This window comes from Stenotrophomonas sp. BIGb0135 (assembly GCF_024810105.1).
Classification (GTDB): domain Bacteria; phylum Pseudomonadota; class Gammaproteobacteria; order Xanthomonadales; family Xanthomonadaceae; genus Stenotrophomonas; species Stenotrophomonas maltophilia_AB.
The window spans coordinates 57,672-115,011 of sequence record NZ_JANUDX010000007.1 but is presented as its reverse complement, the minus strand read 5'-3'; the positions used below and the strand labels follow the sequence as shown (position 1 = coordinate 115,011).

Annotated in this window: 47 protein-coding genes (1 of these 47 running past the window's edge); 30 read left to right on the top strand and 17 right to left on the bottom strand. The window is 68.0% G+C overall.

What is annotated here, in order from left to right; genetic code table 11:
- Both M2421_RS14700 and ligD read left to right on the top strand, forming a co-directional pair.
- Positions 1–918, top strand: partial view of a Ku protein gene (locus M2421_RS14700; protein WP_259207997.1) — the 3' portion only. It extends 15 nt beyond the left edge of the window; the window shows 918 of its 933 coding nt (coding positions 16–933); its start codon lies beyond the left edge, outside the window; its stop codon occupies positions 916–918.
- A 6-nt stretch (positions 919–924) separates the two neighbouring features.
- The gene (gene ligD, locus M2421_RS14695; protein ID WP_259207995.1) at positions 925–3,480 is read left to right on the top strand and encodes a DNA ligase D; all 2,556 of its coding nucleotides are present in this window, start codon (positions 925–927) and stop codon (positions 3,478–3,480) included.
- 79 nt (positions 3,481–3,559) lie between these two features.
- Here ligD and M2421_RS14690 read toward each other — a convergent pair whose 3' ends face one another.
- From M2421_RS14690 to adh, 4 genes are all read right to left on the bottom strand, one after another.
- Positions 3,560–3,976 (bottom strand): hypothetical protein, encoded by a 417-nt coding sequence (locus M2421_RS14690; RefSeq protein ID WP_259207993.1) that lies wholly within the window; start codon positions 3,974–3,976, stop codon positions 3,560–3,562.
- Between the two features lie 19 nt (positions 3,977–3,995).
- On the bottom strand, positions 3,996–4,373 hold the full coding sequence (locus M2421_RS14685; protein WP_259207992.1) for a DUF779 domain-containing protein: 378 nt from the start codon (positions 4,371–4,373) through the stop codon (positions 3,996–3,998).
- A 111-nt stretch (positions 4,374–4,484) separates the two neighbouring features.
- The gene (gene adhP, locus M2421_RS14680; RefSeq protein ID WP_259207989.1) at positions 4,485–5,513 is read right to left on the bottom strand and encodes an alcohol dehydrogenase AdhP; all 1,029 of its coding nucleotides are present in this window, start codon (positions 5,511–5,513) and stop codon (positions 4,485–4,487) included.
- An 81-nt stretch (positions 5,514–5,594) separates the two neighbouring features.
- Positions 5,595–7,124, bottom strand: coding sequence for an aldehyde dehydrogenase (gene adh / locus M2421_RS14675; protein ID WP_259207987.1), 1,530 nt, complete (start codon positions 7,122–7,124; stop codon positions 5,595–5,597).
- 236 nt (positions 7,125–7,360) lie between these two features.
- On the opposite strand from adh, the gene M2421_RS14670 reads away from it, so the two are divergent.
- Positions 7,361–9,247, top strand: a complete 1,887-nt coding sequence (locus M2421_RS14670; RefSeq protein ID WP_259207985.1) for a sigma-54-dependent Fis family transcriptional regulator — start codon at positions 7,361–7,363, stop codon at positions 9,245–9,247.
- Between the two features lie 14 nt (positions 9,248–9,261).
- Here the strand turns inward: M2421_RS14670 and eda are convergent, their stop codons facing one another.
- Together eda and M2421_RS14660 are read right to left on the bottom strand one after the other, a co-directional pair.
- Entirely contained in the window at positions 9,262–9,900 is a 639-nt protein-coding gene (eda, locus tag M2421_RS14665; protein ID WP_259207983.1) for a bifunctional 4-hydroxy-2-oxoglutarate aldolase/2-dehydro-3-deoxy-phosphogluconate aldolase, read from the bottom strand.
- Positions 9,887–10,903 (bottom strand): sugar kinase, encoded by a 1,017-nt coding sequence (locus M2421_RS14660; RefSeq protein ID WP_259207980.1) that lies wholly within the window; start codon positions 10,901–10,903, stop codon positions 9,887–9,889. Before M2421_RS14660 ends, eda begins: the two co-directional genes overlap by 14 nt.
- Positions 10,904–11,173: 270 nt before the next feature.
- Here M2421_RS14660 and M2421_RS14655 point away from each other — a divergent pair, with 270 nt between their 5' ends.
- Together M2421_RS14655 and M2421_RS14650 are read left to right on the top strand one after the other, a co-directional pair.
- The gene (locus tag M2421_RS14655) at positions 11,174–13,921 is read left to right on the top strand and encodes a TonB-dependent receptor (RefSeq protein WP_259207975.1); all 2,748 of its coding nucleotides are present in this window, start codon (positions 11,174–11,176) and stop codon (positions 13,919–13,921) included.
- A 264-nt stretch (positions 13,922–14,185) separates the two neighbouring features.
- Positions 14,186–17,941, top strand: a complete 3,756-nt coding sequence (locus M2421_RS14650) for a LamG domain-containing protein (RefSeq protein ID WP_259208238.1) — start codon at positions 14,186–14,188, stop codon at positions 17,939–17,941.
- A 131-nt stretch (positions 17,942–18,072) separates the two neighbouring features.
- Here M2421_RS14650 and M2421_RS14645 read toward each other — a convergent pair whose 3' ends face one another.
- From M2421_RS14645 to M2421_RS14625, 5 genes are all read right to left on the bottom strand, one after another.
- Positions 18,073–18,912, bottom strand: a complete 840-nt coding sequence (locus M2421_RS14645) for a PhzF family phenazine biosynthesis protein (protein WP_259207973.1) — start codon at positions 18,910–18,912, stop codon at positions 18,073–18,075.
- A gap of 432 nt (positions 18,913–19,344) precedes the next feature.
- The gene (locus M2421_RS14640) at positions 19,345–19,557 is read right to left on the bottom strand and encodes a hypothetical protein (RefSeq protein WP_259207971.1); all 213 of its coding nucleotides are present in this window, start codon (positions 19,555–19,557) and stop codon (positions 19,345–19,347) included.
- Positions 19,558–19,859: 302 nt separating this feature from the next.
- Positions 19,860–20,450, bottom strand: coding sequence for a cysteine dioxygenase family protein (locus M2421_RS14635; RefSeq protein WP_259207969.1), 591 nt, complete (start codon positions 20,448–20,450; stop codon positions 19,860–19,862).
- A 155-nt stretch (positions 20,451–20,605) separates the two neighbouring features.
- On the bottom strand, positions 20,606–22,234 hold the full coding sequence (locus tag M2421_RS14630; RefSeq protein ID WP_259207968.1) for a carboxylesterase/lipase family protein: 1,629 nt from the start codon (positions 22,232–22,234) through the stop codon (positions 20,606–20,608).
- Complete coding sequence (locus M2421_RS14625; protein ID WP_310440029.1) at positions 22,231–23,232, bottom strand: alpha/beta hydrolase; 1,002 nt, start codon at positions 23,230–23,232, stop codon at positions 22,231–22,233. The genes M2421_RS14630 and M2421_RS14625 overlap by 4 nt, the downstream gene beginning before the upstream one ends.
- A 154-nt stretch (positions 23,233–23,386) precedes the next feature.
- On the opposite strand from M2421_RS14625, the gene M2421_RS14620 reads away from it, so the two are divergent.
- The 9 genes from M2421_RS14620 to M2421_RS14580 all read left to right on the top strand — a co-directional run bounded on the left by M2421_RS14620 (position 23,387) and on the right by M2421_RS14580 (position 32,995).
- Positions 23,387–24,208, top strand: a complete 822-nt coding sequence (locus tag M2421_RS14620) for a 2-keto-4-pentenoate hydratase (protein WP_259207964.1) — start codon at positions 23,387–23,389, stop codon at positions 24,206–24,208.
- Positions 24,209–24,246: 38 nt separating this feature from the next.
- Complete coding sequence (locus M2421_RS14615) at positions 24,247–25,251, top strand: TRAP transporter substrate-binding protein (protein WP_259207963.1); 1,005 nt, start codon at positions 24,247–24,249, stop codon at positions 25,249–25,251.
- An 11-nt stretch (positions 25,252–25,262) separates the two neighbouring features.
- On the top strand, positions 25,263–25,802 hold the full coding sequence (locus M2421_RS14610; RefSeq protein WP_259207961.1) for a TRAP transporter small permease subunit: 540 nt from the start codon (positions 25,263–25,265) through the stop codon (positions 25,800–25,802).
- A 3-nt stretch (positions 25,803–25,805) separates the two neighbouring features.
- Positions 25,806–27,089 carry a TRAP transporter large permease gene (locus tag M2421_RS14605; protein ID WP_259207959.1) on the top strand — a complete coding sequence of 428 codons (1,284 nt, stop codon included), beginning with the start codon at positions 25,806–25,808 and terminating at the stop codon, positions 27,087–27,089.
- A 65-nt stretch (positions 27,090–27,154) separates the two neighbouring features.
- A complete protein-coding gene (locus M2421_RS14600; protein ID WP_259207957.1) occupies positions 27,155–28,732 on the top strand; it encodes a family 43 glycosylhydrolase in 1,578 nt (525 codons plus the stop codon).
- A 70-nt stretch (positions 28,733–28,802) separates the two neighbouring features.
- Positions 28,803–29,837, top strand: a complete 1,035-nt coding sequence (locus M2421_RS14595; protein WP_259208236.1) for a LacI family DNA-binding transcriptional regulator — start codon at positions 28,803–28,805, stop codon at positions 29,835–29,837.
- 213 nt (positions 29,838–30,050) lie between these two features.
- The gene (gene kduI / locus M2421_RS14590) at positions 30,051–30,899 is read left to right on the top strand and encodes a 5-dehydro-4-deoxy-D-glucuronate isomerase (protein WP_259207955.1); all 849 of its coding nucleotides are present in this window, start codon (positions 30,051–30,053) and stop codon (positions 30,897–30,899) included.
- A 66-nt stretch (positions 30,900–30,965) separates the two neighbouring features.
- Positions 30,966–31,721, top strand: coding sequence for a 2-dehydro-3-deoxy-D-gluconate 5-dehydrogenase KduD (kduD, locus tag M2421_RS14585; protein ID WP_259207953.1), 756 nt, complete (start codon positions 30,966–30,968; stop codon positions 31,719–31,721).
- Positions 31,722–31,894: 173 nt separating this feature from the next.
- Complete coding sequence (locus M2421_RS14580; protein WP_259207950.1) at positions 31,895–32,995, top strand: GDSL-type esterase/lipase family protein; 1,101 nt, start codon at positions 31,895–31,897, stop codon at positions 32,993–32,995.
- Between the two features lie 27 nt (positions 32,996–33,022).
- Here M2421_RS14580 and M2421_RS14575 read toward each other — a convergent pair whose 3' ends face one another.
- Positions 33,023–33,676, bottom strand: coding sequence for a DUF4375 domain-containing protein (locus M2421_RS14575; RefSeq protein WP_259207947.1), 654 nt, complete (start codon positions 33,674–33,676; stop codon positions 33,023–33,025).
- A gap of 31 nt (positions 33,677–33,707) precedes the next feature.
- Positions 33,708–34,604 carry a phenylalanine 4-monooxygenase gene (phhA, locus tag M2421_RS14570; protein WP_259208235.1) on the bottom strand — a complete coding sequence of 299 codons (897 nt, stop codon included), beginning with the start codon at positions 34,602–34,604 and terminating at the stop codon, positions 33,708–33,710.
- A gap of 127 nt (positions 34,605–34,731) precedes the next feature.
- Between phhA and M2421_RS14565 the strand changes: the two genes are divergently transcribed.
- The 7 genes from M2421_RS14565 to M2421_RS14535 all read left to right on the top strand — a co-directional run bounded on the left by M2421_RS14565 (position 34,732) and on the right by M2421_RS14535 (position 41,604).
- Positions 34,732–35,214 carry an Lrp/AsnC family transcriptional regulator gene (locus tag M2421_RS14565; protein WP_259207946.1) on the top strand — a complete coding sequence of 161 codons (483 nt, stop codon included), beginning with the start codon at positions 34,732–34,734 and terminating at the stop codon, positions 35,212–35,214.
- Positions 35,215–35,283: 69 nt separating this feature from the next.
- The gene (locus M2421_RS14560) at positions 35,284–36,132 is read left to right on the top strand and encodes a hypothetical protein (protein WP_259207944.1); all 849 of its coding nucleotides are present in this window, start codon (positions 35,284–35,286) and stop codon (positions 36,130–36,132) included.
- Between the two features lie 23 nt (positions 36,133–36,155).
- The gene (locus M2421_RS14555) at positions 36,156–37,367 is read left to right on the top strand and encodes a hypothetical protein (RefSeq protein WP_259207941.1); all 1,212 of its coding nucleotides are present in this window, start codon (positions 36,156–36,158) and stop codon (positions 37,365–37,367) included.
- A gap of 1 nt (position 37,368) precedes the next feature.
- The gene (locus M2421_RS14550; RefSeq protein ID WP_259207940.1) at positions 37,369–38,745 is read left to right on the top strand and encodes an XVIPCD domain-containing protein; all 1,377 of its coding nucleotides are present in this window, start codon (positions 37,369–37,371) and stop codon (positions 38,743–38,745) included.
- A gap of 66 nt (positions 38,746–38,811) precedes the next feature.
- A complete protein-coding gene (locus tag M2421_RS14545; protein WP_259207938.1) occupies positions 38,812–39,675 on the top strand; it encodes a hypothetical protein in 864 nt (287 codons plus the stop codon).
- On the top strand, positions 39,654–40,682 hold the full coding sequence (locus M2421_RS14540; protein WP_259207936.1) for a hypothetical protein: 1,029 nt from the start codon (positions 39,654–39,656) through the stop codon (positions 40,680–40,682). Before M2421_RS14545 ends, M2421_RS14540 begins: the two co-directional genes overlap by 22 nt.
- A gap of 46 nt (positions 40,683–40,728) precedes the next feature.
- Positions 40,729–41,604, top strand: a complete 876-nt coding sequence (locus M2421_RS14535) for a hypothetical protein (protein ID WP_259207932.1) — start codon at positions 40,729–40,731, stop codon at positions 41,602–41,604.
- A gap of 117 nt (positions 41,605–41,721) precedes the next feature.
- On the opposite strand, the gene M2421_RS14530 is transcribed toward M2421_RS14535, so the two are convergent.
- Together M2421_RS14530 and M2421_RS14525 are read right to left on the bottom strand one after the other, a co-directional pair.
- Complete coding sequence (locus M2421_RS14530) at positions 41,722–42,720, bottom strand: patatin-like phospholipase family protein (protein WP_259207930.1); 999 nt, start codon at positions 42,718–42,720, stop codon at positions 41,722–41,724.
- A 117-nt stretch (positions 42,721–42,837) separates the two neighbouring features.
- Positions 42,838–43,863 carry a TIGR00266 family protein gene (locus tag M2421_RS14525; RefSeq protein WP_259207928.1) on the bottom strand — a complete coding sequence of 342 codons (1,026 nt, stop codon included), beginning with the start codon at positions 43,861–43,863 and terminating at the stop codon, positions 42,838–42,840.
- 222 nt (positions 43,864–44,085) lie between these two features.
- Here M2421_RS14525 and M2421_RS14520 point away from each other — a divergent pair, with 222 nt between their 5' ends.
- Together M2421_RS14520 and M2421_RS14515 are read left to right on the top strand one after the other, a co-directional pair.
- The gene (locus M2421_RS14520) at positions 44,086–46,353 is read left to right on the top strand and encodes a TonB-dependent receptor (protein WP_259207926.1); all 2,268 of its coding nucleotides are present in this window, start codon (positions 44,086–44,088) and stop codon (positions 46,351–46,353) included.
- A gap of 272 nt (positions 46,354–46,625) precedes the next feature.
- A complete protein-coding gene (locus M2421_RS14515) occupies positions 46,626–47,033 on the top strand; it encodes a hypothetical protein (RefSeq protein ID WP_259207925.1) in 408 nt (135 codons plus the stop codon).
- Between the two features lie 33 nt (positions 47,034–47,066).
- On the opposite strand, the gene M2421_RS14510 is transcribed toward M2421_RS14515, so the two are convergent.
- Positions 47,067–47,912 (bottom strand): phosphatase PAP2 family protein, encoded by an 846-nt coding sequence (locus tag M2421_RS14510; RefSeq protein WP_259208233.1) that lies wholly within the window; start codon positions 47,910–47,912, stop codon positions 47,067–47,069.
- 305 nt (positions 47,913–48,217) lie between these two features.
- Between M2421_RS14510 and M2421_RS14505 the strand changes: the two genes are divergently transcribed.
- Complete coding sequence (locus M2421_RS14505; protein WP_259208231.1) at positions 48,218–49,051, top strand: hypothetical protein; 834 nt, start codon at positions 48,218–48,220, stop codon at positions 49,049–49,051.
- Between the two features lie 10 nt (positions 49,052–49,061).
- On the top strand, positions 49,062–50,270 hold the full coding sequence (locus M2421_RS14500; protein WP_259207922.1) for a DUF4785 family protein: 1,209 nt from the start codon (positions 49,062–49,064) through the stop codon (positions 50,268–50,270).
- A gap of 121 nt (positions 50,271–50,391) precedes the next feature.
- On the opposite strand, the gene M2421_RS14495 is transcribed toward M2421_RS14500, so the two are convergent.
- Positions 50,392–51,222, bottom strand: coding sequence for an ATP-binding cassette domain-containing protein (locus M2421_RS14495; RefSeq protein WP_259207919.1), 831 nt, complete (start codon positions 51,220–51,222; stop codon positions 50,392–50,394).
- Between the two features lie 149 nt (positions 51,223–51,371).
- On the opposite strand from M2421_RS14495, the gene M2421_RS14490 reads away from it, so the two are divergent.
- From M2421_RS14490 to M2421_RS14470, 5 genes are all read left to right on the top strand, one after another.
- Positions 51,372–52,574, top strand: a complete 1,203-nt coding sequence (locus M2421_RS14490) for a fatty acid desaturase (protein WP_259207917.1) — start codon at positions 51,372–51,374, stop codon at positions 52,572–52,574.
- 18 nt (positions 52,575–52,592) lie between these two features.
- The gene (locus tag M2421_RS14485) at positions 52,593–52,949 is read left to right on the top strand and encodes an EF-hand domain-containing protein (RefSeq protein ID WP_345780467.1); all 357 of its coding nucleotides are present in this window, start codon (positions 52,593–52,595) and stop codon (positions 52,947–52,949) included.
- Between the two features lie 43 nt (positions 52,950–52,992).
- Entirely contained in the window at positions 52,993–53,805 is an 813-nt protein-coding gene (gene mutM / locus M2421_RS14480) for a bifunctional DNA-formamidopyrimidine glycosylase/DNA-(apurinic or apyrimidinic site) lyase (protein ID WP_259207913.1), read from the top strand.
- Between the two features lie 65 nt (positions 53,806–53,870).
- On the top strand, positions 53,871–54,437 hold the full coding sequence (locus M2421_RS14475) for an ECF-type sigma factor (protein WP_259207911.1): 567 nt from the start codon (positions 53,871–53,873) through the stop codon (positions 54,435–54,437).
- Between the two features lie 63 nt (positions 54,438–54,500).
- Positions 54,501–57,332 (top strand): serine/threonine-protein kinase, encoded by a 2,832-nt coding sequence (locus tag M2421_RS14470; RefSeq protein WP_259207909.1) that lies wholly within the window; start codon positions 54,501–54,503, stop codon positions 57,330–57,332.
- The last annotated feature ends 8 nt before the right edge of the window (positions 57,333–57,340 follow it).

Sequence of the window (57,340 nt, the reverse complement as noted above, 5' to 3'; positions counted from 1 at the left end):
TGGACCGGCACCTTGTCGTTCGGGTTGCTCAACGTCCCGGTGTCGCTGATGTCGGGCGAACGCAAGGTCGACCTGCAGTTCCGCATGCTCGACTCGCGCGATCGCAAGCCGATCCGCTTCGAGCGGGTCAACGCTGACACCGGCGAAGAAGTGCCGTGGAAGGACATCGTGAAAGCGTACGAGTACGACAAGGGCAGCTACGTCGTGCTGGAAGAGGACGACATCCGCTCGGCCGCGCCGGAGAGCCACGAGGCGGTGGAAGTGGAAACCTTTGTCGATGCCACCACCATCGATCCGCGGTACTACGAGAAGCCCTACCTGCTGGTGCCGGCCAAAAAGGCCGAGAAGGGCTACGTGCTGTTGCGCGAGACGCTGCGCAAGACCGGAAAAGTCGGTATCGCCCGGGTGGTGGTGCGCACGCGCGAGTACCTGTGCGCGGTGATGCCACACGGCGACGGCCTGGTGCTGATGATCCTGCGCTACCCGCAGGAACTGGTGGACCCGGACGATTACAAGCTGCCCAGTGGCAGCCTGGCCGAGTACCGGATCAGCAGCAAGGAAACCGCGATGGCCGAGCAGCTCATCGATTCGATGTCCGGTGAGTGGAAGCCGGATGACTACCACGACGAGTTCCGCGAGCGCCTGCAGACGCTACTGACCAAGCGGATCAAATCCAAGGGCGGCACCACCCGGGTGGAGGACGAGCCTGTCCCGCGCGAGGACGATGCCACCAACGTGGTCGACTTCATGTCGCTGCTGCAGAAAAGCCTGGATGCGAAAAAGCGCACGCCGGCGAAGAAGACGGCGGTGACCGCCGCGCCCAGGAAGGCGGCGGCGAAGAAGGCCAAGCCTGCCGGGAAAGCCGCCAAGGCGACCAAAAAGACCGCCACGCGCAGCACCACGCGCAAGGCCGGATAAGCGCACATGTCACTGCAGGAATATCGTCGCAAACGCCGCTTCGATGGCACGCCCGAACCCGACGCCGAGCGTCGCGCCGCACAGGCACGCCGCCCGATCTTCGTGGTGCAGCTGCACCACGCCAGTTCACGGCATTACGACTTCCGCCTGGAAGCCGATGGCGTGCTTAAGAGCTGGGCGGTGCCGAAGGGGCCGTCGCTGCGCGTGGGCGAGAAGCGCCTTGCCGTGGAAGTGGAAGACCATCCGCTGTCCTATGCGACGTTTGAAGGCGATATTCCGACCGGCCATTACGGCGCCGGACACGTGGATGTGTACGACCATGGCACCTGGGCGTGCGACGGCGATCCGCTTGAGGCGATGGCCGCCGGCAAGCTCGACTTCGTCCTGCACGGTGAGCGGCTCAAGGGCGGCTGGAAGCTGGTGCGTACCGCGATGAAGGGCAAGCAGCACCAGTGGCTGCTGATCAAACGCGACGATGACGATGCACGCGATGCCGAGGCCGACGACCTGCTCGATACGGCGCCTGCACGGCGTACGGCTGGCAAACGGACTGCCGCCGCGACGCCTCGCGCTGGCACCGGCAAGGCAGTGAAGAAAGCCGCCAAGGCACCGGCGGTGCGCAAGGCCGACGCGCGCTGGCACGCGCGCGCGCTGGCGCTCCCGGACGCGCGGGACACACCCTATTCGCCCGGCTTCAAGCCGCAGTTGACCGATCACCGCGCCACCGCCCCGGACGGCGATGGCTGGCTGCACGAGATCAAATGGGATGGCTACCGCCTGCTGGCCGAGGTCAGCGATGGCGTGGTGTCGTTACGCTCGCGCGGTGGCCTGAACTGGACCGATGACTTCCCCGAAGTGGTGCAGGCGCTGTCGGCGCTGCCGGTGCGCGACCTGCGCCTGGACGGCGAGCTGGTGGTGCTGGATGCGCAGGGTCGCAGCGATTTCACCGCGCTGCAGAAGGTCATCGACGGCACGGCGAAACAACCGCTGCGCTATGTGGCATTCGACATGCCCGGCCTTGCCGGCGTGGACATCAGCCGCTCGCCGTTGCTGGCACGCAAGGCGCTGCTCAAGGACCTGATCGGCCCCACGCCCGGCACGCTGGCCTACAGCGAGCACGTGATCGATCACGGGCCTGAGGTGTTCGCGGCCAGCGGCGATGCCGGCTTTGAAGGCATCATCAGCAAGCGCATCGATGCCGCCTACGTCAACGCGCGATCGCCGGCCTGGATCAAGATCAAGCACGAGAACACCGATGAGTTCCTGATCGTCGGCTACACCGAACCCAAGGGCGCACGCAGCGGGTTTGGTTCGTTGTTGATGGCCACCCCGGACAAGGGCGGCCTGCGCTACGTGGGCCGTGTCGGCACCGGGTTCGACGATGCGCTGCTGCGCGCGCTGACCCGGCAGCTCGCCGCCTTGGCCGTGGACGATGCGGCGGTCACCCTGCCCGCGCATGTGCCGTTCCCCGCGCGCAGCGTGCACTGGGTGGCGCCGGTACTGGTGGCCGAGGTTGCCTTCCGCGGCTGGGCCAAGGAAGGCTTGTTGCGCCAGGCCAGTTTCAAGCGCCTGCGCGAGGACAAGGCCGCGAAGGATCTGGGCGGCGCGCGGAAAGCCTCTACCGCCGAAAAAAAGACCCACGCCAGCAAGACCCGGACCAAGGCCAGCGCCGCGGCGGCAACCCGCGGTGCCGATGACGACGCGGGTGACGTCAACATCAGCCACCCCGAGCGCGTGGTGTTCGCCAAGGCGAAAATCACCAAGGGCGAGGTGGCCGACTACTACCGGCAGATGGCACGGTGGATCCTGCCCGAGGTGGCGCGCCGGCCGCTGTCGCTGCTGCGCTGCCCTGATGGGGCGGACAAACCCTGCTTCTTCCAGAAGCACCACGGCACCGGCCTGGGCGAGGCGGTGCAGGCCATCCCGCTGGAACAGAAGAGCGGGCGCGAGGACTACCTCTACATCGAGGATGTGCAGGGCCTGCTGCAGGTGGTGCAGATGAACACGCTGGAGCTGCACCCATGGGGCGCCACGGTGGCCGACCCCGAGCACCCGGACCGGCTGGTGTTCGACCTGGACCCTGGCGAGGGCGTCAGCTGGACGCAGGTCAAGACCGCCGCACGCGATATCCGCGACCGCTTGCTGGAGACCGGCCTGCAGAGCTTCGTACGCCTGTCCGGCGGCAAGGGCGTGCACGTGGTGGTGCCATTGCAGCCCAAGGCCGACTGGGCGCAGGCCAAGGTGTTCTGCGAGGCCTTCGCCCAGGCCATGGCCGAGCATGCCCCGGACCGCTACGTGGCCACCATGAGCAAGGCCAAGCGCACGGGGGTGATCTTCATCGACTGGTTGCGCAATGCGCGCGGTGCCACCAGCGTGTGTTCCTGGTCGCTGCGCGCCCGGCCCGGTGCCGGCGTGGCGGTGCCGCTGCGCTGGGAAGAGCTGGGCCGGGTAAGCGCACCGGATGCGTTCCCGTTGGCCAAGGCCCTGCAGCGGGCGCAGCGGTTGAAGCAGGACCCGTGGGAGGGCATCGACACGGTGAAGCAGGTCCTGCCCGGGGCCTGATCCACCGCAGCACCGTCGCCCTTCCACCCGCCTTCCCGACACGCGCGCGGAGGCGGCCCTGCCTCGCCGTGCATGACCCTCAACGCGGTCGGCAGCGCGCGCCCAGCCAGATCCCGGCCGCCTGCACCGGTAGCGAGACCAGCAGCACCACCACGAACCAGAACGGGAACTCGCTGCCCAGGTCCCAGGCCGCATAGACCGATGCGGCGGCAATCACCGCCCAGACCACGCCCCCGTGGACGTAGGGCGCCTTCGGTGCATAGCGCGCGGCGAACGCGGTGGCGGCCGCGCCACCGAGGATGGTCCAGGCCAGGTCCCAGCCCAGCCGTGCCTGCCCGCCCTCGCCGAGCCCGATCCACGGCGCGATCCAGCCGGCGGCGCCGCTGACCATGCCGAGCACGAACAGCGCCACCACCACGCACAGCACGGAGAGCACGGCGGTCTTGGCAAGCGACAACGCGGACATGGCGATCCAGGGCACGGGCAGGGCGCCCATTATGGACGCCTGCGCAGGCTCAGGCCTTGCCGGCGTCCCTGAGCCGGGCGAACTCGGCATCGCTGAACAGCCGCGAGCGCACCAGGAAGCGCACGCCCTCGCCGTTCTCCAGCGAGAACATGCCGCCACGCCCGGGCACCACGTCGATGATCAGTTGGGTGTGCTTCCAGTACTCGAACTGCGAGGCACTGATGTAGAACGGCGCGCCGCCGATGTCGCCCAGCCGCACGTCGCGATCGCCGACGATGAAGTCGCCCTGCGCGAAGCACATCGGCGAGGAGCCGTCGCAGCAGCCGCCGGACTGGTGGAACAGCAGGTCGCCATGGCGAGCCTGCAGCGTCTCGATCAGTCGCAACGCCGGCAGCGTGGCCATCACCTGGAGCGGGAGGTCGGTCATGATCGGGTGCCATGGGCGCCGGCCCATGGCCGGCAGGACGGAAGAACCGGCGCTGCCGTCCTGCTGCCGCCGGGAGAGGAGAAGCGACGCAGGACGGCAACGCGCAGCCGGTTACGCGCTCATGTCCAGCACCACGCGGCCCTCGATCTTGCCGGCCTGCATGCGCGCGAAGATGTCGTTGATGTTCTCCAGCGAATCGCTTGTGACCGTGGCGGCCACCTTGCCCTGCTCGGCGAATTCCAGCGATTCCTGCAGGTCCAGCCGGGTGCCGACGATCGAGCCGCGCACGGTGATGCCATTGAGCACCATGCCGAAGATATCCAGCGGGAAGTTGCCCGGTGGCAGGCCGTTCAACGAGACCGTGCCGCCACGGCGGACCATGCCCAGCGCCTGCTCGAAGGCCTTCGGCGAGACAGCCGTGACCAGCGCGCCATGCGCACCGCCGATCTCCTTCTTCAGGAAGGCGGCCGGGTCGGTGTTGCGCGCGTTGACAGTGATCGTCGCGCCGAGTCGCTCGGCCAGCGCAAGCTTGCCATCGTCGATATCCACCGCCGCCACGTTCAACCCCATCGTCTTGGCGTACTGCACGGCCATGTGGCCCAACCCGCCGATCCCGGAGATCACCACCCACTGCCCGGGCCGGGTGTCGGTGACCTTCAGGCCCTTGTACACGGTGACGCCGGCGCACAGGATCGGCGCCACCTCGATGAAGCCCACGTTTTTGGGCAGCAGGCCCACGTAATCGGCGTTGGCCAGGGCGTATTCGGCGAAGCCGCCATTGACCGAGTAACCGGTGTTCTGCTGGGCTTCGCACAGGGTTTCCCACCCGCCCATGCAGTGCTCGCAGTGGCCGCAGGCCGAGTACAGCCACGGGATGCCGACGCGGTCGCCTTCGCGGATATGGCGCACACCCGCACCCACCGCGACCACGTGGCCGACGCCTTCATGGCCGGGGATGAACGGAGGATTGGGTTTGACCGGCCAGTCGCCGTCGACCGCGTGCAGGTCGGTGTGGCACACGCCACACGCTTCGATCTTCACCAGGATGTCGCCCGGGCCGGGACGCGGCACCTCGACCTCCTCGATGCGCAGCGGCGTGCCGAACTCGCGGACGACCGCGGCCTTCATGGTCTTGTTCATGCGTGGATCTCCGTGGATTGCCAATGACGGCACTGTGGCGCCGGCCTCATGCCGGCGCCTTGATCGGAATCAACCGGGGGCTCAGAAGAAGCCCAGCTTCTTCGGCGAGTAGCTGACCAGCAGGTTCTTGGTCTGCTGGTAGTGGTCGAGCATCATCTTGTGGTTCTCGCGACCGATGCCCGACTGCTTGTAGCCACCAAAGGCCGCGTGCGCCGGGTAGGCGTGGTAGCAGTTGGTCCAGACCCGCCCGGCCTGGATGCCGCGGCCCATGCGGTACAGGCGCGAGGCATCGCGGCTCCACACGCCGGCGCCCAGGCCGTACAGGGTGTCGTTGGCGAGCTCCAGCGCTTCCTCCTCGGTCTTGAACGTGGTCACCGAGACCACCGGCCCGAAGATCTCCTCCTGGAACACGCGCATCCTGTTATGGCCCTTGAACACGGTCGGCTTCACGTAGAAGCCGCCGGCCAGGTCGCCGTCGAGCTTGGCCTGCTCGCCGCCGATCAGCACCTGCGCACCTTCCTGCCGGCCGATGTCGAAGTAGGAGAGGATTTTTTCCAACTGCTCGGAGGAGGCCTGTGCGCCGACCATGGTGGCGGGATCGAGTGGATTGCCCTGTTTGATCGCGGCCACGCGCGCGAGCGCACGCTCCATGAATTTCTCGTAGATCGATTCCTGGATCAGCGCGCGCGAGGGGCAGGTGCACACCTCGCCCTGGTTGAAGGCGAACAGCACGAAGCCTTCAACGGCCTTGTCGAGGAAGTCGTCGTCCTCGGCCATCACGTCGGCGAAGAAGATGTTCGGCGACTTGCCGCCCAGTTCGAGCGTCACCGGGATCAGGTTCTGGCTGGCGTACTGCATGATCAGACGGCCGGTGGTGGTCTCGCCGGTGAAGGCGATCTTGGCGATGCGCGGGTTGGAGGCCAGCGGCTTGCCCGCCTCCACGCCAAAGCCGTTGACCACGTTGAGCACGCCCTTGGGCAGCAGGTCGCCGATGACCTCCATCAGCACCAGGATCGAGGCCGGGGTCTGCTCGGCCGGCTTGAGCACCACGCAGTTGCCGGCCGCCAGCGCCGGGGCGAGTTTCCAGGCGGCCATCAGCATCGGGAAGTTCCACGGGATGATCTGCCCCACCACGCCGAGTGGCTCATGGAAGTGGTAGGCGACGGTGTCCTTGTCGATCTCCGACAGGCTGCCTTCCTGCGCGCGCACCGCACCGGCGAAGTAGCGGAAGTGGTCGGCCATCAGCGGCACGTCGGCGTTGAGCGTCTCGCGGATCGGCTTGCCGTTGTCCCACGTCTCGGCATGCGCGAGCAGCTCGAGGTTCTCTTCGATGCGGTCGGCGATCCGGTTGAGGATGTTGGCGCGCTCGGTGGTCGAGGTCTGGCCCCAGGCGGCCTTGGCGGCGTGCGCGGCGTCGAGGGCGGCCTCGATGTCCTCGGCATTGGAGCGCGCCACCTCGGTGAACACCTTGCCGGTCACCGGGGTGGTGTTCTCGAAGTACTGGCCGCTGCGCGGGGCCACCCACTCCCCGCCGATGTAGTTGCCGTAGCGCGGCTTGAAGATGGACTGCGGATCGGTGGCGTGCGGCTTGGCGGACGTGACAGCGTTCATCGGGGTGTCTCCGGCAGAGGTGAAAAGGCCCATCGGGGTCCCTTCCCTGCCGCAAGGACGATGCCAGCTTTGCCCTGCTGCACTGCGGCACCCGCTCATGCCGTGCGGTGCCGCACGCGACCCATCGAATCTGTGGCAGTGCAGCACGGCAGGTCATTGCGCGGTAACGCCGGCTGTGCTGTTTATCGGAACAGGTCCCGCTACAACTGTCGCAGAGTGCGACACTGGAGAATCAGGTGTCCCAGCTTCCGCTCCAGCACCGCGTCGGCAATGCGCGCCGCTCGTTCTTCGAGCGCGGCGCGGCGCCGGTCGGCATCGTCCCCGATACCATCCTGCAGTCGTGGCAACGCTGCCTGCGAGGCGGCTTGTCGGTGGATGCGCAGCCGGAGGTGGAGCCGCTGCCGGATGCGCGCCTGCGCGAACTGCGCGAGCGCCAGCAGAAGCTGTGGCGCCTGGCACGCCCGGAGCTGGACGGCCTGGCGGCCGATATCGCCGCGGCCGGCAGCATCGTGCTGCTCACCGACGAGGATGGCTGGATCCTCGACGCAGAAGGCAACCCTGGCTTCCTGGACAAAGCCGGGCGCGTGGCGCTGATGCCGGGCGTGCGCTGGGATGAGACCACGGTGGGCACCAACGCGATCGGCACCGCGATCGTCGAAGGCCGCTCGGTGGAAGTGCGCGGCGGCGAACACTACTTCGCCCCGCACGGCATCCTGACCTGCTCGGCCACGCCGATCTTCGACCCCTACGGCCAGCGCGTGGGCGTGCTGGACATCTCCGGCGATGCGCGCCTGCAGCACCTGCATGCGCGGGTCCTGGCGCGGCAGGCGGTGGCGCACATCGAGCACCGCTACTTCGACAGCGGGCTGGCCGATTGCCAGCTGCTGCGCCTGCACCATGATGCGGCCCTGCTGGGCACCGCGCGCGAAGGCATCCTCGGCTTCCGCAGCGGGCGGCTGGTGGCGGCCAACCGCGCCGGGCTGGCGCTGTTCGGGCTGGAGCATGCCGATATCGGCCACGCACCGTATGCGGCGCTGTTCGATGGGCCGCTGGCGCGGCTGCACGACGATGGCGCGTTGATCGACCGCCAGGGCCGCGCGCTGTACGGTCACCTGGACGATCGCAGCCACGCGCCGGCGCGGGTCCCTGCCCCCGGGCGTGCGCCCGCCGCCCTGCCGGTGCCGACGCGCCGTGTCGCCCCGGTGGATGCCACGCCCTTGTTCGATGCCGACCAGCAGCGCGTGCTGGAGCGGGCCTGCCGCGTGCTGGATGCGCAGCTGCCGGTACTGCTGCAGGGCGAGACCGGGACCGGCAAGGACGTCGTCGCGCGTGAACTGCACCGGCGCAGCATGCGTGCCGGCAAGCCATTCGTGGCGGTCAACTGCGCGGCGCTGCCCGAGGGCCTGATCGAAGCCGAGTTGTTCGGCTACGAAGAGGGCGCGTTCACCGGCGCGCGCCGGCAAGGCAGCCCGGGCCTGCTGCGCCAGGCGCAGGGCGGGGTGTTGTTCCTGGATGAAATCGGCGACATGCCGCTGGCCCTGCAGCCGCGCCTGTTGCGGGTCCTGCAGGAACGCACGCTGTCGCCGCTGGGCGGTGGAAAGCCGGTCCAACTGGATTTCGCGCTGATCTGCGCCACCCACCGCGACCTGGACCAGGCCATGCAGGCCGGCGGGTTCCGCAGCGACCTGTACTACCGCATCGCCGACCACACCGTCACCTTGCCGCCGTTGCGCGAGCATGCCGACCGCCCCGCCCTGGTGGCCGGGCTGTGGGCACGCCTGGGCCAGGGCCGCGTGCTGGAGCCCGCGGCGCAGGCGGCGCTGGCCGCGCACGCCTGGCCAGGCAACGTACGCCAACTGTGCGCGTGTCTGCGCACGCTGGTGGCATTGAGCGACCCCGGTGAGGCCATCGGCCTGGACGCACTGCCGGCCCAGGTCCGCATGCCCGCGCCAGCGGTGGCGCCGGCGCGTGGCGCTGACGCAGGACTGCAGGCGATGACCCTGGCGGCGATGCGCGACGCGCTGGCCGCCAGTGAGGGCAATGTGGCGCAGGCGGCGCGGGCGCTGGGTATCAGCCGCAGCACCCTGTACCGCCGCCTCGGCGAGGCCGCCCACCGGCACTGAACCGGCGCTCCGCCTCAGCCGACCAGGGCGGCCGAATCGCGCGCCAGCTGTTCGATCCCGGCCCAGTCGCGGGCCTGCAGCAGCGCCCGCGTGGTCAGCCAGGAACCGCCCACGCACAGCACGTTGGGCAGGTGCAGGAAATCGCGCGCGGTCTGCGCGCTGATCCCGCCGGTGGGGCAGAACCGCACGTCGCCGAACGGCCCGCTCCAGGCCGAGAGCATCGCGGCACCACCGGCCTGCACGGCCGGGAAGAACTTGAAGGTATCCAGGCCCTGTTCCAGCCCGAGCATCAGTTCGGAGGACGTGGCGACGCCGGGCAGGAACGGCAGGTCGCTATCGCGCGCGGCGGCATACAGCCGCGGGGTCGCGCCCGGGGCCACCGCGAAGCGGCCACCGGCCTGTTTCACCTGTTCCATCTGCGCGGCACTCAGCACGGTGCCGGCGCCGACCACCGCGTCGGGCACGGCGTCCACCATCGCCTTGATCGCCTCCATCGCCACCGGCGTACGCAGGGTCACCTCGATCACCGGCAGCCCGCCGTTGAACAGCGCGCGCGCTACCTCGACGGCATCGTCGACGTTTTCCGGGGTGAACACCGGAATCACCGGGGCCAGTTTCAGGACTGCGCGTACGCGCGGATCAGCGCCGGACATCGAATCGCTCCTCGCCCGTGAGGGCCATGATGTCAGCCTCGCTGACAGGGTTGAAGTCGCCGGGAATGGAGTGCTTCAGGCAGCCTGCGGCCAGGCCGAAGCGCACGATCGCGTCCGGCGCGAAGCCGCGCATCATGCCATGCAGGATGCCGGCGGCGAAGGCATCGCCACCGCCGATGCGGTCGACGATGCCGATCATCTCGCGCGTGGGTGCCACTGCACGGGTACCGTCGCGCCCGAGCAGCATCGCCCCGAGCGCATGGTTGTCCACGCTGTGCGGCGTACGCTGGGTGCAGGCCATCCACTGCAGCCGCGGGAAGGCGGCGAACGCCTGCGCCGCCGCCGCATCGACACGCTCGGCGAGCTGCGCCTGCGGGAAGTCGCCGCCGAGGACCACGCCGATGTCGCGGTAGTCGGCGAAGGCCACGTCGGCACAGGCGAACAGGTCGCGCAGGATGCCGGCCGCGTCGCCCTGCCAGCGCGCCCACAGCGATGGGCGGAAGTTGCCGTCGAAGGACACCTTCACCCCGCGCGCGCAGGCCGCGCGCGCCGCGGCGAGCGTGGCCTCGGCCATCGCCGGGTTGAGCGCCGGGCTGACCCCGGACAGGTGCAGCCAGTCGGCGCCGACCAGCAGCGCGTCCCAGTCGTAGTCGGCGGCGCTGCCGCTGGCGAACGCCGAGTCGGCACGGTCGTAGACCACTTCGCTGGCGCGCTGCACCGCGCCGGTGGTGAGGAAGTACAGGCCCATGCGCCCCGGCCGCACCCGCACGTGGCCGGTGTCCACGCCGTGCCGGCGCAGTTCGCCGGCGACGAAGCCGCCCAGCGGGTTGTCCGGCAGCGTGCTGACCATCGCCACCGCGTGCCCCAGGTGCGCCAGCGAGACGCCGACATTGGCCTCCGCACCGCCGGCGTGCACCGCCAGCTGCGCGCTCTGCAGCAGCACCTCACGGCCGGGCGCGCTCATGCGCAGCAACAATTCTCCAAAACAGACGACACGACTCATGGTGGTGGATCCTTGTGAAGGCCAGGGCCGGTGGAAAGCCGCCCAAGCGGAATGGCTAGCGGTGTCATTCTAGCCTTGCGGCGCCAGCCGTCCACCGGGCGGAATGTCGAAAGCATTGTCCCGCAAGCCTCCAAGGGACATTCAAAATCTGTTGCGCTGCAAGATGCTCCTTCTGGAGCGGGCTGTTAACGTCCGCCCTGACCAGCGGTGTCATTGCACTGACATGTCGCCGGATAGCTGTTTCATGTAGCACCTTGGGAGAGGGAAAACATGCAATCTCGAAACATCCAGAAAAAGACACCGGTTACCTTGCTTGCCCTGTCGATCGGCCTGGCGCTGAGTGGTACCGCGCTGGCCCAGGAAACGCCCACCGACCTGGACACGGTCACAGTCACCGGCTACCGCGCCAGCGTCGAGAAGGCGCTGGACATCAAGCGCGGCGAAGCCGGCGTGGTCGATGCGATTGTCGCCGAAGACATCGGCAAGTTCCCGGACCTGAACCTGGCCGAATCGCTGCAGCGCATCCCCGGCGTGGTCATCACCCGCGAAGCCGGCGAAGGCCGCAACATCTCCGTGCGTGGCCTGGGCCCGGACTTCACCCGCGTGCGCATCAACGGCATGGAAGCGCTGACCACCGTCGGCGCCGGCGACCAGAGCGGCGGCACCAACCGCGGCCGCGGCTTCGACTTCAACGTGTTCGCCTCGGACCTGTTCTCGCAGCTGCTGGTGCGCAAGACCGCCTCGGCCGATGTCGAGGAAGGCTCGCTGGGCGCCACCGTGGACCTGCGCACCGCGCGCCCGTTCGACTACGACGGCTTCACGTTCGCCGCCAGCGGCCAGGCCAGCTACAACGCCATGGCCGAAAAGGCCGACCCGCGCGTGGCCGCACTGATCTCCAACACCTTCGCCGATGGCACCTTCGGTGCGCTGCTGTCGGTGGCCTACTCCGAGCGCCAGGCGCTGGAGGAAGGCTCCAACACCGGCCGCTGGGCCAACGGCCCGAGCAACAACAACTTCAACGCCGCCTCGCCGTTCGCCGCCGCGCGCAGTGCCAACGTCTACCATCCGCGCTTCCCGCGCTACGTGCAGATGGAACACGAGCAGAAGCGCCTGGGCGTCACCGGCACCCTGCAGTGGAAGCCGACCGAATCGACCGAAATCTCGCTGGACACGCTGTACTCCAAGATCGACGCCAAGCGCGACGAGCACTACATCGAGGCGATTTCCTTCAGCCGCGGCACCAGCACCACCCCGCGCCTGGTCGGCAAGCCGGCGATGATCGTCAAGAACGGCGCGATCGAGAACAACGCCCTGGTCTACGGTGAGTTCGACAACGTCGACATCCGCACCGAAAACCGCCATGACGAGTGGAGCACCGAATTCAAGCAGATCGCGCTGAACGGCCAGCACCGTTTCGGCGATGACTTCACCTTGTCCGGCAAGGTCGGCATCTCGCGCTCCAAGCACGAGAACCCGATCCAGACCACGATCATCATGGACAAGTACGACGTCGACAATTACAGCTACGACTACCGGGGCAACAGCCGGTTCCCGACGCTGAACTACGGCATCGACCCGACCAATCCGGCGGGCTGGGAACTGGCCGAAATCCGCCTGCGCCCGCAGTACGTGGACAATGACTTCGATACCGGCCAGATCGACTTCAACTGGAACATCAGCCCCGGCTTCCGCCTGAAGGGCGGCATCCTGGCCAAGAACTACACCTTCAAGACGGTCGAGCTGCGCCGCGCCAGCGAGCTGGCCGTGCCCAACTTCCCCAACGGCAGCAAGATCGTGCCGGTGGACATGACCCAGCAGGAAGGCCTGAAGGGCATCACCGGCAGCCCCAACAACTGGGTGGTGCCCAACCTTGATGCGATCGCCGACCAGTTCGACATCTACAGCAACAGCGGCATCTTCGCCGTCGCCCCGCGCGCCAACAACGTGCGCAGCGTGGACGAAGAGGATCGTGGCGGCTACCTGATGGGCGAGTTCTCCACCGAGCTGGGCAGCATCCCGTTCTCGGGCAACGTCGGCGTGCGCTATGTGCGCACGAAGCAGACCGCCACCGGCCTGTCCACGCTGACCACCACCACGGTGTCCACCACCGCCGAGCGCACCTACGACGACACCCTGCCCTCGTTCAACCTGGTGGCGGAAATCACCCCGGACTTCCTGATCCGCCTCGGCGCGGCCAAGGTGATGAGCCGTCCGGGCCTGGGCAACCTGACCCCCGGTTCCACCGTGGCCGTGGCCGGCGCGGCGCGCACCATCGCCACCGGCAACCCGGACCTGGACCCGATCCGCGCGACCAACGTGGACCTCGGCTTCGAGTGGTACTTCGCCGAAGGGGCGATGGCCGGTGTCGGTCTGTTCTACAAGGACATCGAGACCTTCATCCAGACCACCCGCGAAACCCACCCGTACAGCTTCAGCGGCCTGCCCGACGCGCTGCTGATCGGCACCGGCGCCAGCCCGGACAGCGACTTCACCTACACCAAGCCGGTCAACACGCCGGGCGGCGAGCTCAAGGGCGTGGAGGTCAACTACACCCAGCCGTTCACCTTCCTGCCGGGCAAGTGGTCCAACCTGGGCGTGCAGTTGAACTACACCTGGGTCGATTCGCAGATCCAGTACATCAACTCCAGCGGCCAGCCGGTGCTGAAGGCCGATCTCACCGGCCTGTCGCGCAACTCGTGGAACGCCACGCTGTTCTACGAGGGCAAGGTGTTCTCCGGCCGCGTCTCGGCGACCAACCGCGACGACTACCTGACCCAGGTGACGGGCACGGAAGCCGGCTTCAACCTCGACGGCTACCACGGCATGACCGGCACCACCTTCATCGACGCCTCGATCCGCTACGCGATCAACGAGAAGCTGGAGCTGAGCCTGGAAGGCATGAACCTGACCAACGAAGCCAGCGACGAGTGGGTCTACTCGCCGTCCACCGGCCAGCTGCCGCTGCAGTACACCGAGACGGGGCGTCAATTCATGCTCGGCGTGCGTTACAAGTTCTGATCCACGCCAGACGGCGGCGGCGTGAGCGATCGCGCCGCCGCTGTTGCGTCGCAAGATGTTGGGGAACGTCGGCTTTGCTAGCGTGCGTTGCGTGCAGGACACGCGGCGGGGAGGCTGCGCGCCCGCACGCAGCGCATTGGCACTGCCGTCGATCCAGCTCCCCGCGCCACCGCCGTAACGTTGAGCTGTCGAAAGGAACCTGCCATGCCGCTGCACGCTGTCCGTTCGCTCCGTCGCACCCGTCTTTCGGCCAGCCTGCTGTGGATGCTGCTGGGAGGCAGCGCCGGGGCCTGGGCACAGCCGGCACCGCAGCTGCTGTTCCACGTCTCGGCCGACAACGGCTTCACCGCCGACACCGTGCAGGGCGATGCGGTCCCCAATTTCCTGGACAAGGTAAAACGCGTGCCCGATGGCGCGCGCGGATCGGCGATCCAGTGGGAAGACGACGGCGTGCTCGCGTGGAACGCGCCCGGCAACATCCAGGCCCAGCGTGGCACGCTCGGCTTCTTCTGGCGCCCGCGCTATGCGGTGGGTGAAGCGCCGTTCGTGATCTTCCGGGTCGGCTACGCCGACCACAGCAGCTGGGACATGGCCTGGCTGCGCATCGACTGGAACGGCCACGGCTTCGACGCGTTCGTCACCGACGCCAACCTGGCGCGCACGCGGGTTTCCTTCGCGCTCGACCATGCCCCCTCGCCGCAGCAGTGGCAGCACATCGCCTTCGGTTGGGACGAGGACCACGGCGTACGCCTGTACGTCGACGGCAAGGAAGTGGCACGCCAGGACACCACCGCCGATTACGACGCCGCGCTCGACCAGTTGGGCCTGGCCGGGCGGGTGATGGCGCCCTACCAGGTGCAGAGCCGCTACAACTTCCTGCGTGGCAGCGACCTGGACGAGATCCGCGTCTACGATCGCCTGCTCGACCCGGCCGGCATGGCCGCGCTGGCACGCAATACGGCACCGACCACGGCCGTGGCCGCGCCCGATCCGATGCGTGCCTGGCGCCATCGCTTCGGCTGGGACAGCGCGGCGCCACCGGCGCTGACCGCACCGACCACGCGCATCCGCAAGGTCGAGTTCGCCGATACCAAGGACCACAAGCAGTGGATGTGGAAGGCCACCGACGGCATCGCCGAGACCACCTGGCCCGGCGTCTACAACCGCTCGCGACTGCCCGGCCGCAACGACTATTTCCAGCTGCCGGACTGGAACACGTACGTCGACGGCGGGAAGCAGCTCGACCTGACCCTGCCGGCGGGCGAGACAGTCAACCGCATCGAAGTGCGCGGCGCTGCGTTCGGCTCGCTCAGCCACAGCGACGACGGCCAACCGCCGACGCCGCTGCTGCAGCGCCGCCCGGGCGTGGTGCGCAGCGTCGATGACATCCCCGCGCAGACCGGCGGCGTACTGCACTTCCGCAATACCGAACAGGAAACCCCGATCCAGGAAATCTGGGCCTACGACGTCGGTGCGGCGGCCGAGCCCGCCGGCACGGTCAAGCAGCGCTACGTCATCGACAGCCAGGCCCTGCCCGATTACCTCAACATCGCCAGCCTGCGGCAGTACATCGACGGGCGCTTCCCGGTGGCCGAACGCAGCACGGTGATGGCCCTGCCCAAGGGTGCCGGTTCGCGCCGCCGCAGCGCAGATACCCTGCCCGCGCAGCCGCTGCCGATCGTGCACGTGCTGATTCCCTCGGGCGTGGGCGACGCGCCGGCTGCCCAGCCGCTGATCCGCAGCTGGGCCTACAGCTGGGAGAACATGCACGACGGGCTGGATGGCGTGGCCATCGACCTGCCCGCCCTGGATCTGCCGGCGACCAACAACGGCCTGATCCCGCTCAACATCCGCATCAAGGACCCGATCTGGCCGGCGCGCGACATGATCGATGTGTCGGTATCGGTCAAGCCGGGCGAAAGGCGCACGCTGTGGCTGGACCTGCGCGACCGCATCCTCACCGCCGACAGCCTGTGGCTGTCCATCGCCTCGGCCGCGCCGGGCTTCAATGCCACCTCGCTGGACGGTGCGGAGATCCGCATGGTCTACAAGGACCGCGAAGCGGCAAAACAGGAACACGTGGCCGACCGCTTCAACCAGGCGCGCGACAACTGGGGCTTCCTGGTCGAAGAGCACACCACGTCCAAGCGCCAGCGCCTGTATGCACGCGTCTACGCCGACCTGACCGATCTGCTGCGGGTCGACCCGGACCACGCACTCGGCCGCCTGTACTGGAACTACATCAGCTACAACAGCCAGGGCAAACCGCCGTTCACCGCGCCGGTAGCACCCAAGGGCGTGCCGCAGTGGGCGTTCGCCCAGACCGAGGACCTGAAGTACGTGCGCCGCTTCGTGGACTGGTGGATCGACAACCGCCAGATCGCCTACGGCGATTTCGGTGGCGGCATCTCCGATGATTCCGACCTCACCCAGCAATGGCCCGGGTTGGCGTTGATGGGCGTGCAGCCGGACCGGCTCAATGCCTCGCTCACCGCGCTGTCCGATGCGGTGTACCGCAATGGCATGTTCAGCAACGGCCTGAGCACCATCGAGACAGACGAACTGCATGCCTACGAGGAAGGCATCAATACCAACAGCGCCATGCTCTACCTCAACTGGGGCGACCCGCTCACCGTCGAGCGGCTGATGGAGACGGTGAAGGCGTTCGACGAACGCATCATCCTGCCCAACCCGCAGGGCCACCTGCTGTTCTCCAGCAACTGGTACGGCGGCAACAAGGTCTACCGCGAACCCAACTGGCAGTGGCAGAAGCCGTACTCGTTCCCCGCGCTGCATCCGGCGTTCCTGGTCGGCCAGTACAACGCCGATGCCACCAGCCGCAAACTCGTCACCGGCCTGGCCGACAGCTACCTGGCCCACGCCTACACCGACGACAAAGGCCGCTGGACCCTGCCCAACGAGATCAGCTGGGCCACCGGCAAGACCCGTGGCGGCGAGCTCAACAACGGTTCCGGCGGTGGCGATGTCATGCATACCTTCTGGGCCGCGTGGCGCTGGAGCGGCGACGCCAGGTACCTCAAGGCGCTGGATTACCGCGTCGAACGCGGCGGCCCCGGCGCGCTGGCCAACCTGGGCGAGAACTACGTGGAAGTACTGGGCCGTGGCGCGGAATGGAACCCACGCCTGATCGCCGATGCCGACGCCGGCAACACCGGCTTCTCCAGCCTGATGGCGTGGCAGGCCACTGGCGACAAGAAATACCTCGAAGCCCTGCACGCCGACGGCATCCAGGCCAAGGCGCAGCGCGAGTACATGAATACCGAAGGCCACTGGTGGTCCGACCGGGTCGAAGCGCCGAGCGAGTTCCTGCAGCGCGCGCGGCTCGGCGGTATCGCGCTCAAGCGCAACCAGAGTTGGCCGGGGCACACCGTGAGCTGGCGCTTCGCCCAGCCCGATGCCGCCGAGCAGGTGGCGCTGCTGGTGCACGCGCCGTCGCCGGCGCGCTTCAAGGTGATCGCCTACAACCTCGGCAAGCGTGCGGTGGATGCGGACATGACCGCCTGGAACGTCACGGCGGGGCAGTGGCGGATGACCAGCGGCGTGGATCGCGATGGCGACGACCGCATCGACGGCAAGGCCAGCGTGCGTGAGCTGGCGCTCGAACGCAGCGCGTCCACCACGTTGCGGTTCGTGCCGGGGCAGGCACAGGTGTTCGAGTTCGAACTGGTGCAGGCCGGGCAGCCGGTCGAGCAGCGCCCGGACCTGGGCATCGGCCGCGGCGATGTACGCGTGGACGCCGGCCAGGTGCAGGTAACCGTGCACAGCCTGGGGCATGTGGGCACTGGCGCAGGCGTGGCGCTGCTGGAGGACGGCAACGGCCGCGAACTCGCGCGTGCCGACGTGCCGGCGATGGCCGCGCCCAGCGACCTGTTGCCGAAGACCCATACGCTGAGCCTGCCGTTGCCGTCGGGAAAGCACCGCGGCCTGCGCGTGCGGGTGATGCTGGCCGACGGGGGTGCCGAAGTGACCCAGCGCAACAATGTGGTCGTGCTGGACTGACGCGCGCAGCGGCGCAGCGGCGCAGCGCAACAACGCAGCAACGCGGCGTGCGGTGGGGCTCAGCCCGTTCCCGTGCCGCCAGAGGATACCGGCGGTCGATCGGGGTGCGACCCTGCCGCGCCCAATCCCCGTTACAGCGTGACCGTGCCCGCAATGCAGGTCACGCAGGCCCCGCCGATCCACAGCGCATCGCCCACCCGTTCCACCTGCAACCGCCCGGCACGCCCCAGCACGGTGCCCTGGCTGATCACATAGCGGTCCGGCACCTGCCCTTCCTCGAGCAACCAGCGCGCGATACCCGCATTGAGGCTGCCGGTGGCCGGATCCTCCGGCGCGCCGTCGCCAGCGATGAAGGCGCGGCTCTCGAACTGTGCCGCGTCGCCGTCGCCTGGCTGCCACGGCCCGAACACCCCGACCTTCAGTCCGTCCAGCTGCGTGTAGTCCGGCTGCAGCGCCAGCACCGTGGCGCGGTCACGCAGGCGCAGTGCCAGCCAACCGGTGCCGTTTTCCACCCAGCGCGCGTCCACCACGTCCTCCACACGCACGCCGAGACCGGCGCGCACGCGCTCGCGCACCGCCGGGTCCAGCGCCCGGCCGCGCAGCAGTGGCGGGGCCAGGAACGCCAGCCCGGTCTCGCCGTGGCGGATACGCACCAGGCCGATCCCGCACTCCTGCACGATCTCCTGCCCCTTCGGCACCCCGCCCTGCGCCAGCCACGCATGGCAGCTGCCCAGGGTCGGGTGGCCGGCAAACGGCAGTTCCTCCAGCGTGGTGAAGATGCGCACCCGGTAGTCCGCGCGCGGATCGGTGGGCGGCAACACGAAGGTGGTCTCGCTCAGGTTGGTCCAGCGCGCGAACGCCGCCATGCGCGCCTCGTCGATACCGGCGGCATCGAGCACGACCGCGAGGGGATTGCCCAGCAGCGGATCGGCGCTGAACACGTTGACCTGTTGGAACGGATGAATGGACATCGGAAACTCCGGAAGCATCACGGGATTATCCACGCCCGCGCCCACGCCACGCCGGGTAACGCCGGGTAGAGCCGAGCCACGCTCGGCTGCTCCTGGCAGAAGACAACCGGCCCGCACGTGGAGAGCGGCGCATGCCCACGCCGCGTTGCGCTGCTGCCGAGCATGGCTCGGCACTACCGGATCACGCCGCGTCGGTGTCCATCACCTGCACGCGGCGCGCGTACCAGTCGCCCCCGTCGGGCTCGAACACCGCGCTGCGAGTCATTTCACCAAGCACCGCGGGATGATCCACACCCACGCCCACGCCCACCCCGGGTAGAGCCGAGCCACGCTCGGCTGCCCTTGGCAGGAGACAACCGGCCCGCACGTGGAGAGCGGCGCATGACCCACGCCGCATTGCGCTGCTGCCGAGCATGGCCCGGCACTACCGGATCACGCCGCGTCGGTGTCCATCACCTGCACGCGGCGTGCGTACCCGTCGCCGCCATCGGGCTCGAACACTGCGCTGCGGGTTATTTCACCAAGCACCGCGGGATGATCCACGCCCACGCCCACGCCCACACCCACGCCACCCCGGGTAGAGCCGAGCCACGCTCGGCTGCCCTTGGCAGAAGACAACCGGCCCGCACGTGGAGAGCGGCGCATGACCCACGCCGCATTGCGCTGCTGCCGAGCATGGCTCGGCACTACCGGATAACGCCGCGTCGGTGTCCATCACCTGCACGCGGCCTGCGTCCCCGTCGCCGCCATCGGGCTCGAACACCGCGCTGCGGGTCATTTCACCAAGCACCGCGGGATGATCCACGCCCACACCCACACCCACGCCACCCCGGGTAGAGCCGAGCCACGCTCGGCTGCCCTTGGCAGAAGACAACCGGCCGAAACGCAGAGAGGGCATGAACCACGCCGCATTGCGCTGCTGCCGAGCATGACGCGGCACTACCGGATCACGCCGCGTCTGTTTCCATCACCTGCACGCGGCGCGCGTACCAGTCGCCCCCGTCGGGCTCGAACACCGCGCTGCGGGTCATTTCGCCCTGGTAGACGTGGACCGAGATCGCCAGGTCGTCGGCGCTGGTATTGCGGATGGTGTGGTACTCGTGCGGCGGGATCAGGCTGCCGGCGCTGCCGCAGTCGCCGAGGATCGCCGGTTGTGCGCGGAAGCGGAAGCGCTCGCCGTCGCGTTCCAGCAGCTGGTACTGGGTGATTTCCAGTTGGCCCAGCCACACCCCTTCCACGCACCACAGGCCGCTGTGGTCGTGCAGTGGCGTGCCCTGCCCCGGCCCCCAGCTCATCGCCACGATGCTGTAGCCGTGCGCCGCGCTGCGGTACAGCTCGCGGCGCGCGTAGTGGTCCTCGATCGGGTGGTGTACGCAGGCCGGCAACTGGATGCGGCTGTCGGCGATCGCCTCGCGCAGCGCATGGCGCAGCGTCGCGGCGATCTGGTGGGCATCATCGTGCTGGACCGCGTGATCGACGGCGGCGATCAATCGATCACGTCCATGAAACGGGGGAAACGGGTCGCGGAAATCTTGCATGCCCCCAGTCTAGGCGATTGCGGTGAACGCGGTGTTTGACGGGAATCACGACAGATCGGGTCAAATCAAGCGCAACGCAGATCAAAGTCGACGAAAAAGTCCCAAACGTCTATCAAACGACGCGCGTGCCATGACGTATTCACCCCCCGTGCGCCTCACCCGAACGTTCCGCGCTGGATGAAAGGCGCCTGCCGGTACAGTTCGCGCTCGCCACCGCGGGGATCGTTGGCCTGGCGTGGAACCCGGTCGAACAGCATCGTCTCGCGGCGCTCCAGCGAATACCTGTCCCAGCGCGGCAGCCCCGCATGGTGGGGATCGCCGTGCCGCGCGAACGCGATCAACGCCTCGCTCATCGACGCGGCCACCTGCCGGGCGTCATCGCCCCCGCCCGTGCGCGATCCCGGTTGGCCGGTGGTGTCGAACACCAGCGGGATATCCAGCGTGTGGAACGCCCCGAATCGGCCGCCGTCCAGCGGTGAGCCCCAATCCAGCTGGTACGCCCAGGTCGGTGCGCCCTGGCGTGCGCGCGCCTCCAGCTCCTCGACCGCGCCGCGCCAGGAGCGCCCGGCGGTCGTAGCGGCGAAGAACACCTCCGACGGCGTGTAGTGCGGGTACAGGCGCCGGTATTCCGCGATCACGGTCGACGACAGCAGGTCGGTGTACTGCTCCTTCTCCAGCTTGGCCGGGAGGGTTTCCCAGGTCAGGGCGAAGTTGGCCGGGTCGTTGCCGAGGAAGGCGCGGGTTTCATCATGGGTGTTGCCGATCACCATCGGGATGCCCGCCGACTGCGCGGCTGCCTCCGGCCAGAACGGATGCACCGGCAGCACTGCGCCGTCCAGCACCGGGCCGAGATACAGGCCGGTGTCTTCCACCCGCGACGGATCGCGCGCGCGGGTGGCCGCCAGCAGCGCCTCGGTCGAGAGCGCACGCAGCGCGGCCACATCATTCGCACCCACTGCCTGCATCGCGATCCGTGCGCGTTGGCTGGCCGCACGCGGCCCGGCCGCGGTCACCTGCTGGCCGCTCATGGTCCAGGCGCGCTGGAACAGCCCGCGCGCGGCCGGCATCGCCATCAGCGTGGCGATCTTGGCACCGCCGCCGGACTGGCCGAACACGGTGACGTTGCCGGCATCGCCGCCGAACTCCTGTGCGTGCTGGCGCACCCACTGCAGCGCCTGCACCAGGTCGAGCTGGCCGACGTTGCCCGAGCCGGCCAGGGCCGGGTCGCCGAAGGCGCCCAGGTACAGATAACCGAACACGTTGAGGCGGTGGTTGACCGTCACCACCACCACGTCGCCGCGGCGGCACAGCGCGCTGCCGTCGTACAGCGGATCGCTGCCCGAGCCGTTGTTGTAGGCACCGCCGTGGATATAGAACAGGATCGGCCGCTTGCCGCCGTCGCGCAGCGCCGGCGTCCACACGTTGAGGTACAGGCAGTCTTCGCTGCCCGGGCCATCGCTGCCACCCTGCGGGGCGGACGACCCGTACGCGCTGGCATCGCGCACGCCGCGCCACGGCAGCTCCTGCAGCGCCGGCAGGAAGCGCCGCGCGCGCGTGTCGGCCCCGTAGGGAACACCGCGGAACACGTTCACCCCGTGCTCGGCCTGGCCGCGCAGGCGTCCGCTGCGCACCGTCGCCAGCGGCGCGGCGGCCTGGCGCGGACCGGGCACGGCAGGGGCGGCGGTCGACAGCAGCGGCACGCTGCCAGCGGCGAGCATCGCTGCGTAACGCGCGCTGTCGCGCAGGAAGCGGCGGCGCTGCAGATCGGCGGGCGAATCGCTCATGGGCGGGCCTCCGCGACCGGTGCGTACCGTGCCTGCATCCACTGCAGGGCCAGCGTGGGCCACTGCGCGGTGGTGAGTCCGGGTTGGATGCGCACGCCAAAGCCATGCCCGCCCTGCGGGAACAGGTGCATCTCGCTGGCAACACCGGCCCGGGTGAGCGCCTGGTAATAGACCAGGCTGTTGTGCACCGACACCACCTTGTCGTCCTGCGCATGTACCAGGAAGGTGGGCGGCATGTCGGCGCGCACGTGGTCCTGCATCGAGAACTGCGCCACCAAGGCCGCATCCGGATGCTCGCCGAGCAGTCGAGCGCGCGAGCCGCTGTGTGCATGCGGCCCCATGTCGATCACCGGGTACAGCAGCAGGGCCACGTCCGGCCGCGCGCTCTGGCGGTCGACCGCATCGCGCGCCGGGTACGCCGGCAGGTCGAAGCCGGTGCTCAAGCGTGCGGCGACATGGCCGCCGGCGGAGAAGCCGATCACCCCGATGCGGCCTGGATCCAGCTGCCAGCGTTTCGCGCGGTCGCGGATCAGCCGCAGTGCGCGCTGCGCATCGGCGAGCGCGGCCTGGCGATCGCTGCGCCCGGCCGGCAGCCGATACCGCAGCACGAACAGGGTTACCCCGCCGCGCTCGACGAAGGCCGGCACCAGCGCAGTGCCTTCCTTGTCCAGCACGATGCGCTGGTAGCCGCCGCCGGGAATCACCAGCAGGGCGCTGCCGTTGGGGTGCTTGGGCCGGTAGGCGACCAGATAGGGCGCATCCACATCGTCGATGTAGCGGTCCGGCAATGTCGGGTCATCGCTGCGCTCGATGACGTGCGGCGTGCGCGGCGCCCCGGATTCGCCCGGCACCTGCCCGGCCGGCCACAGCGCGATGCGGTCGGCGCTGCCGACGGCGGGTTCGGTGGCCGGCACGCTGCGTTCGGCGGCGCGCAGGGGCGACGGAGCGCCTGCCAGCAACAGGCAGGCCAGCAAGGGCAGCAGAACGGCGCGGAACATAGCGGCAGGTGTCCTCGTGATCAGGGGCATCGGGTCCATGGTGCCCCGGCCGCAGCGTTCTGACGCGCTGCACATTGCCAATGACACCGGTTTACCATATACAGCACATCCAGACGCTGTCGATGGGCAGTGCACCATTCACCGGGAGACCCGCTTGAGCAACGATCACGGCACACACGACCTGCCAGACCAGGGGTTGGGCGAGATCGCCCGCGCCTTCGTCGGCGCCCGCCAGCAGGGCCGCGCAGTGCCCGATTTCCCCGGCCAGATCCCGCCGGACCTGGTCACCGCCTACCGCGTGCAGGACCAGGCGATCGACCTGTGGGACGACACGGTGGTCGGCTGGAAGGTCGGCTACATCGCGGCCGAGCGCCGCGACAGCTCGGGCGACGACCGCCTGCTGGGCCCGATCTTCTCCCGCCGGCTCTGGAATGCCACCGGTGGAACAGTGGACATCCCGGTGTTCGTCGGCGGCTTCGGCGCGGTCGAGGCCGAGTTCGTGATCCAGCTGCTGGAAGACGCGCCGGCCGACAAGCTGCACTGGACCGCCGAGGAAGCCGAAGCCCTGCCGGCCAAGCTGTTCTATGGCGTGGAAGTGGCCAGCAGCCCGCTGGCCACCATCAACCAGCTCGGCCCGCGCGTGGTGGTGTCCGACTTCGGCAACAACAACGGCCTGGTGCTGGGCGGGGAAATCCCCGACTGGACCGCCCTGGATGACGCCGACCTGCGCGCGGAAACCCGCATCGAGGGCGAGGTGGTCGGCACCGGCGGTGCCACCCTGCTGCCCGGTGGGCTGCGTACCGCCTACGCCTTCGCGTTGGCGCGTTCGGCGCAGCGTGGGCGGCCGCTCAAGGCCGGCGACCTGATCGCCAGCGGCAACGCCACCGGCATCCACGACATCGCCGTTGGGCAACAGGCATTGATCCGTTTCGCCGGCTACGGCGACATTACCTGCAGGGCCATCGCTGCCGGGTAAACCGCGCAGCCATGGACAGTCCGCTTGGGAGGGCGCAGATGTTCACTCGCAGAAATTTCCTTGCCACCGGTCTGGGCGCGCTGAGCGTGCCCGTGCTGTCGGCGTGTTCGCGCAGCACCGGCAGCGACGTGCCGGGCGCGCACCTGCTGACCGCCACCGACGTGCACGTGGCCGACTACCCCACCGTGACCGCGGTGAAGTGGATCGGCCAGCAGCTCGAACAGAAGACCGGGGGGCGCCTGAAGCTGCGCCAGTACCACTCCGGCCAGCTCGGTCGCGAATCCGAGGCGATCGACATGGCCCGCTTCGGCGCCATCGACATCACCCGGGTGTACTCCGGCGCGCTCAACAATGCGTTCCCGCTGACCCAGGCCCTGTGCCTGCCGTATGTGTTCGAATCGGTGGCGCACATGCGCCGCGCGCTGGACGGCGGCATCGCCGATGCGGTGCTGCGTGGCTTCGAGACGCGCGACCTGGTCGGCCTGGCCATCTACGATTCCGGCGCGCGCTGCTTCTACAACACCAAGCATCCCATCGTTGAACCCAAGGACCTGCACGGCCTGAAGCTGCGCGTGGCGTCCTCGGACATCTTCATCCAGCTGATGCGCCTGCTCGGTGCCAATCCCACGCCGATGTCGCTGGGCGACACCTTCTCCGGCATGGAGACGCACATGATCGACGGTGCGGAAAACAACATGCGCAGCTTCCACTCCAGCCGCCATTTCGAGGCCGCGCACTACTGGTCGCAGAGCGACCATTCCTATGCGCCGGACGTGCTGCTGATGTCGCGCGACAGCTTCGAGCAGCTCAGCCCGGCCGACCGCCAGCTGCTGCTGGAGACCGCGCGTGAATCGGTCAACGTGATGCGCCAGCAGTGGGATGCCTCGGAAAACAGCGCCCGCCAGGCGGTGGCCGACTTCGGCATCCAGTTCAACGCGGTCGACATGCCCGCCTTCCGCAAGGCCGCCGATCCGCTGCTGCAGCAGTACCTGCAGCAGCCGGAGCTGGCCGCGCTCACCCGTCGCATCCGCGACTTCGCCTGAGGCCTGCCGCGATGTCCGATACCGCTTCCGAACCGCTCGTGATCGTCCCCAGCGCGCCCCAACGCCTGCTCAATGGCATCGCCGAGGTGGCCATCCACATCGCCGTGCTGGCCCTGCTCGGGTTGGTGGTGGTGCAGGGCTGGCAGGTCTTTGCCCGCTACGTCATCAACGATTCGCCCAGCTGGACCGAGCCGGTCACGCTGCTGCTGCTGGCCACCGCGATGAGCCTGGGCGCGGCCACCGGCGTACATACCCGCCGCCACTTCGGCTTCTTCCTGCTGGCCGCGCACATGCACGCCGGCCTGCGTCGCGCCGTGGAGGTATTCTCCGCGCTGGTGGTGGCCGTGCTGGGCGTGGTGATCGCCTGGTGGGCCGCCGTGCTGTTGCTGGACGGCCTGGACATCAAGGCCGCCGGCGCCAACCTGCCGCAGAGCATCAACTACCTGCCGCTGTCGGTGGGCGGCGCGCTGATGGCGATCTTCGCCGTGAACCAGATGGTGCAGGCCGTGCGACCCGCCGACGCCGCCACCGTTGCCGAGGGAGACCGCTGAACCATGGGCATCACGATCCTCTTTACTGTTTTCGCGCTACTGCTGCTGCTCGGCGTGCCGGTCGCCTACGCCCTGGCCGCCGCCGCGCTGGCCACCCTGTGGTACCTGGACCTGCCCACGCTGGTGCTGGTCCAGCAGATCTCCGCCGGCACCGGCTCGGCCTCGCTGATTGCCATTCCACTGTTCATCTTCGCCGGTGAAATCATGATGCGCGGCGGTATCTCCGAGCGCCTGATTTCCTTGGCGTCTTCGCTGGTGGGACGCATGCGCGGCGGCCTGGGCCAGGTCTCGATCCTGTCCTCGCTGTTCTTCGGCGGCGTGTCCGGCTCGGCCATCGCCGATGTCTCGGCGGTGGGCGGCACGATGATCCCGCAGATGGTCAAGCGCGGTTACGACCGCGACTTCGCGGTCAACGTGAGCATCACCGCCGCGCTGGTCGCGCTGCTGGTGCCGCCCTCGCACAACCTGATCCTGTTCTCGGCGGCGGCCGGGGGCGGGCTGTCGATCGCCGACCTGTTCGCCGCGGGCATCGTGCCGGCCCTGCTGATGACCCTCGCATTGATGGTCACCGGCTACGTGGTGGCGCGCCGCCGTGGCTACGGCGTGGAAGTGTTTCCGGGCTGGCGCGCGGTGCTGCTGCGGATGGTCTCGGCCCTGCCCGGCCTGGGCCTGGTCGCGCTGATCTTCATCGGCATCCGCGCCGGCATCTTCACCGCCGTGGAGAGCGCGGCGATCGCGGTGGTCTACGCGCTGCTGGTCACCACCGTGCTGTATCGCCAGCTCAACTGGCGCGAGTTCCTCGGCACGGTCACCCATGCCGCACGCAGCACCGGGGTGATCCTGTTCGTGATCGCCACCGCCGCCGTGTTCGGCTGGCTGCTGGCCTACCTGCAGGTGCCGGCGGCCGCGGTGGACTTCCTGCAGTCCTTCGCGCACAGCCAGTTCATGGTGCTGCTGATGATCGTGGTGATGTTGCTGCTGCTGGGCACCTTCATGGACCTGGCGCCGATGATCCTGATCTGCACGCCGATCTTCCTGCCGGTGGCCAAGGCTTACGGGATCGACCCGATCCACTTCGGCCTGGTGCTGGTGCTGACCGGTGGCCTCGGCCTGGTCACCCCGCCGGTGGGCTCGGTGCTGTTCATCGGCACGGCGATCGGCAAGATCAGCGTCGGCGAGAGCATGCGGTCGATCTGGCCGTTCTGGTTCGCCGCGCTGGGGGTGCTGGTGATCGTCACCTTCTTCCCCGAACTGTCGCTGTGGCTGCCCGCGCTGCTGCGCGGCTGAGCCGGGTGGTGCCCGGGACGCGGCCTGCACGCGCGCGTCCCGCCATTGAACTGCGGAGACCTGCGATGACCCTGTGCAAGACCCTGGCCGGCCTCGCCGCCGGCCTGCTGCTGGCCACGGCGGTACACTCCGCCCCACCCACCACGCCATGGAAGCGGGGCATCGAGCACCAGCGCCAGGCCGACCTCGGCAATGGCACCTTCCTCAACCCGGTGCTGGCCGGCGACCATCCCGACCCCTCCGTGCTCAAGGATGGCGAGGACTACTACCTCACCCTGTCCTCGTTCGACGCCTACCCCGGCCTGCCGATCTGGCACTCGCGCGACCTGGTCAACTGGCAGCCGCTGGGTCATGCGATCACCAGGAACGTGGGCGCGATCTGGGCACCGGACATCGTCAAGCACCAGGGCCGCTACTTCATCTACTTTCCCGCGCGCACCGCCGAGGCCCGCAGCAACTTCGTGGTCTGGGCCGACCACATCAAGGGCCCGTGGAGCGAGCCGATCGACATCGGGCTGGGCGGCTATATCGATCCCGGCCACGCGGTGGGCGAAGACGGCAAGCGCTACCTGTTCCTCAGCGGCGGCGCCTACGTGCAGCTGGCCGATGATGGCCTGAGCGTGGTCGGCACGCCCAGGCACGTCTACGACGGCTGGAAATACCCGGAAAGCTGGGACGTGGAGGCCTATGCGCAGGAAGGGCCGAAGATCAATTTCCGCGATGGCTGGTACTACATGACCACCGCCGTGGGTGGCACCGCCGGCCCGCCCACCGGGCACATGGTGATCACGGCCCGCTCGCGCTCCATCCATGGGCCGTGGGTGAACGCGCCCAACAACCCGATCATGCGTACCCAGTCGGCGTCGGAGCCCTGGTGGTCGCGTGGCCACGCCACCGTCATCGAGGGCACCGACGGGCGCTGGTGGATGATGTACCACGGTTACGAGAACGGGTACTGGACGCTCGGCCGCCAGGCCCTGCTGGAGCCGATCGAATGGACCGCCGACGGCTGGTTCGTGGCCAAGGGCGGTGATCTGGGCCAGCCGCTGCGCAAGCCGGCGGGTGCCTCGGTGGGCGCGCATGGCATGGCGCTGTCGGATGACTTCAAGGGCCCTGCCCTCGGCGCGCAGTGGTCGTTCTTCAACCCCGCCCAGGACGAGTACCGGCGCCTGGACTTCAGCGGCGACGGCCTGCTGCTGCAGGGCAAGGGCCTGACCCCGCGGGACGCCTCCCCGCTGACCGCCATCGCTGGCGATCCGGCCTACCAGTTCGAGGTGGAGATGGAGGTCGGTCCCGGCGCGGTGGGCGGTGCCCTGCTCTTCTACAGCGACCGCCTGTACGCCGGCGTGGGCAGCAACGGCGAGGCCTTCGTCATGCACCGCTACGGCGAGGAGCGCCCCACCCGGCTCGCGCCCAGCACCAAGGGCGGCCGGCTCTGGCTGCGGGTGACCAACAACCGCCACATCGTCACCATCCATACCAGCGCCGACGGCCAGACCTGGCAGAAGTACCCGGTTCAGATGGAAGTCTCCGGCTACCATCACAATGTGGCCGGGAAGTTCCTCGCCCTGAAGCCGGCCCTGTACGCCGCCGGTGAGGGCAAGGTGCGGTTCCGCCATTTCCGCTACCGGGCCCTGGATTGAACGGCCCGCTAGAATCCCCTGACTCATCCCCGGTTTGAACGACATGTCATTGCGCAGCAAAACCGATCCGATGCCGCCGCACGGATTGACCAAGGGCAAGGCCGCCACGATCAATGACATCGCGCGCCTGTCCGGGGTATCCAAGAAGACCGTCTCGCGCATCATCAACAACTCGCCGCTGGTGCGCAAAGACACCCGTGAAAAGGTCGAGGCGCTGATGCGCGAGGTCGGCTACGCGCCCGATCCGCTGGCGCGTGGCCTGGCGTTCCGACGCTCGTTCCTGATCGGCATGGTCTACGACAACCCCACCGCGCAGTACATCGTGGACATGCAGTACGGCGCCCTGGATGCGCTGCGCGGCTCCAGCTTCGAGCTGGTGGTGCATCCCTGCGACTCGCGCAGTCCGGGCTACATCGACGGCGTGCGCCGCTTCGTGCAGCAGCAGAAGCTGCATGGCGTGATCCTGGTGCCGCGCGCGTCCGAGGACCAGGCGCTGGTGGACATGCTCGACGAGATCGGCTGCCGCTTCACCCGCATCGCCTCGCTGCCGCTGGACGACACCTCGCAGATGGTGGTCACCCACGACCGCGATGGCGCGGCCGAAGCCGCCGATTACCTGCTCTCGCTGGGCCACCGCGACATCGCGCTGGTCACCGGCCCCAGTGCCTACCGATCGGCACACGAACGTACCGCCGGCTTCATCGACGCCCTGGCCCAACGCGGCATCGAACTGCCGCCAGCGCGCATCGTCGAGGCCGGCTACACCTTCGAATCCGGCGTGGCCGCCGCCGAGAAGCTGCTGCTGGGCAAGCAGCGCCCGACCGCGATCTTCACCGGCAACGACGAAATGGCCGCGGGTATCTACAAGGTCGCGCTGCGCGCGGGCATCAACATCCCGCGGCAGCTGTCGATCATCGGCTACGACGACAGCCCGCTGGCCTCGCGCCTGTGGCCGTCGCTCACCTCGGTGCGCCGCCACACCCGTGACACCGGGCGCACCGCGGCCGCGATGCTGATCCAGCCCGACGGCCAGGCCGCGCTGCAGATCGCCAGCGTGCGCCCGCACCTGATCGTGCGCGATTCCTGCCAGCCGCCGGAGGATTAGCCCGCGCCGCGGCGGCGACACCGCGGGGTCAAGACGAACGCGTCGCCACGCGCCGGGGTAACCGGTGGCCGATCGCACCGCTGTACCGAACCATCGTGGGGCGCACGGCCCCCACTGCCGCAATGCAAAATGACACCGGTTTCCCATCTGGCTAGAATGACCGGAAATCGCGCCGGGGCCGACCCGTCGGCCCACCCCTGCTCTGGAGACGCCATGTACTGCAAGACCCACTACGCCACCCATCCCGACGCCATCAAGGGCGCCAGCAACGACGACCTGCGCGAGCTCTACCTGCTCGACGGCCTGTTCAATGCCGATGCGGTGACGCTGAAGTACACCCACTACGAGCGCTTCGTGCTCGGCGGTGCCGCCCCGGTCAAGGGCCCGCTGTCGCTGCCCAAGCAGACCGAGCCGGCCTCCGCCGCTGGCCACGCGTTCCTGGAGCGCCGCGAGCTGGGCATCATCAACGTCGGCGCTGGCAGCGGCACCGTCACCGTCGATGGCACCGTGTTCACGCTGGGGCCGAAGGACGGCCTGTACGTGGCCATGGGCAGCGAAGAGGTCGTGTTCGCCTCCGACGACGCCGCCACCCCGGCGCAGTTCTACCTGGCCTCCACCCCGGCGCATGCGCGCTTCGAGACCAAGCAGCTGTCGATCAAGGATGCCGTCGCGCTGGATCGCGGCGCGCTGGAAACCAGCAACGAGCGCACCATCTACCAGTACATCGTGCCGGCCACCTGCCAGTCCTCGCAGCTGCTGCTGGGCCTGACCGTGCTCAAGCCGGGCAGCGTCTGGAACACCATGCCGCCGCACCTGCATGACCGCCGCAGCGAGGTCTATTTCTACTTCGACCTGGGCCAGAACGACCGCGTCTACCACTTCATGGGCGAGCCGGAGGCCCAGCGCCACATCGTCATCCAGAACAATGAAGCGGTGGTGTCCCCGCCGTGGTCGATCCACATGGGCGCCGGCACCAGCAACTACGCCTTCATCTGGGCGATGGGTGGCGAGAACCTGGATTACACCGACATGCACGTGCTGGACATCTGCCAGCTCAAGTGACCCCGATGCGCCGCCCGCAGCGTGCGGGCGGCGCCTGTGCCGCATTGGAAAAGGACCGCATACGCAATGGCTAATCCGTTCAGTCTGGAAGGCAAGGTCGCCCTGGTCACCGGTGGCAACACCGGCCTGGGGCAGGGCATCGCGGTGGCACTGGCGCAGGCCGGTGCCGACGTCGCCGTGGCGGGCATCCAGCCGCCCACCGAGACCATCGCCGCCATCACCGCGCTGGGCCGCCGCTGCCTGGCGATCGAAGCCAACCTGATCAGCATCGAGCCGGTGGAGCGGGTCATCCGCGAAACCATCGAGGGCCTCGGTGGCCTGGATATCCTGGTCAACAACGCCGGCCTGATCCGCCGCGCCGACGCGGTGGACTTCAGCGAGCAGGACTGGGATGACGTCATGAACGTCAACATCAAGTCCGCGTTCTTCATCTCGCAGGCCGCCGGCAGGCACTTCATCGCCCAGGGCCGCGGCAAGATCATCAACATCGCCTCCATGCTGTCCTTCCAGGGCGGCATCCGGGTGCCGTCCTACACCGCCAGCAAGAGCGGCATCGCCGGCATCACCCGCCTGCTTGCCAACGAGTGGGCCAGCAAGGGCATCAACGTCAACGCGATCGCCCCGGGCTACATGGCCACCGACAACACCGCCGCGCTGCGCGCCGACCAGGACCGCAACAAGTCCATCCTCGACCGCATCCCGGCCGCGCGCTGGGGCACGCCGGAAGACCTCGGCGGCACCGCCGTGTTCCTGGCGTCCAGCGCCTCGGATTACGTCAACGGCGCGGTGCTGCCGGTGGATGGCGGCTGGCTCGCGCGGTAACGCCGTCGCTGCGCGCTGGCGCGCCCACGGTCTGCGCTGCAGATCGTGGGCCCCGCGCGACGTTACTTTCGATTCCCCACCGCTTCGCGGTCGCCCCCTGACGCAGGGGGCTTTCCCCCAGATGCACGCCGGTGGTGCCGGCCGTTGGCCAGCCGCTCTCCAGGAGCATGACCATGTTGCGTTTGATGCTGTCCCTGTCGCTGCTGCTCGCCGCGTTCAGCGCGCTGTGCGCCCCGCACCGCGTCTTCATTGCCGGCGACTCCACCGCCGCCGAATACGGCCCCGAGCGTGCGCCGCAAGCCGGTTGGGGCCAGGCCCTGCAGGGCTATCTCGATCCGGCCGTGTGGGAGGTGCGCAACCATGCCAAGGGCGGCCGCAGCACGCGCAGCTTCATCGACGAGAAACGCCTGGACGCGATCGCCGCCGAACTCCAGCGCGGTGACGTGCTGCTGATCCAGTTCGGGCACAACGATGCCAAGGTCGAAGATCCCACCCGTCATACCGATCCTGCCACGGCGTACCCGCAGTTCCTGATGCGCTACGTGCAGCTGGCCCGCGACAAAGGCGCCACGCCCGTGCTGATCACTCCGGTGGCGCGGCTGCTCTACGACTTCGGCTCGCTGCTGGATACGCACGCGCTGTACACCCAGGCCATGAAGCAGCTGGCCGCCCGCGAGCAGATCGCGCTGATCGATCTCAACGACAGCTCCACGCGCTGGATCCGCGCGTTGGGCGAGCAGGGCGCCAAGCCGTACTTCCTGTTCGTGCCCGAACAGAACAAGGCCGACGGCACGCACTTCAGTACCGCCGGTGCGAACGCCGTCGCCTGCCTGGTCGTGCGCGACTGGGTTGGGCTGCAGCCTGCGCTGAAGGCTGCGCTGACACGCGACATCGATTGCGACGTGCGCAGTGCGGGGCAGGGCGCAGATGCGTCGAAACCCTCGCGCGTGGTACACGAACGCGACATCGCAATCACCCAGCCCGGCCCCCATGGTGGTGCCGGCCCGACCACCGCCTACCCGTTCTTCGCCGCCGATGAGCTGCCGTTCGTGCTGCGCAAGCGCGTGCTGCACAAGGGCGCCGGCATCGGCCTGCACCCGCAGCACAAGGACGAGATCTACTACATCGTCAGCGGGCAGGGCAGCTACGTGCTGGACGGCAAGCAGTACGACGTAGGCGCGGGAGATGCACTGCTGACCCGCACCGGCAGCCTGCATGCGCTGCAGCAGGTGGGCGAAGATGACCTGGTGCTGCTGCTGGCCTATCCGCGCTGACCGGTCATGCCGCGCCCGTGCCCGGCGCTACGCCAGCGGCTCGGGCCCGAAGTGCAGCAGGCCCAGCCGCGCCAGGTCCTCGGGCCGCTCGAAGTAGGCCGCGTCGAAGTCGTCCAGCGCCTGCTGTTCGTCCTCGCTCATCGCGCCATACAGGTCCTGCAGTTCCTGGATCGCCGGATCGTCCTCCAGGCGGTCCAGCAGCCCGCGCATGCCGGCCAGGATCGCGTGCGTCTTCACCGCGCCCATCGCCTGCAGCGCACGCAATGCGAGCTGGCAGGTGGGATCGCCCCAGTTGCACAGGAACTGCATGAAGCCGCCGTTGTTGATGTCCGCCTCCATGCGCCACAGCGCGACCAGTTGCTGGTCCTGGTCGGACAGTGCATCCAGCGACCATGCGGCCGACTGCAGCCGTGCCAGCGCCGCCTCGTAACGGTCATCCCACACCTGGTTGGGCACATCGACCACGCCGTGGTCCTGCACCGGAAGCAGGGTCGGCCAGTTCACACCCAGGCCGTCGACGGTGGGTACCCAGCCCGCGCGCTGCAGGGCGTCGGCCTCGTGCAGCGCAGGTGTCCACCGCAACGGCTGCCGGGTCCGGCGGCCATCGGCGAGCGACAGCAGAACAACGTCATCGTCGAAATCGACAGCGGTAACGCGCAGGGAAGCGAAAATGTCGGTCATGCGGGTCAGGATAGCGGACCCGCACTCTGGCTCACACGTCGCCGCCGTCTTCCCAGCCTTCGCCGGTGCCCTTCTGGAACACGCGGTCGCCGTCCTGCACCTCACCGGCGGGCAGATGATCCCTGGCTTCCAGCGCCGCGTAGATCGGCGTGAAGTCCGGCGCCGTCGCTTCCATCAACTGCTCGAAACTGTCGATGACGAAGTAGGTCTTCTGGAAGGTGTCGATGCGGTAGCGGGTGCGCATGATCCGCTCCAGGTCGAAGCCGATGCGGTTCGGTGCCGCCGATTCCAGCGAGTACAGCGACTCGCCCTTGGACGAGACGATGCCGGCACCGTAGATGCGCAGGCCCTCGTCGGTGTTGATCAGGCCGAACTCCACCGTGTACCAGTACAGCCGGGTGAGATGCTGCAGCGCCTCGGGGCCGATCGCATGCGCCTTCACGCCGCCGCGGCCATAGGCGGCCATGTAGTCGGCAAACACCGGGTTCATCAGTAGCGGTACGTGGCCGAACAAGTCGTGGAACATGTCCGGCTCGGCGATGTAGTCGATCTGGTCCGGGCGGCGGATCCACCAGGTCACCGGGAAACGCCGGTTGGCCAGGTGGTCGAAGAAGTCCAGCTCCGGCAACAGCCCTTCCACGCCTACGAGGGTCCAGCCCGTCGCCGCGCCCAGGACCTCGTTGAGCTGGTCGAAGCGCGGAATCATGTGCGCGCTCATGCCCATCTCGTCCTGCGCGTACAGGAACTCCTTGCTGGCACGGCCCTCGAGCAGCTCGCGCTGGCGCTTGTACAGGGTGCTCCAGGTCGCGTGGTCGTCGGCGGTGTAGGTGTCCCAGGGCTGTTCAACCACGGCGGTGGTATAGACCGGCACGTAGCCCTTGTCGGTCTGCTGGTGTTCGACGCGGCGCGGGGCGGTGGCGGTTTCCATCGTGGTGGTCTCCTGGGAAGTCATCTGACGATGCTAGGGCAGGGGGCACGCAAGGGGGTTGCAAAGTTGCACGGATCTGCCCGTTTGGCGCAATATCCTTGCGTACATCTCATGTTGCGGAGCAGCAATGGCCGGGGAACCTCAGTTCGACCGCACGGATCTGCGCCTGCTGGCCGAAATCCAGCAGCACGGCCGCGCCACCAATGCCGAACTCGCCGCCCGGGTGAACCTGTCCCCGTCGGCCTGCCTGCGCCGCGTGCAGCGGCTGGAGAGCGAAGGCGTGATCGCCGGTTACGGCGCGCGGCTGGAGCCACGCCAGATCGGCCTGGGCCTGCAGGCCTTCGTGCGCGTGCAGCTGGAGAAGCACGACCAGCACGCCATCGGCGTGTTCGCCGACAGCGTGCTGGAGTGGGACGAAGTAGTGGCGTGCCACGCGCTCACGGGCGACATGGACTACCTGCTGCACATCTACGTACGCGACCTGGAGCATTTCTCCAGTTTCCTGCTGGACAAGCTGCTCAACGCCGCCGGCGTGGCCGACGTCAATTCCAGCTTCGTGCTGCGCACGGTGAAGGATTTCCGGGCATTGCCGTTGTCACAGCTGGAGTGATCCCGGACGGCGACCGCCGTAGTCGGGTACATTCGTCGGCATGTGCGCATCAATGGAGGATGCAGTGGGATGACGTGTCATGCATTACGCACGCTGGTCCTGGCCGCGCTGCTGCCGCTGGCAGCCTGTGCGAGACAGCCGGAGCAGACGCCAGTGGAGCGCACCCAGACCAACGAGCAGGGCTGCACGCGACAGCGCAGCGTAGGGCCGCAGGATGCCTATGCCGATCCGGTGCCCTTGAAGCAGGCCTGCGTAGGCCCGTATCTGCTGGAGCTGCCGCAAAACTACTTCGATAACCAGATCGGGACGGAACACGACGGAAGTTTTGCCTTGGCGTTGGAGTATCCGTCGTTGCAGCCGTTCAAGCCGGGGGAGCGAAAATCGTTCAACAAGGACGTTTTCGCGCGGACACTCAGCATCAACTACAGCTATGTTGATCGGATCGACGTCCACCAATCGCTACGGAATGCATACACGCCGATGGCTTTTGAACGGGATGACCCCGCAGCATCGCTGAAGCTCAGGCTGCAGGGGGAGGAAGTCCATGGCCTGGTTCCCTATTACGCTGACATGGAACGAATACGTGCGTACCTGCGTGCGCGCGGCTTGGCAGACGACGCACCGGGCATGCAGGACCGCTCACATCGGGATTGGTACGTGGCCCGTGATCGGAACGGCGACATCCAGACCATCGTCAAATGCACATCCCGCGGGGTGACTGAATCCGGCGTCCGCTTCAGCGAAGGGCGGATGATCAGGAGTGAGGAGAGCGAGTTGCCTGAGTGCGATCACTTTTTCATTCTCCCGGAATACCGCATTCGCGCCAGGGTTACCTATGTCCGCGCAGCGCTGAAGGACTGGCATCGGATCGAACAGCGAGCGGGTGAACTGCTCGTCGGAAGTATCAGTAAAAAGTAAAATGACCAATAGGACGTCGGGCCATGGCAGGCGTGAACGAACAGGATATGAAGGCGCTGATGCGTTACGCGTACGTTGGGAATCGCGGGCTGTACTCCAACTTTCCTGCAAAGAAGGAAGGCAACGACGGATATGGCCAGCTCGCACTGGGCGTTGTGCGTAACGTTGACGCGCCAGCCGCAACGGCGAGCTCTTTCACAGACAGGCAGGCGCGCGTCGATGGTGTGATCGCGAACGAGGACGAATGGCGGGCGTTTGGTGTTGAGTTCATGCTGCGCGAAGACCACGCCCTGGACGACCTGATGTCGCCCCATCCCGGCCACAGCGCTGACGGAGCGGCCAGCGCTCCACCCGCATCCAGGGAGGATGTAATCAATATGACGTCCCGCGTAGTACGCACGTTGCTGCTCGCCGCGCTGCTGCCACTTGCAGCATGTGCACGGCCGCCGGCACAGACGCCGGTGGAGCGCACCCAGACCAACGAGCAGGGCTGCACGCGACAGCGCAGCGTGGGTCCGCAGGACCCCTATGCCGATCCGGCGCCATTGAAGCAGGCCTGCGTAGGTCCGTATCTGTTGGAGCTTCCGCAGAACTACTTCGATAACCAGATCGGCACCGAGCACGACGGCAGCTTTGCGCTGGCGTTGGAGTACCCGTCGTTGCAGCCTTTCAAGCCAGGGGAGCGCATAGATCTGCCGGTTGCCAAATCGCTGCGCACCGTCCGCATCCGGTATGGCTACTCTGATCGCTACACGCCACTGGAGATACTGGAGCGAACGTCCACGCTTCCGGAATACGAGCCAGACAGCCCCAGTCGCTCATTCAAGGACAGGATCAAGGGCGAGGAGGTGAACGGGCTGACTCCTTACTACGTAGACATGGCGCGCGTACGCGCGCACTACCTCGGAAAAGGCGCAAGCAAAGACACGCCGCTGATCCAGTCGGAGTCGAATTACGACTGGTACGTTTCGTTTGACGTCGCTGGACGGGTGGAACGGTTGGTCAGCTGCGCATCGCGGGAAATGAAGGATCCGGGATATGACTGGCGAGACAATGTGCCGGTCAAGAATTCGACGATCGGGGTGGCACGATGCGACCACATGTTCGTGATTCCAGGCCGAGAGGTCCTCGTATCCGTCTCATACTTGAGAGACTTGCTGCCCCAGTGGCAACGCCTGGAAGCACGCGCGCAGGCAATTTTTCTTGAAAGAGAATTAAAAAGGGAGCGACACTGACATGGAAAAGAGCGCGAAGCCTGGGCTAGACAGCAAGGACATTGAGATCCTGCATTTCTACGTGGAGAACGGAAACCGCGAGCTTTACTTCAACTATTTGTCCCAAAAGCCTGGCAATGATGGCTATGGCCTCCTGGCACTTGGCGTCGTGCGAAATGACAACGCGCCTGGAGCGACCGCAAACAACTTCGCCAATCAGCAGGCCGCGCGTGACGGGAAAGCTATGAAGGAGAGCGATTGGCAGGCCTTTGGTGTGGACCTTATTGGCCGTGATCTAGCTGCGCGGCTGCCGTACATGTCCGCCGGCCAACCCGATCTTGCGCTCAATCTTCCTACGTTGGACGTGCAGGGTTATCACGATGCCAGCCTTGAACGCAGAGAGATAAGTCGAAATGGATGGACTCCACGCCAGCTACTTGAGGCAGCGCGTGAGCATGGAGGTGAAGCGGAAGCCGAACGCGTCTGGACCGTGCTTCTGGACAACCGCAACGCTGGCACGGACCGTGCACTCGAGACCACAAAACTGCTTTTGACCACGTACAACGACGACGGCCCGAAAATGGAAGCCTACTTGGCCGACATGAGTCGCGCACGTCTGCCGGCGGGCCTTCAGCCAACTCCCAACACTGATCCCAACCGCATCGAACTTCGCGGCCAGACGTACCAGTACAACGCCGAAGGCGGCCAGTGGCGCCGGGAAATCGAGGTGAAGGTCAGCGTGCCGCTGGGGCCACTGCCGATCCCAGTGGGATCCTTCAGCCCAGCGTCGGTGCCGGTGACGGACAAGGCCACCCTCGAGTACCTTGACGATGCCCGCCGCGTTCGCCAGCAGCGTCAGGACCTGCGTGATGACTTCCATCCGGAGGACCCCAATCGCAACCGCCCGATCATGAAAAGCCCGCAGGTGCTTGCCGAGGTGGGCGCGCCGGAGCACGCCTCACCGGCGCAGCTCGCACAGGCCACCGATCCCAGGTCGCCCGATCACGCCCGCAACGGTCTTTACCAGCAGTGTGCCGCAGGCGTCCGGGGGCTGGATGCCGAGGTCGGCAAAGGCTGGGACCGGCACAGTGAATGCATGACGGCCAGCTTGACCACGCTGGCCGCGACCAACCGGCTGGACCGGGTCGATCAGGTGGTGCTGACAGCCCCCAGCCAGGGTAAGGCCGGAGGTGATCACGTCTTCGTGGTGCAGGGCGCGCTGGACGACCCGACCCATCGCCGCGCCCACATGCCAACCGCACAGGCCATCACCACGCCACCGGAGCAGTCTTTCCAGCAATTGGCCGCGCTCGACCAGGAGCGTGCCCGCGCACCTGCAATGCAGATGGAGCACGCGCAGGCGGATCCGGCGCGAGCGTCTGCGGCAATGCAGATCTGATGTGGTGGGCACCGTCGCACCGGCATCAGGGAGAATGCGATCAATATGACATGCCTCGTCACACGCATGCTGCTCTTTGCCGCACTGCTGCCGCTGGCAGCATGTGCACGCCATCCTGCGCAGAAGCCGGCGGAGCTCACCCAGACCAACGAGCAGGGCTGCACGCGACAGCGCAGCGTGGGTCCGCAGGACGCCTATGCCGATCCGGCGCCATTGAAGCAGGTCTGCCTGGGACCGTACCTGCTCGCGTTTCCGCAGAATTACTTCTACAACCAGATCGGCACCGAGCATGATGGCAGCTACTCGCTGGCGCTGGAGTATCCCTCGCTGCAGCCATTCAAGCCCGGCGAGCGAATGGGGCTGACCGCCGATGTGTCTGCGCGGACCGTCATGGTCAAGTACACCTACATCGACGGGGGAGATGCGCGCGACGCGCTGACGGCCACATATGTGCCGATGGAGTACCAGCGCGGGATGCCGCAGGAGACATTGGACGGCCGAACCAAAGGCACTCCAAGCGATGGCCTGACTCCTTACTACGTTGATATGGAGAAAGTACGCGCACACTATCGAATGCAAGGGCTGCGCGAGACTGCACCAGTGATGAACGCTTCCTTTCACACGGATTGGTTCATCGCCAGAAATGAAGATGGTGAAGTGAGCACGGTCATTAAATGTACCCCTCGCGAGGTGGCAGCGGCCGGAGTGGCGTCCCGCCAGGCAAAAGCGGTGAAAGGAGAGGCCGTCGGCGTACCGCGATGCAGCCAGACGTTCATGAATCTGGAGCTGGACACCCTCATCACCGTACGATATCCAAGAGAAGGTCTGACGCGATGGCGGAAGATCGAGCAGCGTGCCACCGAACTGCTGGCACGATCCATCACTGTTGAGCGCAAGGAGGCGCAGCCATGGCCGGTCTCAGTCAAGTAGATTTGAGCATCGCCAGAGCGGCCAACGCTGCCCCCTCATCCAGGGAGGATGTAATCAATATGCCCTCCCGCGCAGTACGCATGCTGCTCCTCGCCGTATTGCTGCCAACTGTGGCATGTGCGCGACAGCCGGAGCAGAAGCCGGCGGAGCTCACCCAGACCAACGAGCAGGGCTGCACGCGACAGCGCAGCGTGGGTCCGCAGGACCCCTATGCCGATCCTGCACCCTTGAAGGAAGCTTGTCTCGGACCGCACCTCCTCGCGTTTCCGCAGAACTACTTCTACAACCAGGTCGGCACGGAGCATGATGGCAGCTACTCGCTGGCGCTGGAGTATCCCTCGCTCCAGCCGTTCAAACCCGGCGAGCGGATGGGCCTGACCGCCGATGTGTCGGTACGCACAATGAGCGTGGAGTACGACTACATCGATCAAGTCGATGTCCACGAAGCAATGCGACGAAGCTACACGCCAATGGAGTATGAGGCGGAGGATCCAGAGGCGTCGCTGGAGAATCGCATCCGGGGTGATTTACTGTACGGACTGAGTCCCTATTACGTCGATATGGCCGTTGTGCGTGAGCACTATCGAGCGAAGGGATTCAAGGACACCGCTTCCGTCATGAAGGCCGACCGGCACACTGACTGGTTCCTGGCCAAAGACGCAGCAGGCGAAGTCGCCACGGTGATCAAATGCACGCCGCGAGAGATAACCGTCTCCGGCGTGGCCTACCGTGATGGAAAGCTAGTCACAAGCAGAGACTATGGATACGCGGTTTGCAAGCATACATTCATGGTCGCCGCGCTGAGCACGCTGGTTCGCATCGAGTATCCGCGCGAGGGACTCGCACGTTGGCAAGAATTCGAAACGCACGCCAAAGGGTTGTTGACGGGCGCCATGGAGCAACGCAGGGGAGCCGCGCTCGACCAGGAGCGTGCCCGCGCACCTGCAATGCAGGTCGAGCACGCGCAGACCGATCCGGCGCGAGCGTTTGCGGCAATGCAGATCTGATGCGGCGGACATCGTCGCACCGGCATCAGGGGAGGGTGCGATCCACATGACATCCCTCGTCAATCGCCTGCTGCTTCTTGTCGCACTGCTGCCGCTGGCAGCATGCGCGCGACCGCCGGCGCAGAAGCCGGCGGAGCTCACCCAGACCAACGAGCAGGGCTGCACGCGGCAGCGCAGCGTGGGCCCGCAGGACCCCTACGCCGATCCGGCGCCACTGAAGCAGGCCTGCGTAGGCCCGTATCTGTTGGCGCTGCCACAGAACTACTTCGATAACCAGATCGGCACCGAGCATGACGGCAGCTTTGGGCTGGCGCTCGAGTACCCGTCGTTGGAAGCCTTCAAGCCCGGTGATCGCATCGGCCTGTCGGTTGATCAGGCATTGCGCACCATTGACATCGATTTCAGCTATTCCGACCGCTTTACGCCTCTGCAGATATTGGAGCGGCTGTCCACGCCCCAGGAATACGATCCTGAAAGTCCCACTCGTTCGCTCGGCGCACGGATCGAGGGAGAACCTCAGCACGGGCTCAAGCCCTATTACGTGGATCTCGTGCGTGCTCGAGCACACTACCGAGCGAAAGGAATTGGCGATGATATGAGGGTGATGAAGGCTGCGGCGAACATGGACTGGTTCATCTCAACAGACCCGGCAGGGCGCATCGACCGATTGATCAGCTGCACATCGCGGGAGCAGATCGACCCGGGTTACGCGTGGAAGAATGGCATTCCAACAAAGACCAGCACGGATGGAATGGCACGTTGCGAACATCGCTTTGTACTGGCCGATCACCGGGTTGTCGTGAAGCTTGGGTACCTGCGGGATCTGCTTCCCCAATGGCAGCGCCTTGAAGCGCGCGCAACGGCGATCTTTCTGCAGAGCCAGGTGACAACGGAGCGCCCCGCACAAGGCGTGCCACGCTAGATCGGCCGAGAATGCGGCCAGGTGGAATGCGGGGCGTGACGCGCTGCTCCGGGACGGCATCACGCGCGACCGTCCCTGGGCCGGGCGGGCAGGGCCTGCCCGGCGGGAGCTGCGGGCTCAGCCCTCGCACTTCTCCTTGCGGCCCATCAGCCTGCCCACGCGCGAGGGTTCCTCGCACTTGGGCTTGGGCGGCGGCGGGGCCAGCGCCGCGGCGCGGGCGCGCTGCAGCTGCTGCACCTTCGCGCGGATCTGCGGCATCGCTGCCATCGCCGCCTTCTCGCCTTCCAGGATCGCGTAGCCGCGCTGGCTGAAATCGGCCGCACCGATGTCCAATACCTTGGGGCGGATGATGATGTCCGCACGCGCCAGTTCCTGCTCGCCCAGGCGCTGGCCCATGATCGCGATGGACTGGTTGACGATGCCGAGCATGCCGGTCGGCGACTTGCCGCTGGCCTTGCTGGAGATATCCACGGCGATGACGAAGTCGGCGCCCAGCTGGCGCGCGGCATCCACCGGTACGGGGCTGACCACGCCGCCGTCGACGAAGCTGTTCTTGCCGATCTTCACCGGCTCGAACACGCCGGGGATGCTGCTGGAGGCGCGCACCGCCTGGCCGACGTTGCCGCGCACGAACACGGCGCGCTCGCCGGTGTCGAGGTTCGTGGCCACCGCGGCGAACGGCTTCTGCAGCTTCTCGGCGGGGCGGTTGTCCACTTGGGTGTTCACGTAGTCCTGCAGCTTCTGGCCCTGGACCAGGCCGCCGGAGAACAAGCGCATGTCGCGGATGCTGGCTTCATCCAGGGCCACGGCCTTGGACTGCATCTGGAACGCGTCCATGCCGCTGGCGTACAGCGCGCCCACCACGCTGCCGGCGCTGGTGCCGGACACCACCACCGGCTCGAAGCCATTGGCTTCCAGCATCTTGATCACGCCGATGTGCGCAAAGCCCTTGGCTGCACCGCCGCCGAGCGCGATGCCGATCTTGACCGGCTTGGCCTGCGCCACCGGGGTGGCCACCGGTGGCGGAGTGGGGCGGACCGGGTCACCGCCGCAGCCGGCCAGCAGGCCGAGCAGGGCAACGGACAGCGTGAGACGAATGCGGGGCAGTGATTTCATCGGGGTCGCAGAAAGTGAATGGGCATCAAGGGCGCCAGCATACCCGGACTGCCGGCCGCTGGCCGGCCCGATCGGGACGGCCAGTCATATCCGGTTGCCGCGCGGGCAGTGACAGGATCAGAACCGGTTGTCGCCGTCCAGGATGCGGCCGATCCCGCCCAGCACCGAGCCCTCGCCGCGGCTCTGGCCACCGGTCTGCGGGGCGGCCATCCACATCCGGCCGGCCAGGCGCGAGAACGGCAGCGACTGCAGCCAGACCTTGCCCGGGCCGGTCAGGGTGGCCAGGAACACGCCTTCACCGCCAAACACCATGCTTTTGACGCCGGCCACGCGGCGCACGTCCATGTCCACGGTGGCGTGGTAAGCCACCACGCAGCCGGTGTCCACGTCCAGGCGCTCGCCGGCCGCCAGCTCGCGCTCGACCACGCAGCCGCCGGCATGCACGAACACCCAGCCGTCGCCCTCCAGCTTCTGCATGATGAAGCCCTCGCCGCCGAACAGTCCGGTCATCACCTTGCGCTGGAACTGCACCCCGATCTGCACCCCGCGCGCGCCAGCCAGGAAGCTGTCCTTCTGGCAGATCAGGCGGCCACCGTGCTCGTCCAGCTTCATCGGCAGCACGGTGCCGGGGTAGGGCGCGGCAAAGGCGACCTTGGCCTTGCCCTGGCCGGTGTGGGTGTAGAGGGTGGCGAACAGGCTCTCGCCGGTGAGCACGCGCTTGCCCGCGCTCATCAGCTTGTCCATGAAACCGCCGCCCTGGCCGCTGTGCGAGCCATCGCCGAACACGGTGTCCATCTGCACCGCGGCGTCCTTGAACATCAAGGCGCCGGCTTCGGCAATGGCGCTTTCGCCCGGATCGAGCTCGATCTCCACGAACTGCATTTCATGGCCGACGATGCGGAAGTCGATGTCATCGGCGCGCTGGCCGCGCGCGGCGGTGCCGGGCAGCGGCGGCGGCGCACCCTGCGGCCCGGTGCTGCCGGCCAGCAGTTCGGGGACCTCGGCGATGGCCATCCAGCCGCTCATCCCCTCGCACCACACCAGCGCACGCGGGTTGGACTGGGCGAACTGGCGGGCGGCCGCGTCATCGAGCGGGCCAACGCGGCCGGCCTGGCCGGCGGTGTGGAAGTACCACTGGGTCATGGCGACGTACCTGGCAGGAAAGAGGGCGCCCAGTCTAGAACGGGCCCGTTCGGGACGGAGTGGGCCGGAAGTCGTGACCGCGGTCGAAAGACGCAGCCGGCCTTCACATCTGCCTGGCCGGATCTTGGTAATGAATGACCGGAATTTGCGACGCTGTTGCTGTACTGCAACAATTGTCTGGTAGCGCCGGTCCACCACCCCTCCCAACACAGCCTAATCGCCATGTTCCCGAACCGCACTGCCCACGGCCGGTTTCCGTCCGTGCACCCGCTCGTCCTCGCTCTGACCGCCCTGCTGCCGTTCACGGCCGCAGCCCAGGATGCCCCCGCCAGCAAGGATCCCGTCGCCCTGGATACCTTGCAGGTAACGGCCCAGCGCCGCGTCGAAAACGCCAAGGACGTGCCGGTCTCGATCTCGGCCATCCAGGGCGAGAAGCTGGATGTGCTCGGCTCGGCCGGCGACGACATCCGCTTCCTGTCCGCGCGCGTGCCCAGCCTGAACATCGAATCGTCGTACGGTCGTGCCTTCCCGCGCTTCTACATCCGCGGCCTGGGCAATACCGACTTCGACCTCAATGCCTCGCAGCCGGTGTCGCTGGTGTATGACGACGTGGTGCAGGAAAGCCCGCTGCTGAAGGGTTTCCCGCTGTTCGACCTGGCGGGTGTGGAAGTGCTGCGCGGTCCGCAGGGCACGCTGTTCGGCCGCAACACGCCGGCCGGTGTGGTCAAGTTCGATTCGGCGCGTCCGTCGCAGGATGCCGACGGGTACATCAAGGTTGCCTACGGCAGCTACAACACCTGGAACACGCAGGGCGCTTACGGTGGTCCGCTGACCGACCGGTGGTCGGCCCGCGTGTCGGCGCTGTACCAGCGCCGCGACGACTGGGTGACCAACACCCGCGCCAACGCGCCGGCGCAGGGCTTCGAGGGCTATGACGAAGCCGCTGCCCGCGTGCAGTTCCTGTACGAAGGCGACGACGTCGAAGCGCTGTTCAACCTGCACAAGCGCAAGCTCAACGGCACCGCGCGTCTGTTCCGCGCCAACATCATCAAGCCGGGCACCAACCAGCTGGTCGAGAACTTCGACCGCGATGACGTCTCCACCGATGGCCAGAACTTCTCCGACCTGGAAACCTGGGGCGGCAGTGCGCGCCTGAAGTGGGACCTGGGCCGGGTGACGCTGCACTCGATCACCGGTTACGAGACCGCCGAATCGCTGAACCATGGCGACATCGACGGCGGCTACGGTGCCAGCTTCCTCGGTGCCGGCAACTATGGCCCGGGCAACATCCCGTTCGCGTCCGAGTCGGCCGACGGCCTGCCGCACCATCGCCAGTGGACCCAGGAATTCCGTGTGGAATCCAACGAATGGGGCCGCTTCGACTGGCAGGCCGGCGTGTTCTACTTCGATGAAGACGTCACCATCGACAGCTTCAACTACGACTCGCTGACCCCGGGCAATCCGCAGACTGGCCATGCCGTGCAGCAGCAGCGCAACAAGGCGTGGGCCGCCTTCGCCTCCGGCGATGTCGACGTGACCGAGCGCTTCAAGCTGCGCGGTGGCGTGCGTTACACGCAGGACAAGAAGGACTTCAGCGCCAGCGTGCTGCAGGCCGTGCCGTTCGGCACCCCGGTCAGCGGTCCGTACATCGCCAGGACCGACGTCAACGACGTCAGCTGGGACCTGAGCGGCGTCTACCAGATCACCGACAACCTCAACGCGTATGCGCGCGTTGCCAAGGGCTTCCGTGCGCCGTCGATCCAGGGCCGCCTGGCCTTCGGTGGCGTCTCGCAGGCCGACTCGGAGAAGGTGATCTCGTACGAGGCCGGCATCAAGGCCGACCTGTTCGACCGTCGCGCGCGCCTGGGCTTCAATGTGTTCCGCTACAACGTCGATGGCCAGCAGTTGATCGCGGTGGGCGGCAGCAACAACACCGCCACCCTGCTCAATGCGGACAAGACCATCGGCCAGGGCGCCGAGCTGGACTTCGAGGCCTACCTCACCGACCACGTCCTGTTGACGCTGGGCAGCAGCTACAACGACACCGAGATCAAGGACCGCGACCTGGCGGTGGCGATCTGCGGTGGCGGCTGCACCATCACCGACCCGACCACGGTCATCGACGGTGCCACCTACGCGCTGGTCAACGGCAACCCGTTGCCGCAGGCGCCCAAGTGGATCCACAACCTGACCCTGCGTGCCGGTTTCCCGATCAACGACGCCAGCGAGCTGTACGTGTACACCGACTGGGCCTACCGCAGCCCGGTCAACTTCTTCCTGTACGAGTCGCCGGAGTTCCGCAGCCGCTCCTCGCTGGAAGGTGGCCTGCGCCTGGGCTACAACTGGGATTACGGCCAGTACGACGTGGCCGTGTACGGTCGCAACCTGACCGACCAGGTACGCGTGGTTGGCGCGATCGACTTCAACAACCTCACCGGCTTCCTCAACGAGCCGCGTACGTTTGGCGTGGAGTTCACCGCGAAGTTCTGAGGCAACGGACGATTGCGGCACAAACGAACACGGCGCGGAGAAATCCGCGCCGTGTTCGTTTCCGCGTCAGCGCCGCGCAGGTCTGTGCCGATCTGCAATGTCTTGCATTCCTCTCGCCACCGAGCCTGCCCATACTGCACGTCACGCGCCGCTCCGCCCGTCCGCGTACAGACCGCGGTGGCGCTCCAAACATTCTTGGAACGATGGCAACTACGGGTAACGATGGTGCAACGCCCGGGCGCGCATTCCGCATCTGGGGCGGCATGGACGCGATGCAGATCCTGATCTACACGCTGGCCGCGCTGGGGCGTGGACAGGTGCCCTATGTCGAGGATGTCATCGGATCGCGTGCCGTGGTGGAGACCTACGGCGTGCAGGCGTTGATGGTGCTGCTGCCGGGCTGGATGCTGCAGGCCAGCCTGTTCGTCTCGTGTGCGCTCCTGTTACGGCGCAGCCGATGGGGGCTGTACGTTGCCTACGTACAGATCCCGTTCCGACTGTTGCTCGTGATGCCGTCGGTGCCCTTGGCCCTTGCTCTGGTTCAGAGACTGGACGCCAGCCCGGCCGCCACCGCGATGGTGGTCGGCAGCCTGCTGGTGCTCATCGAGCTGCTCAAGATGACGACGTTGCGCCGCGCCGTGCCGATGCGGCCATCCCACGTGCGTCCGGGCACGGCATAGCGTCGCCGTCGGACACGGCCGCCTGGCGTCGACTCACAGCGCGCTCGCCGGCCGCACCTTCAACACCGCTTCTTCGGCCGCGCAATCGCGGGTGGAATGCAGCCCGGCCCTACGCGCGGCGGCGATCTCCTTGCGTGCGGCCAGCAGGTCCTTGTTGAACGCGGCGTTGTCGTGGAGGCGTGCCACGGCGGCGGCGCCCATGAACCGGCCTTCGAGGATGTCGCTCTGCCAGTGCACGTTGCACACCAGACGGCTCTCGCCATAGTTGCGCCCGCGGGCCTGGATGGCGTCGGCGCGATCAGGAACGATCTCGGACAGGATCAGCGCCCAGGTCCAGCCGATCGACGTGTGGCCGGAAGGATAGGAACCATTGCCACGCAGGTCCTGCTCGTCTTCCGGCGAGCAGGTCGGCTCGTTGTTGACCATGAACGGACGTGCGCGCTGGTAGTGCTTCTTGGCGGTGCGGGTGGCGGCGCTGGCGTCGATCCGGCTGCGTTCCAGCAGGCGATACAGCGCCGGGGTCTTCACCGCATCCACGTCCACGTCGATGGCGCAGGAGAACTGGTTGGCGCCGGCCGGGAAGCCGAGTTCGGCGTCGCGATGCGCCTGCTCGAAGCGCGGGCTGCCACGCAGGGCGCGGGCCTCGCGGCTGACCTGTTCGTCCAGCGCAAAACCGGCCGAACCCGCGGCGGGCGGGGCCGGTACCAGGTCCAGGCTGGCCGGGACCGCATCGGCGGACAGATAACCTACCGCCTTGGTGGTCACCGACGCTTCCACCGGTGTCGAGCCTGGTGCCCCGGTGGTGGAGCAGCCGGCCAGGACGGCAAGCAGGGCGGCGGTCAGCACGGGGCGCAGGGCAGGCGCGGTGGGGAGCGACATCGGCAGGTCTCGGTACGAACGAGTCGGCATGATCGCAGCTTCACCTGGCGTGGACAGCCGCCGTTGGTCATGCAGCCAGATCCGGCATGCCCGGGCATCGGATGATGGAAACCCGCTACTGGTTCACGGATTTCAATAGACGCGCGACATAGCTTCGCCCAAGGCGCCACTACTCGTCATATATCCATGGATAGATGCACGGCATGGCAATGCGGTAGCGCCGGTCATCAGGGGGATCACCTGCAAGGAGACAGCGGATGCGAAGCAACGCGGGAAGGCTGGGCGGTGGACTCGCCCTGGGGTTGATGCTGGCGTGCGGCAATGTGCACGCCGCCGATGTGGTGGGGGTGGCGTTCGTACACGGCACCGGCAAGCAGACCGATGCACGCACGGATTACTGGCAACCGGCGATCATCGACACCGTGCGCCAGGGGCTGCCCAACAGCAGCAACTACACGGTGGTGAACTGCGATTTCGAACAGTACATGTGGAAGCCCGAAGCGGCCGGTTGCCTGGCCGGGCAGCTGACCACCTTCATCAACAGCAAGGGCATCACCAAACTGGTGGTGATCACCCATTCCAACGGCGGCAACGTGGTGCGCTGGATCCTGTCCAACCCCACCTACGACGCCCGCTACCCCAGGATCATCCAGACCATCAGCAAGGTGACCGCGCTGGCGCCGTCGTCGGCCGGCACCCCGCTGGCCGATGCCGCACTCAACGGCAATGTCTTCGAATCCTCGGTGGGCTGGCTGCTGGGCTACAAGAGCGACGCCGTGCGCCAGCAGCAGGTGGGCCACATGGCCACCTACAACGCGCAGAACCTGTACGGCACGGCAGGGCGACCGGCGCTTCCCAAGGCGTTCCGCGCGGTGGTCGGCTCGGACGTGGAGTCGGCGGTGTGGGACAGCAACAGCTACTGCGGCGGCTATGCGCAGAACGTCGGCCTGGAGTTCACCCAGAACTGGTTGAACAGCTGCTCGGACGGGTTCCTGGAGTGCAGCAGCCAGAAGGCGGCCGGCACCCTCTGGTTCACCGACAAGGCGCGCACCAACGGCGCCGAACCGCTGAGCCACAACCAGAGCCGACGCGAGTGCTTCGGCCTCGGCACGATCCTGCGCAACGACCTGACCCTGTGAGGAGCACCCGATGACTTCAAGACTGACGATCGCCGCCGCCGTGGCCGCCGCGATGGTGGCGCTGCCGCTGCAGGCCGCACAACCGCTCCTGCCGGCACGCAGCACCGACCAGGTCGCCCCGCGCGTGGAGAGCGCCACGCGTCCCGCTGCCGGCATCGAGCGCGCCCCGGTGAGTTTCGCCTGGGCGCTGGACCCGGCCCAGGCGTTGAGCGCGCCGGCCCCGTTCGTGGCCACCAGCCGCAGCTACTGGGAAATGGTGGACGCGGCCACCCTGCAGCGCGGCCTGGACCTGCCGCTGACCGCCCCGGATGCGGTGATCCAGGTCAGCCCGGTGCAGGGCGCGCGTGCCCTGGCGCCCGGGCAATGGCAGGTCCGCGACCCGGCCGGTGCGCTGGCGGTGGACAAGGTGGTGGATGCGCAGCAGCTGCAGGCTGCGGGCATGAGCGTGGGCCAGGGCACGGCGATGGTGCGCACCGGGCGCAGTGCCGCCGCCGGCACCTATCGGCTTCAGAGCGCGCAGGCGCAGGGCCGCTACGTCGTACAGGTGCTGGAACCCAACAGCCGCGTGGCGCTGCACCTGCAGGCCAACCGCCAGCAGGTGCTGGCCGGTGGCAGCGTGACGTTGAGCGCGCGGCTGCTCGATGACGGTGGTACGGCGGCACTGGCCACCGGCAAGGTGGCCGGGCGGACGTTGCCGGCGGGCGGTGAAGCGCTGCTGGTGGCGCCGGACGGGCGCAGCTGGCCGGTGCCGCTGGTCGCCGACAAGCAGGGGCTCAGCGCGCGCGTGGCGATCCCGCAGGATATCGGCCAGGTGCAGGGGCTGTGGGAGCTGCAGGCCTTCGTCAGCGCCAACGGGGTGCAGCGCGATGCCAAGGTCGCCTTCGCCGTGGCCCAGCCGACCGCCCGGTTCAGTGGCCAGGTCGAGGTGGACAGCGCCCGCCGCGCGGTGACCTTGCCGCTGCAGATCGGCGCGCCCGGGCGTTACGAAGCCCGTGGCACGTTGTACGCCACCGGTCCGGACGGCCAGCTGCGTCCGGTCGCGCAGGCGCACAGCGCGGCCTGGTTCGAGGCGGCCGGCAGCGCCGAACTGCAGCTGCCGTTCGCCAGCGTGCCACTGCCGCGCGGCTACGCCGCCCCGTTCGAACTGCGCGACCTGCAGCTGCAGGACCAGGGCCGGATGGCCCCGATCGAATCGCGGGCGGTGGCGGTGACGTTCTAGGCAAGCGGGAGGCGGAGGCGATGGCCTCCGTCTCCCATGCTGGCGTGACGGCACGCGTGGCTGGGAGTCGTCCGGCGCCCAGTCCGCCACGCAGGCCGGGGGTCACCCCCAGCCGCCGCGTTCAGCCAGCGAACGCGCTCAGGCGGCCGTCGTGTTCGATCACCTGGATCGGCCCGCCGAACACCTCCGACAGCGGACCGTCGCGCAACAGCTCGGCGCGGCTGCCATCGGCCACGATCCGGCCACCGCGCAGCAGCACCACGCGTTCGATCTCGGGGATGATTTCCTCGATATGGTGGGTGACCAGCACCAGGGTGATGCCCTCGGCGGCCAGCGCGCGCATGGTGGCGATCAACTGCTGGCGCGCGATCAGGTCCAGCCCGGTCGACGGCTCGTCCAGCAGCAGCGCCTGCGGCCGGTTGACCAGCGCCCGGGCGATCAGCACGCGGCGGGTTTCACCGGCCGACAGTTCGGCATAGCCACGCTGCAGCAGCGGCAGCGCGCCGGCCAGGGCCAGGGTCTGGCGTACGCGCTGGCGCATGTCGTCGGTGACCTCGCGGAAGGCGGGCACCACGAAGCTGGCGAAGAAGCCCGACAGCACGGCCTCCTCCACGGTCAGCCCGGGCATGTCGGCCAGGTTGCTGCTGAGGTCGCCGGTGACGATGCCCAGCTGCGAGCGCAACCGGTCCACCTGCCAGCGGTTCTGCCCGAGCACCCGCACCGCCACGCTGCCATCGGCATGCGCCAGTGGGTACAGCTCGCGGGTGATCAGCTTGATGAAGGACGACTTGCCGCAGCCGTTGGGGCCCAGCAGCGCGGTGTGTTGGCCCTGCGCGATGCGCAGGCTGAGGTCGTGCAGGACCCGGACCTGGCCGCGGATCACGCAGGCGCGGTCCAGCTCGATCAGGGGGGCGGAGGCGGCCAGGGCCGCCGGGGAGGCTGCGACTGTCATGAATGCGCGGGCATGCTCACGAAGGAGGAAATCAACTGAATGACTGCGCAAAAATCGCACCAGACGGATGAAGTTTGCAAGCGCAGGCCCCATGATGTCCGAAGGTGTACCCGTTTCCTTGCTGGCCGCCCAAGGCCTGGAGTCCTGCGATGCTCGATACGCTCCTCAACTTCCTGACCGGCGGCGTCGTCGGCCTCGGCTGGTGGGGCATGGCGCTGGTGCTGCTGGTGTTCACCCAGCTGACCATCTTCGCCGTCACCCTGTACCTGCATCGCAGCCAGGCGCACCGCGGCGTCGATTTCCATCCGGTCATCGCGCACTTCTTCCGCTTCTGGACCTGGCTCACCACCTCCATGATCACCAAGGAGTGGGTGGCGATCCATCGCAAGCACCACGCCAAGGTGGAAACCGACGAAGACCCGCACAGCCCGGTCACCAAGGGTATCGGCATGGTGTTCTGGCGCGGCGTGGAGCTGTATCGCGAAGCCCGCGCGATGCGCGCGGACATCGAGCAGTACGGCCGTGGCGCACCGGACGACTGGATCGAGCGCAAGCTCTACACCCCCCACGCCAACCTCGGCCCGGTCGCGCTGCTGGCCATCAACAGCCTCCTGTTCGGCTTGCCCGGCGTGGCCCTGTGGGCCATCCAGATGGCGTGGATCCCGTTCTGGGCCGCCGGCGTGGTCAACGGCCTGGGCCATTGGTGGGGCTACCGCAACTTCGAGTCGGCCGATACCTCGACCAACCTCACCCCGTGGGCGTTCTGGATCGGCGGCGAAGAGCTGCACAACAATCACCACGCCTTCCCCAGTTCGGCGCGTTTCTCCATGCGCCGCTGGGAGTTCGACATCGGCTGGGCGGCCATCCGCGGCCTGCAGGCGCTGCGCCTGGCCAAGGTGCTGCGCGTGGCCCCGTCCATGGACGTGCGCCCGAACATCGCCGTGCCCGATGCCGAAACCCTCAAGGCGCTGCTGTCGCATCGCTTCCAGGCCATGACCGACTACCAGCGCAACGTGTTCGTGCCGGCCCTGCGCGAAGAAGCGGCCATGGCCGGGGCCAAGCTGCGCAAGCTGCTGCCGCGCCGCATGCGCCGTGGCCTGGTCAACGATGGCCGCTGGCTCAAGCCGGACTGCCGCGCCCAGCTCAGCAGCTGGGTCGAGCAGCGCCCGCGCATCCGTGTGCTGGTGGAACACCGCGCGCGCCTGGCCGCCCTGCTCGAAGCCCGCGGCAACGACGCGGCCGAGCGCCTCAAGCTGTTGCAGGCCTGGTGCCACGAGGCCGAAGCCAGTGGTATCGCGGCGTTGCAGGCCTATGCCGCCCGGCTGAAGGGCTACGCACTGACGGCGCACTGACGGGTGCCCCGCACGCACATGCCCGCCTCCGGAAAACGCCGCCTCGCGCGGCGTTTTTCCTGCGCGCTCCTGGTGCTCGGCGCCAGCGTCGCGCAGGCGCAGGTGGCCGACACCGGCAGCTACCTGCAGCGCATGGATAGCGACGGCGATGGTCGGGTCAGCGTCGAGGAATACGTGCAGTGGATGATGTACGCCTTCGAGCGCATGGACCGCAACGGCGATGGCGTGCTCGGTGCCGATGAATTGCCCGGCGGCAAGGGCAGCCCGATCACCCGCGAACAGCAGCGGCAGACGCTGATCCAGCGCTTTCGCAAGCAGGATGCCAACGGCGATGGCTACCTGAGCGCCAAGGAACTGGCCGCGCCGCCGCGCTGACCGGCCCGCGCCCGGTCCGTCGCCGGCTCGCTAGAATTGCCCCATGCCCGAACTTCCCGAAGTCGAAACCACCCGCCGCGGCCTGGCCCCGCACCTGGAAGGCCGTCGCGTGCACGGGGTGATCCTGCGCCGGCCGGACCTGCGCTGGCCGATTCCCGAGGAGATCGGCGCGCTGCTGCCCGGCCAGGCGATCGACGGCGTGCGCCGCCGTGCCAAGTACCTGCTGCTGGATACCGCCATCGGCAGCGCCGTGCTGCACCTGGGCATGTCCGGCAGCCTGCGCGTGCTGCCCGGCGATACCCCCGTGCGGGCGCACGACCACGTGGACATCAGCCTGGACAACGGACGCCTGCTGCGCTTCAACGACCCCCGCCGGTTCGGCAGCCTGCTGTGGCAACCGGCTGGCGAAACCCACACCCTGCTGGCCGGGCTGGGCCCGGAGCCGCTGGACGCTGCCTTCGACGGCGACTACCTGTTCGAGCGCAGCCGCGGCCGCACGGCGCCGGTCAAGACCTTCCTGATGGACCAGGGCATCGTGGTGGGGGTGGGCAACATCTACGCCGCCGAGAGCCTGTTCATGGCCGGGATCAGCCCGCTGCGCGAGGCCGGCCGGATTTCCCGCGAGCGCTACCAGCGGCTGGCCACGGCGGTGAAGCAGATCCTGGGCCATGCCATCACCCGCGGCGGCACCACGCTGCGCGATTTCATCAATCCCGACGGTGCGCCGGGGTACTTCGAGCAGGAGCTGCTGGTCTACGGGCGTGAAGACCAGCCCTGCCGGCAGTGCGGGCGGCCGTTGCGGCACGCCACCATCGGCCAGCGCGCCAGCGTCTGGTGCAGCTACTGCCAGCGCTGAACCCTCGCGCGCCCGTCGCCCTGCCGGCGGTATAGTCCGCCCAACGTCACCGGCGGGGGTGTGCGATGGACGAGGGCCCGGATATCACCGTATGGCTGGATTCAGCCCGCGCGGGCGACCGCGCCGCGCTGGACCGGGTCCTCACCCTGCTGTACCAGGAGCTGCACAGCATGGCCCGGCGTCAACTGGCCGGGCAGCAGGGGCGCACCCTGGATGCGACCTCGCTGGTCCACGAGTCCTACCTGAAGCTGCTGGGTGCCCGCGGGGGCGCCCGCTTCGAGGACCGCGCGCACTTCTTCGCCTACGCCGCCTCGGCGATGCGCAGCGTGGTGGTCGACTACGCCCGCAACCGGTTGGCGCGCAAGCGCGGCGGCGACCTCAAGCGGGTGGCCGAGATTCCCGAGAACAGCAGCAGCGGGGTGCGGCTGGACGAGGACCTGCTGGCGCTGGACGTGGCGCTGGCGCGGCTGCAGGCGGTGGACCGCCACCTGGCCAAGGTGGTGGAACTGCGCTATTTCGCCGGGCTGTCCGAACAGGAAATCGCCGACCTGTGCCAGCGTTCGGAGCGCAGCATCCGCCGCGACTGGCAGAAGGCGCGCATGTTCCTGCTGGCGTCCGTGCGCGAGGACTGATCGGCGGCAACACGGCCCCGCGTGGCGGCGTGGGCGGAGGTGCATCGTTCGGGGAGCGGATCGATGGAAGCGTTGCGCTGGCGGCAGGTGTCCTCGCTGCTGGATCAATTGCTGGAACTGCCCACGGCGCAGCGCGAGCTGCGCCTGGCGCACCTGCGTGCCTCCGATCCGACGCTGGCCGACGACCTGGAGCGGCTGCTCGCGCATGAACGCGACAGCCAGGAATTCATGGCCCAGCCGCTGTGGACCGCCGCGCCCGAGGCCAGCCGTGCCGGCAGCCTGGTTGGACCCTACCGCCTGCTGCGTCCGCTCGGCGAAGGCGGCATGGGCGAAGTCTGGCTGGCCGAGCGCGCCGACGGGCTATACCAACGCCAGGTGGCGCTGAAGCTGTTGCGCAGCGGCTACGCCGACTCCGGCCTGCGCCAGCGCTTCAGCCGCGAGCGCGAGATCCTCGCCCGTCTGCAGCACCCCAACCTGGCCCAGTTGCTGGATGCCGGGGTGGACCTGCAGGGCCAGCCCTACCTGGCGCTGGCCTACGTGGAGGGCGAGCCGATCACCGCCTGCTGCCAGCGCCTGCAGTTGCCGCTGGAGCGCCGCCTGCACCTGATGTTGCAGGTGTGCGCGGTGGTCAGCCACGCCCACGCCAACCTGATCGTGCATCGCGATCTCAAGCCGTCCAACATCCTGGTCACCACCGACGGCGAAGTGAAGCTGCTCGACTTCGGCATCGCCAAACTGATCGATGACGAGGGCGCGCGCGCCGCCGCCGTGCATCCGCCGACCGAGGCGCGCGCGTTCACCCTGCACTACGCCGCGCCCGAGCAGGTGCGGGGCGAACCGGTGACCACGCTGACCGATGTGTACTCGCTGGGCGTGGTGCTGTTCGAGGTCATCACCGGCCGCAAGCCGTACCGGCTGCGCCGGCACAGCGATGCCGAATGGGAGCGCTCGATCCTGGAGGTCACCCCCCCGCGCGCCTCGGCGATGCTGCTGCGCAGCGATACCGCGGCCACCCCGGACCCGGCGGCGCGGCGGCTGGCCAGGCGCCTGCGCGGCGACCTCGACACGATCCTGCTCAGGGCCCTGCAGAAGGAGCCGGCGCAGCGCTACGCCTCGGTGGAGGCGCTGGCGGAGGACCTGCGCCGCTTCCTCGAAGGCCGCCCGATCCATGCGCGCCCGCAGCGCACCCTGTACCGCCTGCAGAAGTACATCGGCCGGCACCGCTGGGGCGTGGCGTTGGGCGCGCTGGCCGCGCTGGCGCTGGTCGGGCTGGCGGTCACCGCGCTCTGGCAGATGCAGCAGGCGCGGCGCGAGATGGCCCGCGCCCAGGCCATGCAGGAATTCACCGTGGGCCTGTTCGACCGTGCCGCCGGCGTGCGCCACGGCAGCTTCGACGTACGCCAGTTGCTGGCCACCGGGCAACAGCGCGGAGAGGCCGAACTCGCCGACCAGCCGCTGTCGCTGGCCGACCTGGAGGGCGTGATCGGGCGCCTTCGGATCGGCATGGGCGACTACCAGCTGGCCCTGCAGACCCTGGATCGCCAACGCGCCCTGCTCGAACAGGTCGACCAGGTGCCGCCGCCGTTGCAGCTGGAGGCGGTGACCCAGCGCGGCCGTGCCCTGCGCATGCTCGGCCGCTCGCGCGAGTGCGTGACCCACATGATGCCGATGCAGGCGCTGGCCAGCGCCCAGCGCGACGCGCTGCCCAGCCTGGTGGCCGAGTACCACGCCCAGCTCGGCCGCTGCCAACAGCTGCTGGGCTACCGCGATGAAGCGCGCGTGGCGTTCAACGGCGCGCTCGGCCTGCGTCGCGACGTCCTGCACGACATCGGCGGCACCGCCGAAAGCCTGGCCGACCTGGCGGCGCTGGACAGCGATGATGGCCGCCCGCAGGCCGCCCTCGCCGGCTACCAGCATGCGCTGCAACTGCTGCAGTTGCGGGCCAGCGAGCGCCATCCGCAACTGATCACGCTGCGTCGCCATCTCGGCGAAACACTGGCCGCGCAGGGCGACCTGGAGGCGGCCGAGCAGACCCTGCACATCGCCTGGTCGGACGCGGTCAGCCTGTACGGTCCCGACCACCCCGAGACCCTGTCGATCCGACGCCTGCGCGCCGTGCTGGCGATGCAGCGCGGTGAGCTGCAGGAGGCGGCGGCGATGCTGCAGCAGGTGCACCGGCTCACCCGCCTGGCGCTGGGCGAACAGCACCGCGACACCGGGCTGAGCTGGCATGCGCTGGGCCGGCTGGCGCTGGAGCGTGGCGACAGCAGCGAAGCGGTCGCCGATTTCGAGCGCGCCGTGGCGATCTGGCGGCAACCGGACTGTATCGGCCTGTTGCCACAGGGCTTGTACGACTACGGCGACGCCCTGGCCCAGGCCGGCCGCTGGCAGGCCGCGCTGGTGGCGCTGCATGAAGGCCGCCAGTGGCAGGCCGCGCAACGTGGCGACCAGGATCCGTCGGTGCAGCGGGCCGATCGGCTGATGGCCGAGATCACCGGTACTTACGGCGACCCCCGCCAGGCCGGCGAACGCCTGGTGCAGCTGATGCGGCGCAGCGCCCAAGGCGGGCCGGAGGCCGCCGCGCAGCAGCAGGCCCTGCAACTGGCGTGGGGGCGCACGTTGCTGCGGATGGGCCAGGACGTCGAGGCACGGCGCGCGCTGCAGCCGCTGGCCGACGCGCGCGCGTCCGACCCGGCCAGCGTCGAGTTGCGCTGGCAGGCGCGCACCAGCCTGGCCGCACTGCAATGCGGCGTGTCGCCGCTGCGCGGCCGCGAGGCCCTGCTGCAGCTGCGCGATGAGGTGCAGGCCCGGCGTCCGCAGGGCGGCGCGGTCGGCCGCGGCATCGAGCAGGCCCTGCGGGCGTGCGCCAGCGCCACGCTGGCCATCCGACGCTGAGCGTGCCG

What these genes read in the sequence shown, in the direction of transcription:
- mutM (WP_259207913.1), top strand. Translation starts at nt 52,993, where the DNA reads ATGCCCGAACTTCCCGAAGTCGAAACCACCCGCCGCGGCCTGGCCCCG.
- M2421_RS14530 (WP_259207930.1), bottom strand. Translation starts at nt 42,720, where the DNA reads ATGAAATCACTGCCCCGCATTCGTCTCACGCTGTCCGTTGCCCTGCTC.
- M2421_RS14595 (WP_259208236.1), top strand. Translation starts at nt 28,803, where the DNA reads ATGCCGCCGCACGGATTGACCAAGGGCAAGGCCGCCACGATCAATGAC.
- M2421_RS14660 (WP_259207980.1), bottom strand. Translation starts at nt 10,903, where the DNA reads ATGAGTCGTGTCGTCTGTTTTGGAGAATTGTTGCTGCGCATGAGCGCG.
- M2421_RS14565 (WP_259207946.1), top strand. Translation starts at nt 34,732, where the DNA reads ATGGCCGGGGAACCTCAGTTCGACCGCACGGATCTGCGCCTGCTGGCC.
- kduD (WP_259207953.1), top strand. Translation starts at nt 30,966, where the DNA reads ATGGCTAATCCGTTCAGTCTGGAAGGCAAGGTCGCCCTGGTCACCGGT.
- M2421_RS14580 (WP_259207950.1), top strand. Translation starts at nt 31,895, where the DNA reads ATGTTGCGTTTGATGCTGTCCCTGTCGCTGCTGCTCGCCGCGTTCAGC.
- M2421_RS14505 (WP_259208231.1), top strand. Translation starts at nt 48,218, where the DNA reads ATGCTGGCGTGCGGCAATGTGCACGCCGCCGATGTGGTGGGGGTGGCG.
- M2421_RS14605 (WP_259207959.1), top strand. Translation starts at nt 25,806, where the DNA reads ATGGGCATCACGATCCTCTTTACTGTTTTCGCGCTACTGCTGCTGCTC.
- M2421_RS14510 (WP_259208233.1), bottom strand. Translation starts at nt 47,912, where the DNA reads ATGTCGCTCCCCACCGCGCCTGCCCTGCGCCCCGTGCTGACCGCCGCC.
- M2421_RS14685 (WP_259207992.1), bottom strand. Translation starts at nt 4,373, where the DNA reads ATGACCGACCTCCCGCTCCAGGTGATGGCCACGCTGCCGGCGTTGCGA.
- M2421_RS14495 (WP_259207919.1), bottom strand. Translation starts at nt 51,222, where the DNA reads ATGACAGTCGCAGCCTCCCCGGCGGCCCTGGCCGCCTCCGCCCCCCTG.
- M2421_RS14540 (WP_259207936.1), top strand. Translation starts at nt 39,654, where the DNA reads ATGGCCGGTCTCAGTCAAGTAGATTTGAGCATCGCCAGAGCGGCCAAC.
- M2421_RS14475 (WP_259207911.1), top strand. Translation starts at nt 53,871, where the DNA reads ATGGACGAGGGCCCGGATATCACCGTATGGCTGGATTCAGCCCGCGCG.
- M2421_RS14520 (WP_259207926.1), top strand. Translation starts at nt 44,086, where the DNA reads ATGTTCCCGAACCGCACTGCCCACGGCCGGTTTCCGTCCGTGCACCCG.
- eda (WP_259207983.1), bottom strand. Translation starts at nt 9,900, where the DNA reads ATGTCCGGCGCTGATCCGCGCGTACGCGCAGTCCTGAAACTGGCCCCG.
- M2421_RS14470 (WP_259207909.1), top strand. Translation starts at nt 54,501, where the DNA reads ATGGAAGCGTTGCGCTGGCGGCAGGTGTCCTCGCTGCTGGATCAATTG.
- M2421_RS14640 (WP_259207971.1), bottom strand. Translation starts at nt 19,557, where the DNA reads ATGCGCCGCTCTCCACGTGCGGGCCGGTTGTCTTCTGCCAAGGGCAGC.
- M2421_RS14500 (WP_259207922.1), top strand. Translation starts at nt 49,062, where the DNA reads ATGACTTCAAGACTGACGATCGCCGCCGCCGTGGCCGCCGCGATGGTG.
- M2421_RS14550 (WP_259207940.1), top strand. Translation starts at nt 37,369, where the DNA reads ATGGAAAAGAGCGCGAAGCCTGGGCTAGACAGCAAGGACATTGAGATC.
- ligD (WP_259207995.1), top strand. Translation starts at nt 925, where the DNA reads ATGTCACTGCAGGAATATCGTCGCAAACGCCGCTTCGATGGCACGCCC.
- M2421_RS14690 (WP_259207993.1), bottom strand. Translation starts at nt 3,976, where the DNA reads ATGGGCGCCCTGCCCGTGCCCTGGATCGCCATGTCCGCGTTGTCGCTT.
- M2421_RS14490 (WP_259207917.1), top strand. Translation starts at nt 51,372, where the DNA reads ATGCTCGATACGCTCCTCAACTTCCTGACCGGCGGCGTCGTCGGCCTC.
- M2421_RS14655 (WP_259207975.1), top strand. Translation starts at nt 11,174, where the DNA reads ATGCAATCTCGAAACATCCAGAAAAAGACACCGGTTACCTTGCTTGCC.
- M2421_RS14560 (WP_259207944.1), top strand. Translation starts at nt 35,284, where the DNA reads ATGACGTGTCATGCATTACGCACGCTGGTCCTGGCCGCGCTGCTGCCG.
- M2421_RS14635 (WP_259207969.1), bottom strand. Translation starts at nt 20,450, where the DNA reads ATGCAAGATTTCCGCGACCCGTTTCCCCCGTTTCATGGACGTGATCGA.
- adhP (WP_259207989.1), bottom strand. Translation starts at nt 5,513, where the DNA reads ATGAACAAGACCATGAAGGCCGCGGTCGTCCGCGAGTTCGGCACGCCG.
- M2421_RS14515 (WP_259207925.1), top strand. Translation starts at nt 46,626, where the DNA reads ATGCAGATCCTGATCTACACGCTGGCCGCGCTGGGGCGTGGACAGGTG.
- M2421_RS14555 (WP_259207941.1), top strand. Translation starts at nt 36,156, where the DNA reads ATGGCAGGCGTGAACGAACAGGATATGAAGGCGCTGATGCGTTACGCG.
- M2421_RS14615 (WP_259207963.1), top strand. Translation starts at nt 24,247, where the DNA reads ATGTTCACTCGCAGAAATTTCCTTGCCACCGGTCTGGGCGCGCTGAGC.
- M2421_RS14610 (WP_259207961.1), top strand. Translation starts at nt 25,263, where the DNA reads ATGTCCGATACCGCTTCCGAACCGCTCGTGATCGTCCCCAGCGCGCCC.
- kduI (WP_259207955.1), top strand. Translation starts at nt 30,051, where the DNA reads ATGTACTGCAAGACCCACTACGCCACCCATCCCGACGCCATCAAGGGC.
- M2421_RS14485 (WP_345780467.1), top strand. Translation starts at nt 52,593, where the DNA reads ATGCCCGCCTCCGGAAAACGCCGCCTCGCGCGGCGTTTTTCCTGCGCG.
- M2421_RS14535 (WP_259207932.1), top strand. Translation starts at nt 40,729, where the DNA reads ATGACATCCCTCGTCAATCGCCTGCTGCTTCTTGTCGCACTGCTGCCG.
- phhA (WP_259208235.1), bottom strand. Translation starts at nt 34,604, where the DNA reads ATGGAAACCGCCACCGCCCCGCGCCGCGTCGAACACCAGCAGACCGAC.
- M2421_RS14650 (WP_259208238.1), top strand. Translation starts at nt 14,186, where the DNA reads ATGCTGCTGGGAGGCAGCGCCGGGGCCTGGGCACAGCCGGCACCGCAG.
- adh (WP_259207987.1), bottom strand. Translation starts at nt 7,124, where the DNA reads ATGAACGCTGTCACGTCCGCCAAGCCGCACGCCACCGATCCGCAGTCC.
- M2421_RS14525 (WP_259207928.1), bottom strand. Translation starts at nt 43,863, where the DNA reads ATGACCCAGTGGTACTTCCACACCGCCGGCCAGGCCGGCCGCGTTGGC.
- M2421_RS14600 (WP_259207957.1), top strand. Translation starts at nt 27,155, where the DNA reads ATGACCCTGTGCAAGACCCTGGCCGGCCTCGCCGCCGGCCTGCTGCTG.
- M2421_RS14625 (WP_310440029.1), bottom strand. Translation starts at nt 23,232, where the DNA reads ATGTTCCGCGCCGTTCTGCTGCCCTTGCTGGCCTGCCTGTTGCTGGCA.
- M2421_RS14630 (WP_259207968.1), bottom strand. Translation starts at nt 22,234, where the DNA reads ATGAGCGATTCGCCCGCCGATCTGCAGCGCCGCCGCTTCCTGCGCGAC.
- M2421_RS14645 (WP_259207973.1), bottom strand. Translation starts at nt 18,912, where the DNA reads ATGTCCATTCATCCGTTCCAACAGGTCAACGTGTTCAGCGCCGATCCG.
- M2421_RS14575 (WP_259207947.1), bottom strand. Translation starts at nt 33,676, where the DNA reads ATGACCGACATTTTCGCTTCCCTGCGCGTTACCGCTGTCGATTTCGAC.
- M2421_RS14545 (WP_259207938.1), top strand. Translation starts at nt 38,812, where the DNA reads ATGCTGCTCTTTGCCGCACTGCTGCCGCTGGCAGCATGTGCACGCCAT.